Below are 57,127 nucleotides of genomic sequence, written 5' to 3' on the forward strand. Positions count from 1 at the left end.
GTACCGTCCGCGCAGCCGCCGTGCGAGCAGCACGCACGCGGCCACCGCCGCCAGGCCGAGGCTCACACCGGCCCACCCCGCGACGTACTCCGCCATCGGAAAGGGCAGGTGCCGACAGGCTTCGCGCTGCCGGTCGGCCCACCCGTGCTCGATCTCCTGCGTGTGCAGGGAGGTGGCCACACCGGCCACGGTCAGCAGCGGCACCAGCAGCGCCGCCGTCACGGTGCCCGGCGTGACGGCACGCGGGCGCTCCGTGCCGTCGCTCGCGGCGGGGGAGGGCGAGGTGGTGGCCATCAGTACCAATCCGGTTCCGGGCGGACGATGCGGATGCGCTGCTCGCCCCCGTTCCTGTTCGCGATGTGTTCCCGGCTGTCCAGACTCACGTTCTGGAACGAGCTCGTGTGCTGGGTCAGCTTGATGTCTCCGTCCGGGGTGACCGAAGTGACGACGGCGGCGTGGTGGGTCTCGCCGGGGGCGGTTTCCGTGCCGGAAGCCACCTGCTCGTAGAAGACGATGTCACCGGGCTGTGCCTGGGTCCTCGGCACCTCCTTGCTGCCGTGGCGCAGCAGGAAGTTCTGCAGTCCCTCGGCCCGTGCCCATGACTCGGAGTGGTACGCGTGCTGGTCGAGCCAGTCCCACCCGGTCCCGCTCTGGCGGCCCCAGGCGTCGTCGCCCATCAGCCCCGTCCAAGGGTCGATCTTCTTCTTCATGCCGCCCGCTTCCAGGCTCGACGACACGAAATTGGTGCAGTTGCCGAGCGCCCCGTAGTCGAGGTCGTCCTTCTTGTCCCAGTGGTCGAGCGCGTACCGCACCATCTCGACCCGGTCGACCTTCCCGTCGGGTCCGCGCATTTCGCGCCCGACCTCGGGCGGCAGGCCCTTGAGGTCGGCGAGGGTCACGGGGTCGGCCCGCATGAGGTCCTTCTGCTGCTGCGGCGTCAGGCCGTCCCACCAGGTGCGGACGAGGTGCGGATCCTTCCCGACGGGGATGTCCGCCCTGAGGATGTCGAATTCGACGTGCGACGCCTCGACGAGGATCTCGTTGTGCGCCTGCGAGGTGTCGGAGACGTTGATGGTCTTCGCGAGCTTGTCCAGTTCGGCGGAGGCTTTCGCGTCCGCCTGGGAGGCTTCGCGCAGGGCCTCCTCTATCAGCCCGTTGACCTCGGATATCTGGCCCAGTTCCTTGGTGTAGGCGTCGCGTACGTTCTGCGGGACGTTCGGGCCGACGGGTGCGACCCCCGTGTACGCGCCCACGGCGCGGCCGTCCTCGATGCTCAGCCCGTGCTCGCGCGCCAGCTCGGTCGCGTGGAAGAGCGTGCGCTGGGCGAGGCCCATGGAATGGGCCAGGGCGTCGACCACCATGGCCACACCCTTCATGATGTCGCCGCCGGACTCCAGACGGTTGGCGAGGTCTTCCAGGCGCCGGCCGGCCTGCTTGCCGGTGGCGTCCGCCCAGTGATCGTCGAGTGGCTTCTTGCCCTGCACGCGGATGTCCTCGCAGGCGGAAGAGGAACGCCGGGCGAGGTCGACCCAGTCGTCCGCCGCCTTCTGCCACTGGTCCACGCGGCAGTCGTACAGGTCGTGATAGGCGACCACGGGTCAGCCCCTCCCGAAGTCGGCAAGGCCGTGCTGAAGCCTGGCGAAGGCGTCCTTCGCCTGTGCGTCCGTGGTGTCGTAGGCGTTGGCCGTGGTGTGGAGGTTGTCGGCCATGGTGTTCATCTGCTTCCCGAGGTCGACCATGTGGTCCTCCCAGGCGGTCGCACACCGCTTGAGCGCCCCGGCCGAGGCCCAGCCGTGGTGGCCGCCGGCTGCCGTGTCGCTCGAATCGAGGGACTTGCGGAGGTTCTCCAACGCCTTCTCGGCGGCCGAGCTCGCACCTCCCGCGCTTTGCCGCACGTAGTACGTCTTAATGTCTACATCCACGAATTCCCCCATGATCACTTCGTCCACATCCTAAGACACCGCTTCGCCGGTGTGATCATTCGTTGAACTGGCCATGGCAGGAACGGGGCCTGGTCGAGAAGCCGGTACCGGACGAGTTGGGAGTGCCGTTCCGGCGGGTGGTGCCGCAGGTGGAGGCCATACGGCCCGCAGGGTGGCGGCTGGCGTCGAGCGGGCGACCGCGAGGCATTGGCCGCGGTCACCCTTCGCGGCAACCTCGGTGCTGTTCTCGCGAGCCGGCACCTTCCGGCGGACCCCCCGAAAGGCTCGTGCCGCGTAGATGGCCGCGGCAGCTGCGAACTGCCCAACGCCGGCAACGCCACGCCGTCCGGCACCCGCGCCCCTCCGCCTCGTGTTCGCCACCCACCCGGACCGTGCGATCACCCTGTTTCACGACCAGGCCGAGATCTTGGCCGACCCGACGCTACGGCAGCTCTTCCTCGGCTACGACCACGCGCACGACCTCGACGCCGACGACCCACGCCTCGACGACCTCGCCCGCCGTATCGCCGAGGCGAATCGGGAGCGCTACGGGTCCGGTGAACGGCCCGGGCTGGATACCGGCTCCGAGATCCCCGCCCTCATCCAGGGCAGGGTCAACGCTTCGTCCCCGGCGTGGGAACGGCTCGACTCGCTCATTCGCGCCCAACTGAACGCATGACATGAGCACCCGGGAGCGATCTACGAGGCGCGCCTCGTCTCGGACCGTCACAATTCCCGTGGCTGCGGCGTGGAGTGGGGTGGGCGAGGGCGCCTTCTCTTCCAGGTGGACCCGCATGGCACGGCCAGGGGTCTGTTCACCGTCCCAGTACGGCGCCGCGGACACGATCGACGCAGGCGGGCACCACAGCGGTGGCGGACGACCGTAGACGGCCTCACCCGTCACCGGCTCGCGGTCACGCGTCCCAAGCGACCGGGAGGTACCACACCCCGTAGGTGTCCCGCGCCTCGGGGCGCAGGACAACCTCCTCGGCCCGTACGGCCATGCGCAGCGTGGGAACGCACTCGAGGAGCGCTGAGAACGCGACCCTCATCTCGACACAGGCCAGCTGCGCACCCAGGCACCGGTGCTCGCCGTGGCCGGAGGGCCAGGTGCTTGCCCCGCCGGACTCCCTCCGGAGGTCGAGCACGTGGGGAACGGCGTAGCGCTCGGGGGCGCGGCACCCCCACATGTAGGCGGAGCGCCGGGGTTCGTCCCGTGCGGTCGCGATCCGCAGCGGCGCCGGGACATCTACTTGGTCGACGACGACGCTTTGCACCACTCGATCGCGATCAGCTCGCGGCAGACGCTCGAGGCCAGCAGTGGCGCGGATCGCAGGGTCCGGTCCCTGTTCGCCGATTGCTGGCAACCTCCACTACTCGGTGATACCGTATAGCCGTACTCGGTACTACGCAGTACCGGTGACGCCGAGGAGGAAGACTTGAGATGGACGACCTGACGGAGATGCTGAAGGGCACGCTCGAAGGGTGCGTGCTCGAAATCATCGGCACTGAGGAAACCTACGGGTACGCCATCACCCGTCAGCTGAACGAGCTGGGCTTCACCGACGTCATTGAGGGGACGGTGTACACCATCTTGCTGCGGCTGGAGAGGAACGGGCTCGTCCAGGTGACGAAGCGACCATCCGGGGTCGGCCCCCCGCGCAAGTTCTACGCGCTCAACGACGCGGGCCGCGAGGAGCTCGCGAAGTTCTGGGCGAAATGGCAGTACGTCTCATCACGCATCGACAAGCTCAAGGAGGGCGGGCGATGAACTTCTGGGAGACCATCACCGGCAGCGATCTCACCAGGGAATGGAAGGCGTTCGAAGCCCGGGCCGCCGCCCTGCCGGGCGACTACCGGGCTGCGTGGGAACAGATCAAGGTCGGCCTCCTCCCCCACGGGGACTTCACCGGCCGCAACCTGATGCCGATCCTCGACGCCGCCCTGGGACTGCTCGAAGAGACAGCGGCGGACGGGCAGAGCGTCCACGAGGTGCTCGGCGACGACATCCGGGGCTTCTGCACGGCACTGGCCGGCGGCGAAGGGGCCCGAACCTATCGCGACCGCTGGCGCGAGCAGTTGAACAGGAACGTCGCCAGGAAATTGAGCAGGCTGGGAGGCTGACATGGGAATCCAGGACATCATCGAGGGCAAGAAGCAGTGGCGGGCGCACACGACTCGGGTCAAGGCCCTTCCACCGGACTACCAGATCGTCTACAAGGAAATGCAGAAGTACCTGTTCAAGGTCGGACCGATCGACCTGCCTGATGGGCCCCTGCTCCCCGGGATCGTCGACTTCTTCGAGGAGGGCGTCGCCGCGGGCAAGGGTGTCTTGCAACTCATCGGCACGGACGTCGCCGCGTTCTGCGACGACCTGATCAAGGACTCACGCACCTATGCGGACGTCTATCAGGAGTCCATCAGCGGGAAATTCGGCACGGCCGAGAAGTAACATCCGCCGCTTCACGCCAGCGGGCGTAGCCCGCACGCACGGTCCATCGCTTCGACGCGCCGCGAACAGGCGCGGTCCCACCAGCCGCCAGAAGCCGCCGCAGATCCAGTCCACCGAGGTGGTCGAGCAGACCCGGCCGGGCCCGCTTCACCCTGCCAACGCCGGCAACGCCCTCGGCGAACAGGTCTCCGGCGGCGGGGCGGTCGACCCCATTCCCCAGGGCGATGCGACTGACGTGCAGTCACCGACGGTCACTTGATCCGAGTTTCCGGAACAGCATCCACTCCCCCAAAGGAAGTCTCCCATGCCTTCATTTGTCATGCCCACATCCAGTAAAGGTGACGACGGTTACCCGTCGCCGCCCGCTGTCTCCGCCGTCGGGCTACGCAAGTCATACGGCGAAAAGATCGTCCTCGACGGCATCGATCTGCACATCCCGGCCGGGTCTGTGTTCGCGCTGCTCGGCCCGAACGGCGCCGGCAAGACCACCGCCGTGAAGATCCTGTCCACGCTCATCACCGCCGACGCGGGTGACCTGCACGTCGGCGGGCACGACCTGGCCACCGACCCACAGGCGGTCCGTGCCGCGATCGGTGTCACCGGGCAGTTCTCCGCCGTCGACGGACTGATCACCGGCGAGGAGAACATGCTCCTCATGGCGGACCTGCACCATCTGTCCAAGAACGAGGGGCGGCGGGTCGGCCGCGAACTCCTTGAGCGTTTCGACCTGGTGGAGGCCGCGAAGAAGCCGGCGTCCACCTACTCCGGCGGCATGAAGCGCCGCCTCGACCTCGCGATGACGCTGGTCGGCAGCCCGCGGATCATCTTCCTCGATGAGCCGACGACAGGGCTCGACCCGCGCTCCCGCCACAACATGTGGGGCATCATCCGCGGCCTCGTCTCCGACGGCGTGACCGTCTTCCTCACCACCCAATATCTGGAGGAGGCCGACGAACTGGCCGACCGCATTGCTGTGTTGAACGACGGAAAGATCGTCGCCGAGGGCACCGCCGAGGAGCTCAAGCGGCTCGTCCCGGGCGGGCACGTCCGGCTCCGCTTCACCGACCCGGTCGCGTACCAGTCCGCCGCTGACGCCCTGCGCGAGGTCACCCGCGATGACGAGGCACTGTCGCTGTCCATCCCCAGCGACGGCAGTCAGCGCGAACTGCGCTCCATTCTCGACCGGCTCGACTCCGCCGGCATCGAGGCGGACGAACTGACCGTCCACACCCCCGACCTCGACGACGTGTTCTTCGCCCTGACCGGCCCGGCCAACGTCCCCAACCAGCCCAAGGAGACGGTCCGATGAGCGCCCTCTCTCTCGCTGTACGCGACTCCAACACGATGCTGCGCCGCAACCTCCTGCACGCGCGGCGCTACCCGTCAGGGACCCTGAACCTGCTGCTCACGCCGATCATGATGCTGCTGCTCTTCGTCTACATCTTCGGCGACGTGATGAGCGCGGGCATCGGTGGCGGCGGCGCCGACCGCTCTGACTACATCGCCTACATCGTCCCGGGCTTGCTGCTGATGACCATCGGCAGCACCGTGATCGGGGCCGCGGTGTACGTCTCCATGGATATGACCGAGGGCCTCATCGCCCGCTTCCGCACGATGGCGGTCTACCGCCCTTCGGTACTCATCGGGCACGTCGTCGGCAGCGTGCTGCAATCCGTCATGAGCGTGGTCCTCGTCGGCGCCGTCGGCGCGGCCATCGGCTTCCGCTCCACGGACGCGACCGTCCTGGAGTGGCTGGCAGCATTCGGGCTCATCGTGCTCTTCGCCCTGGCGCTGACCTGGATCGCGGTCGGCATGGGTCTGGCCAGCCCGAACCCCGAAGCGGCCAGCAACATGGCCATGCCGCTGATCCTCCTCCCCCTCATCTCCAGCGCGTTCATCCCGGCCGACACCATGCCGGGCTGGTTTCAGCCGATCGCCGAGTACCAGCCCTTCACCCCCGCCATCGAGACCCTGCGCGGCCTCCTCCTCGGCACCGAGATCGGCAGTAACGGCTGGATCGCGATCGGCTGGTGCGTCGGCCTGATCGCGCTCGGCTACCGCTGGTCGACGGCACAGTTCAACCGCGACCCGAAGTAGCCGGGACGACCGAGCCGGCCGCCTCCCGCAACTCGTACCTCCCGAGGGCAGCGCACTCCGACACAGGAACGCCGGAGGACTACCGAAACCGGGCCATCGGCAGCTAGGGGCGGTAAACAAGCTCGATCATCATCGCGGCGATCACCGCCCAGACACCGAGGCCGAGCAGCCAGAGGGCCTCGAGGAGGGCGCCGGTGGCGATGACGGTCAGGCCGGCCGCGCCGAGGGCGAGAATCGCCCGGCGGATGCCGCGATCGGGAAACCAGTCGATGGTCACGTCATGAGAATCGCGCCGGGCCCGCGCCAAGGCGAGGGCCCGGCGCGATTCCTGTCGGCATCTTGACGCCGGATCCGGGGTCAGCCGGCGTGGACGTGGGGGCGGCGGGTGCGGTCGGGTTCGGCCTCGCGGATGACTTCGCGGGTGACGGGGGCCACCTCGCCCTGCCCGAAGAGGAAGAACCGGAAGAAGTTGGCCATCGGGTTGCCCTCGGTCCACTCGAAGTAGATGTGGGGGCGCTGGCCGGTCTCGTCGCGGACGTGCAGGAGTAGCGCCGCCAGCGCGTTGGGAATGCTGGAGCTCTCCAGCGTCAGGACGCGGTAACGGCCGTGCAGCACCTCGCCGCGTACCCGCATCCCGGACTCGAACTCGGACGCGTCCAGGACGGTGACCTCGACGAACATGACGTCGTCCTCGGCCGGGATGTCGTTGTCCGCGCGGATCTGCTGCTTCTTCTGCCGGTACTCGTCGAGGTCGCGACTGTCCGGCTCGTTGGCGATGAAGCGGATCGTCCGGTTGGCGGTGTCGCGGATGAACCGCTGCGCCATGTCGTCGAATTCCATGTGGGTGACGCGCAGCTCGAAGACGCGGGCGAGGCGGGAGAGCAGGGAGAGCGCCATGATGCCGGCGATGAAGCAGGCGCCGATCTTCACGCCGTCGGGGCGTTCGACCACGTTGACGGCGGTCGTGTAGACGAAGACCGCGGAGATCGCGCCGAAGGCGATCGTCCAGCCGCGCTGAGCGGCCTTCCGGGCGGCGATGGTCACGGCGACGGCCGCCGAGGTGATCAGGACGAGGACACCGGTGGCGTACGCGCCGCCCTGGGCGTCCACGTCGGCGTCGAAGATCCAGGTCACGAGGAACGCGATCAGGGTGAAGACGATGACCATCGGGCGCAGGGCTCGGGCCCAGGAGGGGGCCATGCCGTAGCGGGGCAGGTAGCGGGGCATCAGGTTGAGCAGGCCGGCCATGGCCGAGGAGCCCGCGAACCACAGGATCAGGATCGTGGAGATGTCGTAGACGGTGCCGAAGGCGGAGCCGATGTACTCGTGCGCGAGGTAGGCCAGGGCGCGGCCGTTGGCCTCGCCGCCTGGCTGGAACTGGGCGGGCGGGATCAGCAGCGTGGTGATGAAACTGCTGGTGATGAGGAAGACACTCATGATGATGGCCGCGGTGGTCAGCAGCTTCTTGGCGCCGCGGATCCGGCCTGCGGGCTTCACGTCGGTGTCGTCGGTGTCGCCCTTGACGTGCGGCATGACCGCCACACCGGTCTCGAACCCGGAGAGGCCGAGCGCGAGCTTCGGGAACACGACGAGGGCGATGGCGATCATCATGAAGGGGTTGCCGTGTTCGGCGGTCAGAGCCTCCGTCCAGTCGGTGATGACCTGTGGTTCGCTGAGCACCTCCCACAGGCCGACGGCCACGACGACGACGTTCAGCGCCAGATAGGTGGCCACCAGGACCACGGCAACGCCGATGGCCTCGCTGAAGCCCTTGAGGAACACGGCGCCGAGGAGCGCGATCATGATCAGGGTGATGAGCACCTGGTGGCCGTTGAGGGTGCTGGTGAGGTGCGGGTTCTCCACCAGGTGCGCGGTGGCGTCCGCGGCCGACAGGGTGATGGTGATGAGGAAGTCGGTCGCCGCGAACCCGAGCAGGGTCAGGACGAACAGCTTGCCCTTCCAGAACGTCAGCAACCGCTCCAGCATGGCGATCGAGCCCTCGCCGTGCGGGCTCTCCTCGGCCACCCGCCGGTACACCGGCAGGGCACCGAAGAGGGTCAGCAGCACGAGCACGATGGTTGCCAGCGGCGACAGAAGGCCGGCCGCGAGCGCCGCGATGCCGGGCTGGTAGCCGAGGGTGGAGAAGTAGTCGAGACCCGTGAGGCACATGACCCGCCACCACGGCCGCCCGTGGGGCTGGGCCGCTGCCTCCTTGGCTGCGGGCGAACTGTTCTCGGCGGTCAGGCCTTCCAGCAGCCACGCGCGCAGGCGCGAGGAGCGGGCAGGGGTGGCCATCGTGGGGGCTCCTGTCGTACGGCAAAGAATCAGCCATCGACATCGACGGCGGAGCAAGCGTACGCAGAGTGATCGCTTATGCCCGCAGCTGAGCCAATCCTGACGCGTCCTTAACGCGTACAGAGCCGCCTGTGGCGTAGTGAACGTCTTCGCACGCCAGTGACAGCAGCCTGCGGGCGAGCGGGCAGCCACGGTGGTCACGAACGAGGAGCGGGGGCGGCCCGGACGGGGGCCGCCCCCGCAGGGGAACCAGCGGAGTGTGGATCAATGCTGGCCGGCCTGACGCGGCCGTGGTCTGAAGGGAGGAAGGAACCTGCGGCAAGCAGATGGACGGCACTGCCTGGGGCCCTGGCGTTCCTCTGATGAGCCGTGGCCGAACGTCAGCCGAGGCCGGGGATGGTGGATACCAGCAGGTCGATGAGCTTGATGCCGACGAAGGGCAGGATCAGGCCGCCGAGGCCGTAGACGCCGAGGTTGCGGCGCAGCAGGTCGTGTGCGGAGGCAGGCCGGTAGCGGACGCCGCGCAGGGCGAGTGGGATGAGGGCGACGATGATCAGGGCGTTGAAGATGATCGCCGAGGTGATCGCTGAGGTGGGGCTGCTCAGGCCCATGATGTTGAGCGCGCCGAGCCCCGGGTAGGCCGAGGCGAACATGGCGGGGATGATCGCGAAGTACTTGGCGACGTCGTTGGTGATGGAAAAGGTGGTGAGCGCGCCCCGGGTGATGAGGAGTTGTTTGCCGATCTCGACGATGTCGATGAGCTTGGTGGGGTTGGAGTCCAGGTCCACCATGTTCCCGGCCTCCTTGGCGGCCGAGGTGCCCGTGTTCATGGCAACGCCGACATCCGCCTGCGCGAGGGCCGGGGCGTCGTTCGTGCCGTCGCCGGTCATCGCGACGAGCTTGCCGCCGGCCTGCTCCCGCTTGATGAGGGCCAGCTTGTCCTCCGGCGTCGCCTCGGCGAGGTATTCGTCGACGCCGGCCTCGGCGGCGATGGCGCGGGCCGTCAGCTCGTTGTCGCCGGTCACCATGACCGTACGGATCCCCATGCTGCGCAGCTCCGCGAAGCGCTCCCGGATTCCCTCCTTGACGACGTCCTTGAGGTGGATGATGCCGAGGACCCGCGGCCCGTCCCAGTCGTGGACCGCCACCAGCAGAGGGGTCCCGCCGGACTGCGAGACCTGAGCGGACCAGGCAGCGGCCTCCGCCTGTACGGTCCCGCCACGCATCGCCACCCAGTCCATGACCTGTGCCGCCGCGCCCTTGCGGATGGCGCAGCCCGCGCCGTTGTCCCAGCTCAGGTTGATGCCGCTCATTCGGGTGCGGGCGCTGAACTCGGTGAAGCGGGGGTTGCTGAGGTCCTCGGCGGCGGCCGGCTGGATCCCGTACTGCTGGGCCAGGGCCACGACGGAGCGGCCTTCGGGGGTCTCGTCGGCGAGGGAAGACAGCTGGGCGGCGTCCGCGAGCTTGATGTGGTCGATCCCGGGGAGCGGGATGAAAGCGGCGGCCTCGCGGTTGCCGTGGGTGATGGTGCCGGTCTTGTCGAGCAGCAGGGTGTTCACGTCTCCCGCCGCCTCGACGGCGCGGCCGCTCATCGCGATGACGTTGCGCTGGACGAGACGGTCCATGCCGGCGATGCCGATCGCGGAGAGCAGGGCTCCGATCGTGGTGGGGATGAGGGTGACGAGGAGGGCGACCAGCACGGTCGTGGACTGGGCGGCGCCCGCGTACGCGGCCATCGGCTGGATGCTGACCACGATCAAGATGAAGATGAAGGTCAAGGCTGCCAACAGGATGTTCAGCGCTATCTCGTTCGGGGTCTTCTGCCGGGACGCGCCCTCGACCAGCGCGATCATCCGGTCGATGAAGCTGTTCCCGGAGCGCGAGGTGACCCGTACGACGATCGAGTCCGACAGCACGGTCGTTCCCCCGGTGACTCCGGACCGGTCACCGCCCGACTCCCGCAGGACGGGGGCCGATTCACCGGTGACGGCCGATTCGTCCACCATCGCCGCACCGTCGACCACATCGCCGTCGGCCGGAACCAGCTCCCCCGCCTCGACGAGCACGAAGTCGAAGGGCTGGAGCTCGGCCGGGGTCACCACCTCGGTCTCGGCGCTGCGCAGGTTAGTCCCATACGTCCAGTGCTTGAGCCGGAGCGCGACCGTGTCCGTACGCGCCTTGCGCAGCGACTCGGCCTGGGCTCGGCCGCGGCCTTCGGCGACGGCCTCGGCGAGGTTGGCGAACAGGACCGTCAGCCACAGCCAGACGCTGATCACCCAGGTGAAGACCGACGGGTGGATGAGCGCCGACAGCGTGGTCAGGACCGATCCGACCGCGACGACGAACAGCACCGGCTTCTTCACCAGCTCACGCGGATGGAGCTTGGCGACGGCCTCCCTGGCCGAGGTGGCAAGGAGCTCGGGCTCCAGCACGTTCACCTGGCCGGAGCGTTTCCGGGAAGGCCGGTTGGCTGGGGTCCGCGGAGGGGTGCCGAGATCCGGGGGAACGTGCTGCGCGGCGGCGGGAGGCATGAAGCGACCTTCTGGTGAGTTCGGCTGGGCACCCCCCTGCCGGCAAAGGTCGGGCAAGGAGCGGGTGCGGGTGAGGGGTGTCGCCGCCGGGGACCGTCTCGCATGGACCCCCTCGGCCGTCATGTGAGTAGTCGAGATTCCCGGCGGCGCAACAGGCAGGAAACTACTGCCCGTTCCAGAGGAAAACCCCATGTGCGCGGGGGAATTGGCACCTTCTTGACGGCGGCGCACGAGACGCGTCAAGCCACCGTCAACAGCACGTCAACGCACGTCGGCGGTGATGCGGAAGCGCAGTCGGCAGATGACGGCGTCGGTGTCGCGGCGGACTGCGTGTGCGACGACGGAGCCGCGCTGGTTCTGCAGCATCCGCTGCCACAGGTGGGCGGGTTCCGTCTCCGGGATGAGGACGGTGACCTGGGTGTCCGGGTGTGCCTGTGTCAGCTCGCGCACGTACGCCGACACCGGGCGACCGAGCGAACGGGTGTCCGAGGAGACTTCGACCAGCTCGACCCCCGGCTTCCACAACTCCCAGTCCCGGCGCAGGGCTTCGGCCGCCTGACGGTCCTCCGGAGCGGGGTGGGTGACGGTAACGGCGAGGACCTCGTCGCCAAGCGAGCGGGCGGCGGTGAGTGCCTGGCACGTCAGTCGGGACAGCCCTGAGACGGGCACGACGACCAGAGAGCGGGAGCGTTGGGGCGGCTGAGGGATGCGGCCGAGCTCCAGGCGTTCGCCGATCTGACCGTAGGCGCGATGGATCTTCTCGAAGGCGAGGACGATCAGCGGCAGGGCGAGCACGATCAGCCAGGCGCCCTCGGCGAATTTGGTGGCGGTCACGACGAGCGCCGAGACTCCGGTGAGCAGTGCGCCGAAGCCGTTGAGGACGGCTTTCGCCTGCCAGCCCTGAGGCCGCTCCCCGTACCAGTGCCGGACCATGCCGACCTGGCAGATGGTGAAGCCGACGAAGACCCCGATCGCGAACAGCGGGACGAGTGTGTTGGTGTCGCCGCCGGAGAACACCAGCAGGGCGGCCGACACGAGCGCCAGCCACACCACGCCGTGGCGGTGCACCTGGCGGTCCGCCTTGAGGCCGAAGACGTGCGGCAGGTAGTTGTCGCGGGCCAGCAGGCTCATCAGGACGGGCAGCCCGCCGAAGGAGGTGTTCGCGGCGAGCGCCAGCAGCACCATGGTGGCGAACTGGACGACGTAGAAAGCGGCGTTGTGGCCGAACGAGGCGTCCGCGAGCTGGGCCAGTACGGTCACGCCCTCCACGGGCTGGAGGTGGAAGCGGCCGATCAGGACCGACAGGCCGATCAGCATGACGCCGAGGAGGGCGCCGAGGGCCACTTCGGTGCGCTGGGCCCGGCGTGCCGCCGGGGCGCGGAACGACGGGACGGCATTGGCGACAGCTTCAACGCCGGTCAGGGCGGAGCAGCCGGCCGCGAAGGCCTTCAGCAGCAACAGGGCCCCGACGGTGGTGGCACCTTCCCCAAGCACGGAAGCGTGTCCGGCGGCCGAGGCGGTGCTCACCGGGCCGTCACGGAACAGACCGACCACGACCATGGCAAGGATCGAGCCCACGAACACGGCGGTCGGGACGAGGAACGCCTTGGCGGAGTCCACGACCCCGCGCAGGTTCACCGCCGTGACCAGGACCAGCACCCCGAGGCAGATCCACACCCGCTCCCCGTACAGCTCCGGGAAGGCCGAGGTCAGGGCGGCGACGCCGGCGGTGACGGAGACGGCCACGTTCAGCACGTAGTCGAGGATCAGCGAGGCCGCGGCCACCAGGCTGGTGCGTCGGCCGAGGTGCCTCTTCGCGACGGCGTACGACCCGCCGCCGTCCGGGAACGCTGCGATGACCTGCCGGTACGAGGCCACCAGCACGGCGAGCAGTGCAGCGATCGCCAGGGTGACGGGAAGGGTGAACCCGAGGCCGTAGGCACCGGCTGCCGCCAGCACCAGCACGATCGACTCGGGCCCGTACGCGACCGAGGCCATCGCGTCCAGCGACAGCGCCGCCAGGCCCTGGAGGGCGGTCAGCCGGTGCCGGTCCCCCGCCTCGGGAGGCATCCGTACGCCGGTATCAGGAGGTTCTTCCGCTCCCGGGGCCTGTCCTGCCGCGGTCGTCTTTCCCATGCCTATGGCCATCTTCGCTGTTCCTCCGATTGGACAAAGTGAGGACAGCGTCGGGATGGCATGGCCGAACGACCAGTGCTCTTGGCGGAATCCATACGACCGCCGCCCCACTCTTCACGTGCTCCTGACGCCCGGGCCGGTAGGTCGTATGAGGTGCGTCAAGACCGCGCCAGGGTGCGTGGCTCCTTCTTCGACCGGGGGCAGGCTTGATGTGGGCGACTGATGCCCGACGGAATCGCAAGGAGTACACGCTGATGGACGCGGAAAACGTGGTCGGGCACATCGTCGCCGTCGCTCTGCTCGGCTATCTCGTGGCAGCACTGATCAAGCCCGAGAGGTTCTGACTCAAGATCGTCGCGTCCGGACAGGAGGCCTCACATGTCCGGGTACCGGTTCCACGACCGTGCGGTCCTGCTCGCGGCCCTCGTGGTCCCCTTCCTCGTCGCGCTCGCGCTCGTTCCGTTCCGTACGGACCTGTCGGCGACGAACGAGGCTCTGATCATGGTCGTCGCCGTGGTTGGGGTCGCCGCACTCGGCACTCGAGCGGCAGGGGCGCTGGCCGCGCTCTCGGCGGCCGCCTGGTTCGATTTCTTCCTGACCAGGCCCTACCAGCAGTTCACCATCGCCGATGGTGACGAGATCCAGACAGCCGTCCTCCTGCTCGTCGTCGGGCTGATCGTCTCGCAGCTGGCCGTACGCGTACAGCGGCTCCGGACTGTCGTGGTCACCGACGCCGCGCACCTGTCCAGCCTCCAGGGAACCGCTCGGCTGGTCGAGGACGGCGGCTCGCCGGAGGCGGTGGTCGAGTACGTACGCCGCGAGCTCGTCGGTCTGCTGGGCCTGCGCGGCTGCCGCTTCGAGTACGGCAGGCTGCTCGGGCACCGGCCGCGCCTGCAGCACGACGGCAGCCTGTGGCTGCGCAGCGGCAGCCACATCACCGAGTACGCCGACTGGCCGGACGGGGAAACCGAACTGCGAGTCGTCGGCGGCGGCCACTACTACGGCCGCTTCCTCCTCGATCCACTCCCGGACCGCCCCCTGCCCCCCGAAGAGGCCCGCCTGGTGGCTGTCGCGCTGGCCGCGCAGGCCGGCGCCGCCCTGGACACGGCCGGCCTGTCCCACCAGGGCTGACCGGCGATTCACGGCTTCATGCGTAAGCGTGGCGTTAAGAGTTCCCCTGCGCCCGTATGGACCCCGTCAAGGTGTCTTAACGCCGGGCTGAAGACACGGTTATCTCGTCATCGGCCATCTGGCCGATTCATTTCCTCCCTCTTCATCCAGGAGCTCACGGTGGCCGATCTGGCCTTCGTCGTCACCACGGTCGCGGTCTTCGCGCTGGTGGCACTCATCGCCCGGGGGGTGACCAAGCTGTGAACGCTGAAAACATCATCGGCCTCGTGGTGGCCGTCTCCCTGCTCGGATACCTCGTCCTCGCCCTTGTGCACCCGGAGAGGTTCTAGTCACCGATGAGTCCCGTTCTCGCTGGTGTGCTCCAGCTCCTCGCACTGATCGCCGCGCTCGCGCTGGCCTACCGTCCGCTGGGCGACTACATGGCCCGCGTCTACTCCTCCGAGAAGCACTACAAGCCGGAGAAGTGGATCTACAAGGCCATCGGCGCCAACCCCTCCGCCGAAATGCGCTGGCCCGCCTACCTGCGCGCCGTCCTCGCCTTCTCAGCGGTGAGTGTCCTCTTCCTCTACGCCCTGCAGCGGGCGCAGGGCGTCCTGCCCGGCTCGCTCGGCTTCTCCGCGATCGACCCGGACCAGGCCTTCAACACCGCCGCCTCGTTCGTGGCCAACACGAACTGGCAGTCGTACTACGGCGAGCAGGCCATGGGCCACGTGGTGCAGACCGGCGGCCTGGCGGTCCAGAACTTCGTCTCCGCCGCGGTCGGCATGGCCGTCGCCGTCGCGCTCGTACGAGGCTTCGCCCGCTCCCGCACCGGTGAGCTCGGCAACTTCTGGGCCGACATGGTCCGCGGAGTGGTCCGGATCCTGCTGCCGATCGCCGTGATCGGCGCGATCATCCTGGTCGCCTGCGGCGCGATCCAGAACTTCGCCGGCATCCACGAGGTCGGCCAGTTCATGGGCGGCTCGCAGCAGTGGAACGGCGGGGCGGTCGCCTCGCAGGAGGTCATCAAGGAGCTGGGCACGAACGGCGGCGGCTACTTCAACGCCAACTCCGCCCACCCCTTCGAGAACCCCAACCCGTTCTCCAACCTGTTCGAGATCTTCCTGATCCTCGTCATCCCGTTCGCGCTGACCCGCACCTTCGGCCGCATGGTCGGCAACCTGCGCCAGGGCTACGCGATCCTCGCCACGATGGCCACCATCTGGCTCGGCTTCACCGCGCTGATGATGTGGACCGAGTTCGCCCACCACGGCCCGGCCTTCGACGTCGCCGGCGGTGCGATGGAGGGCAAGGAGACCCGCTTCGGCGTCGGCGCCTCCGCGATCTTCTCGGTCGCCACGACACTGACCTCGACCGGTGCGGTCAACTCCTTCCACTCCTCCTACACCGGGCTGGGCGGCGGCATCCAGCTGCTGGGCATGCAGCTCGGCGAGATCGCGCCCGGCGGTGTCGGCTCGGGCCTCTACGGCATGCTGATCATGGCGATCATCGCGGTGTTCATCGCCGGTCTGATGGTCGGCCGCACCCCCGAGTACCTCGGCAAGAAGATCGGCACCCGCGAGATCAAGTTCGCGGCCTGCTACATCCTCATCACCCCGGCCTTGGTGCTGTGCTTCACCGCCGCCGCGATGGCCCTGCCGACCCCGCCGCATTCCATGCTGAACTCCGGGGCGCACGGGTTCTCCGAGGTGCTGTACGCCTACACCTCGGGTGCCAACAACAACGGCTCGGCCTTCGCCGGCCTGAACGCCGACACCCAGTGGTTCAACAGCACCATCGGCATCGCGATGCTGCTGGGCCGCTTCCTGCCCATGGTGTTCGTCCTCGCGCTGGCCGGCTCGCTCGCCGAGCAGAAGCCCGTGCCCGAGACGGCAGGCACGCTCCGTACCGACAAGCCGCTCTACACGGGGCTGCTCGTCGGCACGATCCTCATCGTCACCGGTCTGACCTACTTCCCGGCCCTGGCGCTGGGTCCGCTCGCCGAAGGGCTCGCATCATGAGCACCGCCACTCCGACCCGTGCTCCGCACGACGACCTGCCAACCGGCCACAAGCCGCCCGCCGGGCGCGTGGGCGGTGGTCTGTTCGACCCGAAGCAGCTGCTGAAGTCCTTCCCGGACGCGGTGCGCAAGCTCGACCCCCGGACCATGATCAAGTCGCCGGTCATGTTCGTGGTCCTGATCGGCTCGGTCGTGACGACCGTGCTGGCGCTGAAGGACCCGACGGACTGGTTCGGCTGGGCCATCACGGCATGGCTGTGGCTGACCACGATCTTCGCCAACCTCGCCGAGGCCGTGGCCGAGGGCCGAGGCAAGGCCCAGGCCGACACGCTGCGCAAGGCCAAGACCGACTCCGTCGCCCGCCGCCTGACCAAGGACGGTACGGGCGAGGAACAGGTCGCCGGTACCGAGCTCAAGATCGGCGACCTGGTGGTCTGCGAGGCCGGCGACACCATCCCCGGCGACGGTGACGTCGTCGAGGGCGTGGCCTCGGTCGACGAGTCCGCCATCACGGGCGAGTCCGCTCCGGTGATCCGTGAGTCCGGCGGCGACCGCAGCGCGGTCACCGGCGGTACGAAGGTGCTGTCCGACCGGATCGTCGTCAAGATCACGACGAAGCCGGGCGAGACCTTCATCGACCGCATGATCGCCCTGGTCGAGGGCGCCGCACGACAGAAGACGCCGAACGAGATCGCGCTGAACATCCTGCTCGCCTCGCTGACGATCGTCTTCCTGCTCGCGGTCGTCACCCTGCAGCCCTTCGCGATCTATGCGGGGGCCAAGCAGTCGATGATCGTGCTGACGGCCCTGCTGGTCTGCCTGATCCCGACCACGATCGGCGCGCTCCTCTCCGCGATCGGCATCGCGGGCATGGACCGCCTGGTCCAGCGCAACGTCCTCGCCATGTCCGGCCGGGCCGTCGAGGCCGCGGGCGACGTCTCGACCCTGCTGCTCGACAAGACGGGCACGATCACCCTCGGCAACCGCCAGGCGTCGGAGTTCGTACCCGTCAAGGGCACCACGGCGGCGGAGCTGGCGGACGCCGCCCAGCTGTCCTCCCTCGCGGACGAGACCCCTGAGGGCCGTTCCATCGTCGTGCTGGCGAAGGAGAAGTACGGTCTGCGCGAGCGCCACCAGGGCGAGCTGGCCCATGCCGAGTGGATCGCCTTCACCGCCCAGACCCGCATGTCGGGTGTGGACGTGGACGGCAAGGAGACCCGCAAGGGCGCGGCCGGCTCGGTCATCACCTGGGTCAAGGAGCAGGGCGGCGAGGTCTCCGACGACGCCGACCTCCTCGCCAACAAGATCTCGGAAGCCGGCGGCACGCCGCTGCTGGTCGCCGTCAAGGACGAGAAGGGCGCCCGGATCCTGGGTGTCATCCACCTCAAGGACGTGGTCAAGGAGGGCATGCGCGAGCGGTTCGAGGAACTGCGCCGCATGGGCATCAAGACCGTCATGATCACGGGTGACAACCCGCTGACGGCCAAGGCGATCGCGGAGGAGGCGGGCGTGGACGACTTCCTCGCCGAGGCCACCCCCGAGGACAAGATGGCCCTCATCAAGCGGGAACAGGCGGGCGGCAAGCTCGTCGCCATGACCGGCGACGGCACCAACGACGCCCCCGCCCTCGCGCAGGCGGATGTCGGCGTGGCGATGAACACCGGTACCTCGGCCGCCAAGGAGGCCGGGAACATGGTGGACCTGGACTCCAACCCCACCAAGCTCATCGAGATCGTCGAGATCGGCAAGCAGCTCCTCATCACCCGGGGCGCCCTGACCACCTTCTCCATCGCCAACGACGTCGCGAAGTACTTCGCGATCATCCCCGCCATGTTCGCCGTGGTCTACCCGGGCCTGGACAAGCTCAACATCATGGGCCTGACCTCGCCCGAGTCGGCGATCCTGTCGGCCGTCATCTTCAATGCGCTGATCATCATCGCGCTGGTTCCCCTGGCTCTGAAGGGCGTGCAGTACAAGCCGACCAGCGCCGACAAGATGCTCCGCCGCAACCTGGGGCTGTACGGCGTGGGCGGCCTGATCGCCCCGTTCATCGGCATCAAGATCATCGACCTGCTCATCTCCCTCATCCCCGGAATCGGCTGAGACGACAATGAACAACTCTGTAGGCAACACAGCGCGCCTGATCGGTGCGGGCCTGCGTGCCCTGCTCGTCCTGACCGTGATCTGCGGGGTCATCTATCCCCTTGTCGTGACCGGCCTCGCCCGGGCCCTGTTCAACGACAAGGCCAACGGCTCCGAGATCAAGGACAAGAGCGGCCGGGTCGTCGGATCCTCCCTCATCGGGCAGACCTACAACCTGCCGAAGAAGGACCCCAACGACGCCGAGGAGGCGGCCAAGCCGGACCTGAAGTGGTTCCAGCCGCGCCCCTCCAACGGCCTGGGCAGCAACAGCGTCAACATGCAGTACTCGCTGATCCTTTCGGGTGCCACCAACCGCTCCGCCGACAACGGCGCCGTGGGCGGCCAGTGCACCAAGGACGCCGGGGAAGGCACCCTCTGCGCCCAGGTCGTCGCCGCCAAGGACGCGGTCGTCGCGGACAACTCCACCGCCGGCTACCAGGTCAAGCCCGAGGACGTGCCGGCCGACGCCGTCACCTCCTCCGGCTCCGGCCTCGACCCGAACATCTCCCCGGAGTACGCCAAGCTCCAGGTCCACCGAGTCGCCGAACAGAACAAGCTCGACGTCAAGCAGGTCGAGAAGCTGGTCGAGGACCACACCGAGGGCCGCACCCTCGGCTTCATGGGCGAGCCCCGCGTCAACGTCCTTGAGCTCAACATCGCCCTGAAGGCGCTGTCCAAGAGCTGAGGTCCGCCATCCGCACGGACTGCGAGCCGGCGGGGCACGGAGCTCCCCCAGCCACCGCTGGGAGGTGCCCCCAGCGCCCCGCCGGCTTCCTGCCGTGCCCCTAACGAACGGAAAGGCTGCACACCGATGACCCGGGTGCTGGTGGTGGAGGACGACCCTCAGCTCGTCCGAGCGCTGAAGATCAATCTCCAGGCGCGCAATTTCGAGGTCGAAGAGGCTTCAGACGGCGGAACAGCCCTGCGGCTCGCGGCCGCCCGCAAGCCGGATGTCATAGTGCTGGACCTCGGGCTGCCCGACATGGACGGAATCGACGTCATCAAGGGCGTCCGCGACTGGAGCAAGGTCCCCATCCTGGTCCTGTCCGCACGCCACACGTCGGAAGACAAGATCCGGGCCTTGGACGCAGGCGCCGATGACTACGTGACGAAACCGTTCAGCATGGACGAGCTGCTGGCCCGGCTGCGGGCAGCGGCCCGGAGACATGAAGCGCCGGGAGCTTCACAACCTGACGAAGTCGCCGTGGTCACGACCGACGAGTTCTCCGTTGACCTGGTCGCGAAGAAGGTGCGGCGGGGCGAGCGCACGGTACGGCTGACCCCGACGGAGTGGCACCTGCTGGAGATCCTCATCACCCACCCGGGTCGATTGATCACGCAGGGGCAGCTCCTCCTGGAGGTCTGGGGACCGACGTACGGGGAGAACACCAACTACCTGCGTGTCTACATGGCCCAGCTACGGCGCAAACTGGAGGCGGACCCATCGCACCCGCGGTATCTGATCACCGAGCCTGGCATGGGCTACCGCTTCGAACCCTGATCACCCGCCCGATCCACGGCACGGACCCCCGTCGTCAGCAGAGAAGAAGAGTCGGAACATGGGACGCGGCAAGCTCCGCATCTACCTCGGCGCGGCGCCGGGCGTCGGCAAGACCTACGCAATGCTGTCCGAGGCACACCGCCGGATCGAGCGGGGCACCGACTGCGTCGTCGGCTTCGTCGAGCACCACAAGCGCCCGCGCACCGAGGTGATGCTGCACGGCCTGGAACTGATCGAGCGGCGCGAGATCGAGTACCGGGGCAGCACCTTCACCGAGATGGACGTGGACGCGATCCTCGCGCGGCGCCCCGCCGTGGCGCTGGTGGACGAGCTCGCCCACACCAATGTGCCGGGTTCGCGCAACGCCAAGCGCTGGCAGGACGTGGAGGAGCTGCTCCAGGCGGGCATCGACGTCGTCTCCACCGTCAACATCCAGCACCTGGAGTCGCTGGGCGACGTCGTCGAGACGATCACCGGGGTCCGCCAGCGCGAAACGGTCCCCGACGAGGTGGCCCGGCGCGCCGACCAGATCGAGCTGGTCGACATGTCCCCGCAGGCCCTGCGCCGGCGCATGGCCCACGGCAACATCTACAAGCCCGACAAGGTCGACGCGGCCCTGTCCAACTACTTCCGCCCCGGCAACCTCACCGCCCTGCGCGAACTGGCCCTGCTGTGGGTGGCCGACCGGGTCGACGAGTACCTCCAGGAGTACCGGGGCGAGCACAACATCCGCTCCACCTGGCAGGCCCGCGAACGCATCGTCGTCGGCCTCACCGGCGGCCCCGAGGGCCGTACGCTCATCCGCCGCGCCGCCCGCCTCGCCGAGAAGGGCGCGGGCGGCGAGGTCCTCGCCGTCTACATCGCCGCCAGCGACGGGCTCACCTCCGCCTCGCCCAAGGAACTCGCAGTCCAGCGCACGCTGGTCGAGGACCTGGGCGGCACCTTCCACCACGTCATAGGCGACAACATCCCCGACGCGCTGCTCGAGTTCGCCCGCGGGGTCAACGCCACCCAGATCGTTCTCGGCGTCAGCCGCCGCCGGTCCTGGCAGTCCGTGTTCAGTCCCGGCGTCAGCGCCACCGTCGCCCGCGAATCCGGACCCGACCTCGACGTCCACATCGTCACGCACGACGAGGCCGCCAAGGGCCGCGGCCTGCCCGTCGCCCGCGGCGCGCGGCTCGGCCGCTCCCGCATCATCTGGGGCTGGCTCGCCGGTATCGCCGGCCCCGCGCTGCTGACCGTCCTGCTGAGTCAGGTCGTCCCCGAGCTCGGCCTCGCCAACGACATGCTGCTGTTCCTCACCTTCACGGTGGCGGCGGCTCTCCTCGGCGGGCTGCTCCCCGCCCTGGCGTCGGCGGCCTTCGGGTCCCTGCTCCTGAACTACTACTTCACCCCGCCGCTGCACGAGTTCACCATCTCCGACCCCTTGAACATCGTCGCCATCGCGATCTTCGTCGGGGTGGCCGTGTCGGTGGCCTCGGTGGTCGACCTCGCCGCTCGGCGCACCCACCAGGCGGCCCGCCTTCGCGCCGAGTCCGAGATCCTCTCGTTCCTCGCGGGCAGCGTCCTGCGCGGGGAGAACTCCCTCGACGCCCTCCTCGAACGGCTGCGCGAGACCTTCGCCATGCAGTCGGTCGCCCTGCTGGAGCGCACCAGCGACGTCGACCCCTGGACCACGGCCGCGTCCGTCGGCACCAGCCCGGTCAGCCGACCCGAGGACGCGGACGTCGACCTGCCCATCGGCGACAACATGGCCCTCGCACTGACCGGCCGGGTCCTCCCTGCCGAGGACCGTCGCGTTTTGGGCGCCTTCGCAGCGCAGGCAGCCGTCGTACTCGACCGCCAGCGCCTCGTCGACGAGGCCGAGAAGTCCCGCGAACTCGCCGAGGCCAACCGCATCCGCACCGCGCTGCTCGCCGCCGTCAGCCACGATCTGCGGACCCCGCTCGCCGGCATAAAGGCCTCGGTGAGCTCGCTCCGCTCCGACGACGTCGAATGGTCCGAGGAAGACAAGGCCGAACTCCTGGAAGGCATCGAGGACGGCGCCGACCGCCTCGCCGCACTGATCGGCAACCTCCTGGACATGTCCCGCCTCAACACCGGCACCGTCGTCCCGCTGATCCGCGAGACCGACCTCGACGAGGTCGTCCCCATGGCCCTGGGCGGCGTACCGGAGGACAGCGTCGAACTCGACATCCCCGAAACCCTCCCCATGATCGCCGTCGACCGCGGACTCCTGGAACGGGCCGTCGCCAACATCGTCGAGAACGCCGTCAAGTACAGCCCCGACGGCCAGCCCGTCAACGTCACGGCCAGCGCCCTGCACGAGCGAGTGGAACTGCGTGTCGTCGACCGCGGGCCCGGCGTCCCGGACGAGGCCAAGAACCGCATCTTCGAGCCGTTCCAGCGCCACGGCGACGCCCCGCGCGGCGCCGGAGTCGGCCTCGGCCTCGCGGTCGCCCGCGGCTTCACCGAGGCCATCGGCGGCACGCTCACGGCCGAGGACACTCCCGGCGGCGGCCTCACCATGGTCATCACCCTCCCCATAGCGGGCAGCGCACCCCCGGTCACGGCGGATCTCCCGACGTCGGCGGTCACCTGAACCAGCCCGCGGACCAGGCCCGATGATCGCCGGTCACATCCTGTGGCCGGCGATCGTCCCCCCACATCAACTCAGTGGGCCCGCGATGGCCGTGAGGGCGGCGAGGTGACGCCGATAGGTGGTCATCCCCTCCTCGGTCAGCGACAGCCAGGTCCGGGGCCGGCGCCCGACCTGCCCCTTCTCCACCGTCACCCAGCCCGCTTCTTCCAGGCGCGAGACCTGTTTCGACAGTGCAGAGTCCGTGATCTCCACGAGGTCCCGCACATAGGCGAACTCGGCCTTCTCCACAGGAGCGAGAGCCGCGACGATCGACAGGCGCACGGCCGACGCGAGAAGGGGTGCGAGTCCGTGTCGCGGATGAGGGCCCTGACTGCCACCCACCGAGACTTCCGGCGTCATACGGCGCGCGCCTCACGCCAGGCCGCCGCAGCGGCCGGCAGCGCGCAGGCGACAGCGGCCACGACCACGAAGGCGACACTGTCCAGGAAGACGGTGAAGCCGAGCACGAGCGTCAGGACGTAGGCAACCGCCCAGGCGCCGATCACCCTGAGATGCCTGCTGCCGTAGCCGCGCGGGACCACGGGCTGCCTCGTGGCGAACACGGACAACCCCATGACCACAACGGCGTTCGCCAACGTGCTGACGAGCGTCCCCGTCCGCCCGTGCCACATCAGCACCGCCGGAACGAGAGCGAGCTGCCACACGGCGAACAGCCAGAGATAGCCGACGTACCAGCCGCTTCGCCCCCGCGCGGTCGCCTCGATCCGCGCAATCCCCTTCAACGATGCGACCGCATTGGCCTGTTCAGACATGGCACACCCCTCCCGTCGTCGCCGAGCAGCCTCGAACCTTCCCGCTCGGCATCCACTTTCCACATTAGCAACTACTTGCCGAGAGGGGATGCCTGCTGGTGTACGCGTTGACGACCGAAACACGCGAGCCGCCCAGCCCGGTATCCCCACACCGGAAGCTGGACGGCTCATGTGTTGTGCGACGTTTGACCAGCACGCGGTCGCATCGGCCCGTACCCCCACGGCCGGACCATGCGCATCCTCGGCGGTGTTCAGGTCACCGACCTCCAGCCGCGTTCCACCGGACCGTCACCGGCTCCGTCGCTCCGCCAGTCTGCAGCCGGCTGACCTCCGTGACAACGCTCCTTTACGCGTTCCTTCCGCACAGTCGTCGATCTTTGACGCGGCCCTTATGACCTGCGCGAAGACCGGATTCGCACGGTCACCCGACGGCCATCAGAAGGCCGTCAAAGTCCCGTTCAGGATCTTGCCCTGGCCTCCCCGATGCGCTGGGATGAAGGCATGAACAGCGGTCCGCGCTACGACGATCGGCCACCGTCATGGCGAAGCCGTGCCGGTGTCACGTCGGTGCAGCCGACAGCGCCCGCTGTCCGCCCGGCCCTCTGACGTCGGCCGCGCGTCCCTCCGCGTACCTGCCACCGGCGTCCTGAAGGACTCCGGCCGGGGCTTCGTACGCGTCCTCCCCTTCACCGCATGACCTGAGCCCTCGCCCCCTGCCCAACGCCGGGGGCGCCGGGCGCGTCAGCCATGCCTGCTTCCAGGAATCCGACATGTCTTCATCCCTGTCCGGACGTACCGTCCTCGTCACCGGCGCCACCGCCGGCATCGGCTACGAGACCGCCCGCCAGCTCGCCCAACGCGGCGCGGTCGTCCTTCTCCATGGCCGCACCGCCGAGGAGGCCCAGGCCGCGGCCGACCGTCTGGTGACCACCGAGGGCATCGACAGCGCCCTGCTGCGCCCACTCGCCGCCGACTTCGTCCGTCTGGAGGAGGTCGAGAACCTGGCCCACGCCGTCGTACGCGAACACCCGCGCCTGGACGTACTCGTCAACAACGCGGCCATCGCCGCCCCCGAGCGCCACACCCTCACCGTCGACGGCAACGAGATCGCCTTCCAGGTCAACTTCCTCGCGCACTACCTCCTCACCAACCTCCTGGAGCCCGCCCTCACCAGCGACCCGGGCGGGCGCGTCGTCAACGTCTCCTCCTCGCTCCACCGCACGGCCGCCATCCAGTGGAGCGACCCGAACCGGGAGCGCCGTTACTCGCGGCTCGCCGCCTACGCGCAGTCGCAGCTGGCGCTGACCGTCTTCGCCTCCGACCCGCGTGTCACCGCCGTGTCCGTCCACCCCGGTGTCTGCGAGACCGGCTTGCTCCCCCTCTACGGCAACGAAGGCGAATCCGCCGCCGAGGGCGCCCAGCACGTCGTACGCCTCTGCGACCCCACCACCGAGATCGTCAACGGCGCCTACTACGACCGCGACGAACGCGTCGCCCCGGCCGCCGCCGCCACCGAGGACCGCACGATCAAGCGCCTCAACAAGCTCGCCGACCTCCTCGTCGGCCACACCGCCTGAAGGGACACCCGTCCATGTCCAAGCGCGCACGCAAGAAGAGGGCCCGCCGCAAGAAGGGCTCCAACCACGGCAGCACGCCCTCCTGCTAGCCACCAGCCCATTCCGCGGGGCGGCCCTCCGAACAGGGCCGCCCCGCCTCCATGTCCCGACAAGGAACGCTCGTGATCAACTTGCCGTCCCACCGACTCCCGGCCCTTGCCCGCTGGTTCCCCACCGGGGCCCCGGGCTCGGCCGCCCTGACCGAGCACGTCCTGACCACCGAGGCCGGCCGCTGGTGGGTGGACCGCGTCATCCAGCCACGCGTGATCGCCGCCGAATGCGGGGACCACGTACTCCTGCGCGGAGACCCGCAGGCCCTGACGCCGACGGATCTCAGGGTCTTCGCGGACCGCTCCATCGAGGCTCCGGGCCGCTTCCTTCCGCTGATCGGGGCCGCGTTCGACCGGGTCGTGCCGTGGCAGCGCATGGTGTATGTCAAGCGCTGCCCCGTGCCCGCCACCCGGCCGCCCAGGGGTGTGACCGTACGCAGGCTGAACGCCCGGGACACCCGCGCTCTCAGCGGCCTTCCGCCCGCGATGAGCTGGATCCACCGCACCTGGGGCGGACCTGACGCCCTCGCCCGCTCGGGCTATGCCTGGGCAGCCTTCCAGGGCGACCGCATCGTGGCCGTGGCCTGCACCTACTTCCTCGGCACCGCCTACGAGGACGTCGCCTGCGTCACCGTGCCCGACCCGCGCCTGCAGTACCTGGCTCTCGACTGCGTCAACGCCCTGTGCTCGGACATAGCGGCCCGCGGTCACACGCCCAGCTGGACCTGCTCGGCGAGCAACCGCCCCGGCCGCCTGCTCGCCTGGACCGCCGGCTTCCGTCCCGAGCGGGAGTACGCCCACTACGCCGTCGGAACACCGGCGGCAACCGGAAGAGAGGCGGCAGGATGAGAAGCGATACGCCGGGTGGACTCCATCCACCGCACCACCACGGTGGTCTTCGTGCCGGGTGCGAACTTCAACGCCGCAGCATCTCTTCCCCTGGCCACCGCCGTTGTCGCGCCCGGCCATCGACTCGTCCTGCCGGACGTCCCCGGACAGCCCGGTCTCACCTCCGGGGAGCGCGAGATCCCCGACTCACCGGAACTCGGCCAGCCGGCGCCGCAGCCCCAGCACCGTCGACCCGGCCGTGAGCAGCAGCGAAGCGCCGGCCATCGGGCCCTGCGTGGTCAGTGCCCCTCGGCCCTCCCGGACAGCGAGATCGAAGTGCCTCTGGTTGATGGCGGTGACCTGGTCCAGAGCCTTCATCCACTCCCCGAAGTGGGCGTTCGAGGTGTCCGGCGCCCAGCCGACGCAGAAGACCGTGGCCTCCTGCGTCTTCCCCTCGGTCACCAGACGCCGGAAGGTCCGGTCGTCGCGCTGGTAGACGGCGTACGCCTCGACGGTCTTCTGGGCGGCCTCCCGCTCGCCCGCGAAGGTGATGTTGTCCAGTTCGCGCCGGTACTCGCCGGTGAATCGTTTGTCCTCGTGGTTGTTCAGGTACGTGGCCCACGTGTCGGCGAGCTTCCGGTCGTACGTATCGAGTCCGGCGCCCTGAATCCCGTACAGCTGATGCGACTTGTCGAGGAAGGAGAGCTCGTACGCGGGGCGGCGGCCGGGGTCCAGGAGGTAGCGGCTCTCGTCGGCGTTGGCGTCGTAGCCGATCGCTTTGGACCGTGACAACGCGATGACGGAGTCGAAGGAGTCGCGTCGGGCAACCTTCATCCGGTCGTAGGTGATCGTGAGCAGCTGGGCGCCGCACACGACCGCGACCACGGCGCAGAGGGTGGCGGCGATCAGCCCCGGGTTGAAGACCCGGTGGAACCGGCGCGCGAGGTGGATCTGGAGCAGTACCAGCGCGGCGATCAGCAGCACGCCGAGGACGGCTTCGGCGGTCCGCTGCACGTCGAGGTCGCCTCGCGCTGCGACGTACTGCCGCTCGTACACCGCGTTGTTGGCGTCGACGAGCTTGCGTGCCTCCGGGAGCAGCCGCCCCGTGAGGAGGTCGGTCGCGGTCCGGTAGTCCTCGCGGGCGGCGTCCTTGCCGCCGGGCCGGCTGTCGTTCTCCAGGGCCCGTCCGATCAGCTCCTGGTAGTGCGCGAAGTCATCGGTGAGCCGCACGACGGTCGCCTCGGTGGCCGGGTCGCCTTCCGAGGCCGCGGCGAGCGTGCGCAGGGAGCGGCTGATGGTCTCCTGCGCCTCTCCGTAGAAGCCGCTCGCCTTGGCGTACGACTCTTCCAGGCGCCCCTTGCCGGTACCGGAATCACCACTGGAGAGCAGGATGTTGGCCGTCTGCGCGTCCATGTCGTTGAGCGCGAGGTTGAGCCGGGTCGCGGAGACGGTACGGGGCGCGTCGTGCTGGGCCGTTTCGTCCCACGCGGTGGTCGCGCCCGTCGCCGCGACCGCGAGCAGGATCAGCAGTCCGGAGGCGAGCAGCACGCACGCCGCGCGAGCGAGGCGCAGCCGGCCGGGCAAGGTGGCCCAGTAGCGGTCGGCGAGCAGGCGGGCCGCCCGGGCGATCACGGTGGGAGGCCGTGGTCCCGGCGGCCCTCCTCCCAGCTCCCCTCCGGACGGCGAACGTGGGACGCTCACGCGACGGGCGTCCGGTGCGGGGCTCTGCGTGACAGTCTCCGGAGCCCCCGCTCCCCGGGTCTGTTCGGTACCGGCGGTGATCGTCACTCGCGCTCCAGCTCACACCCGGGCCGTTCGTACGGCCCTGCGTGCACGCCAGCATCTGGCTCAACAGTTCGACCCACCAGGCACGTTGATGGTCTTCATACGCGGGGAGACGCAGAATTGACGGGGCCTTGACGGCGCCCCCTGTCCGTCGGCTCCGCCGCGTCACGCCTCGAAGCGGTACCCCATGCCGGGGGCAGTGATCAGATGACGCGGGTGTGACGGGTCCGCTTCCAGCTTCCGCCTGAGGTGAGCCATGTACACCCGCAGGTAGTTGGTCTGCGTTCCGTAGGACGACCCCCACACCTCCTGGAGCAGACGCCGCTGGCTGACGAGCCGGCCCCGGTTGCGGATCAGGACCTCCAGCAGATGCCATTCCGTCGGCGTGAGCCTGATGCTCTTCCCTCTGCGCCTGGCCTTCTTCGCGAGCAGGTCGACGGTGAACTCCTCGGTCTCGACGACTGCTTCGTTCGCGGCGGCCGACTCCCGTGTCGGTGTGCGGCGGATGACGGCTCCCAGCCGGGCCAGCAGTTCGTCCATGCTGAAGGGCTTGGTGATGTAGTCGTCGGCGCCCGCGTCCAGAGCCCGGATCTTCTCCTCGGAGCCGTGGCGGGCGGAGACCACCAGGACGGGCACCTTCGACCATCCGCGCAGTTGCTTGATCACCTCGATCCCGTCCATGTCGGGCAGCCCGAGGTCCAGCAGGACCACGTCCGGGCGGCAGGCCGCCACGGCCGCCAGGGCCGTACCCCCGTCCTGCGCGCAGTCCACGTCGTACTTCCGCGCCTTCAGATTGATCACCAGCAACCGCGCAAGCTGCGGTTCGTCATCCACCACCAGCACCCGGGGCATCGTCGTGCCGCCTTCCTGTTGTACGTCCTGTGAGTACGGATAACCGGAGGGAACAGCGGTTTTCGGCCGCCTCGGCAGGCGTTGACGACGTCCATACGGCCGTGGGTGCGACTTTGACGGCTTCCTTACGGCGAGGCTCGTGCGGCAGCGCACGGGACGGCCCGTCCGTGATGCGTCCCGGCTCCAGCCCGACCCCCCGCGGTCCGGACTGGCGTGGTCTCGGCGCTGATCGTCACGCGCCCTCCAACCTCGCATCACGGACGGTCGTCCGCCTCCCCCTGCCACTCAGTCTGCGATCACCGCCATGTGCCAACGCACCACGTTGACGCCCCTCTTACGGCCAACCCGCACTTCCTGACGCGTTGCTGATGGCGGGCATCGGGGTGTCGTAAATGAGTCGTAAACACCACCGGCATCGGACGTAGCATCGGTGCGTTTGCTGTGATCTACGTGGTTCACCAGGGGGAATGTCATGGGCGTCGGCGGCAGGCAACGGGGGAGGTTCTTCGCCCTTGTTGCAGGTGGGGCGGTTCTTGCCTCGGGTGCGGGGTTGTACGGATTGAGCGGGACGGGCAGCTGGCCGTTCCGCGCGAGCTACTGCTGGGGGGCCTGGCAGGAGGACAGTGGTCCGTCCTTCCTCGGTGAGGAGGCGCTCGGCAAGTCCGGCTCCGCGCGCCGGGCCACGGAGTCGGCGCCGCCCTCCTCCGACCGGCCGACCGCCACGTGCACGGTCACGGTCGCCTCGTCGATCGCCGATGACGACTCCACCGAGCCGCTCACCTTCGATGAGCGCGTCACCCTCGCGTACGGCCCCGTCCCGGCCTCGGCCGAGGAGCGCCGTGCGTGGATAGCCCACTTCTTCGACGGTTCGGCCTCGCCGTTGCCCGACGGACTGAACGGGCTGGTCGGCGGCGATCGGGCCATGCTGGTGCTGCCCGAGGCCTGTGACGTGGACGGCAGACCGTCCGCCGTCACCATCCGGAGCGAGAGCTGGGGCGACGGCCACCTGGGGAAGAAGGCCATGCCCTTCACCATCGGAAACCGGATGGACGTCGCCCGGATGCTGCTGGACGCGGCCGGCACCACTGCCTCGAAGGCGGGCTGCAAGCCCGCAGAGCCGCTGCGCCTGTCCTCGCCGATGGTGGTCACCGCGGAGAAGGACGAGAGGGCCTCCAGTCCCCTGTGCAGGATTCCGGGGGTGACGTTCGAGTTCGGAAAGGACTCCGCCTATCAGCAGCAGGTGGGCGTGGTCGGTGAGCGGCTCCAGACCTGTTCGGTGGTGTGGCGCTCCCGGGGGGTGCCCGATGAGCCGGCGACGCAGTTCGTGATGGCGTCCGAGCCCCGCATGGTCGCACTGTTCGACGGGCTTCCCGAGGGCAACGGTCAGGGACTGGTGCGGACCACCTGTGGCGGTCGGCGGACCGTGTTCTACGGGAACGTCGAGCCCGGCCTCAAGGGCCGGAGCCGCCCGGACGACCAGCAGGTGTTCGCGAACTTCACCGCGTCCGTGAGCAAGCGCATCGGGTGCCAGGCCGGGGAGAACCGGTGACCGCAGACAACAACGGCAGCGTGGCGGACAACGGAGAGAGCGTGACACCGGCAGTGGACAGCGAAACGACCCCGGCCCGGCAGCCGGACAATGACCAGGACCTGGTTCCCTCGGTTCCCTCTCCCCCGCGGCCCTCGTTGGTGCGTCGGCTGCTGCGCAACCGCACCGTCCGGGCCACCGCCGCGGGCGTCCTGGCCGGCGGCCTCCTCGGGGCCGGCGCCGTCGCCTGGCGTACGGACACCCTGCCGCTGCTCGGCCCCGCCCCCTGCTGGGATTCCCTCAGCGACTCGACCGTGTCCTCCCTCTTCGGCGACCGCAGGACCGAGGTCGAGGAGCAGGTCCTGCAGACCGACCCCCACGGCCAAGGACTGTCCTACGGCCAGTGCCGCATCACCAGTTACAAGGACGACACGGCCAGAAGGCAGCTGACCGTACGGGTCCACAAGCTGGACGGTCTCTACGGAAGCGACGGGCGGCAGTGGCCCGAGGAGTTCCTCGCGGCCGGCATGGTGGCCCTCGGGGAAGGCCTGCCGGGCATGGCGTCCTCCTCCCGCGCCTGGCTGGCGCTTCCCCAGTCCTGTACCGGCAGGCCCGCCCAGTTCGAGGGCCCGGTCGTGATCGATGTCGGCATGGGGCCCGCGGGCCTTGACGTCTCGTCGGAGTACGAGAGGGAGGACCGCGCCGCTCTGGCCCACGCTGCGGTGGATGCGGCCAACGGCGTCATACGCGAGCTCGGCTGCTCCGGGGTCTACCGGTCTCCGGATCTGCCGAAGGACGTCGTCGCATGGCGGGACACACAGCCGGACGCCTTCTGCGGGATCAAGGGCCTCGCCCTGCCGGCCGCCTACCGCGAGAGCCTGTCACGTTCCCGGGTCAGCGGCGACGGCGGCGCTGCCCGGATCTGCGAGGCGGCCGGCAGCTACCCCAGGGCCGCAGTCCGGATGACGACCGTCGTGGACCCGGCGCTGACCGCCGTCTTCTCCCAGGATCTCCTCAAGGGCGGCTCGTCCTTCAAGGGCACCAACGGGTACGGGTCGTTCAACGTGAGCCGGGCCGTGTACCGGGCGCGGTGCCAGAGCGGGGACGTGATCTTCATGCTGGAGCAGAAGGACAGGTTCGGGGAGCAGGACTTCACGTTCGTCCGCGACCTGCTGCCCGCCTATGTCGAGGCGGAGTCCGTCCGTATCGGCTGCGGCCAGGAGAGGGTCACACTGCCCTGACTGATCCCGTACATGGCCTTACGGGGTGCACGCTCTGCTCTGATACCGGCATCACCCGTCCGAGTCATGCCGGTATCAGAGCTGTGTCAAGGACTGGCCGACTGTCTTGAGCCCTGCCCCGCAAGGCAGTTGGATGAGTGATGTGAACAGCGGTCTGCGCCACGACGACCGGCCACCGCATACGGTGCGCCGGGCCTCGCGCGCTGCTCACCTGCCGGTGCGCTGACGCACCGTTCCCGATCCGCGGCCGCCCGCCCCCGCCCGTATGGCGGGCGGCCGCTTCCGCCCGGTGCCTGCCCCGCCCCGGGCCGGCACCGGGCTCCACGTTTCACACGCTTCCGGTCCGAGCGCCCAGTCGGCGCTCGGACCGGCATGCCCTCACACCCGGAATGGACCATGTCACCTGCCGCCCTGTACGGCCGTACCGCCCTCGTCACCGGCGCCACCTCTGGAATCGAGGGAGCCCGCGGACGGCGCGGCCCATGCCGTACGGCTCTGCGACCCGACCACCGAGATCGTCAACGGTGCGTACTACGGCGGTGACGAGCGCGTTTCCCCGGCCGCCTGCGCCACCGAGGAGCGCACGATCCGGCGTCTGAACAAGCTCGCCAGACTGATCGTCGGCCACGACGCCTGAAGGCGATCCCACAGCCGGAACGGGGCGGGTTCCCTCCAGGGAGCGCCCCGCTCCCCTACGCGACAACCCGCGCACGACCGAGGAGCGTTGATGATCGAAATCGCACCACAGCAACTGCCTGCCCTGAGCCCTTGGTTTCCCACCGGCTCCCCCGGTCTCGGGGCACTCGCCGAGCACGTACTGACCACGGGTACCGGCCACTGGTGGGCCGACCGCCCAGACCGGCCCCGCGTCCTCGCCGTCACCTGCGCGGACCACGTGCTGCTGCGCGGCGACCCCGGCGTGCTCACCCCGGACACCCTGGCCCGGTTCGCGGACCAGTACGTCGAGACGCCCGAACGGTTCTGGCCCGCCCTCGGCAGTGCCTATGAGGACATCGCGGTCGTCACCTTGCCCGATCGCCGCCGTGAACGCCTTGCGCTGGCCTGCGTCGCCGGCTTGACAGCCGATATCCAGGCACGGGGACACACCGCAAGCTGGTGCTGCTCGCGCGACAACCGACCCAGCAGACTCCTCGCCTGGACGGCCGGCTTCCGGCTGACCCGCGAATACCTCCACCACGCCACCGGCCGGGCCCTGGCACGCAAGGTGCGGGCGACCCCGGTCCCGGCATGAGCCGAGCGTCGCTGACAGCTCAGTCGGGGCGCTGCGCACTCAGGGCGTTCAGCAGGGCTGCGCCGCGCTCGGCGTCGTCCACGCTCACCGCGAACTCGTGCCCCCGCCGGGGGTGGATCACCAGGCACTCGCCGCTGCGGAGCATCACCGTCGTGCCCAACCCACTCAGCCGGTACCCCCAGCCCCCCACCTGGCCGGGGGTACGGCTTTCGGTACGGGCCGATTCGACGTCCTGAGCGGGCCAGCGCCGCACCGGCCAGCCGAGTGGGCCGAAGGCCACGCTCAGGCCCTTCTCGGTGACACGCGCCTGCACGGAGGCGCAAGAGAGGACCGCCACAGAGACCGTGGCGAACGGTGCGACGACCGCCCACGGCAAATCCACCAGTCCGCTCACCGCGACCAGCACAGCGGCCAGCGCGACCAGCCCGGCCAGGGCCCCGATCCAGTGGAGCCACGGATTCGTCGTACGGGAGAGCCACACGAACTTCTCGCCGGCCGGAATCTCCATGCTCGGACCGCTCGCGACCACGTGTGACGTCGCAGCCCGATCCCGGCGGGTCACCACCCACTCGGCCAGCCCCGCCATGACCGCCACCCCGAGCGTCACCACAGCCCACAGGCTCACGGAATCGGCCTGCCGCCAGTCCGTGTGATCCAGGTTCGCCCTGACAATGGATGCCTGCGCGCCGACGAGGAGCACTCCGCCGGACAACAGCCCCACTACGGGCCGTCCGTGCACCGCCAGCCCGGAGGTCGCTCCCCCACGCCACCGCCCGAGCGCGACGATCAGCAGCACGAGGACCACCCAGATCAAGGCCGGGAAGAGCGCGGCTGCCCACAGGGGCATTGAGCCGTCCGGTCCGCCGGAGCCTGCGCCCCAGTGGGTCGCCAGCCGCTCCGGCAGCCGGCCGCTCGCGGCCCAGGGAAGTGCGACGAGCACGGCCAGGATCGCCACGACCCAGACCGCAACACCCCACCATGCTCCGCGCTTTCGCTCCGTCCCCTGGTTCATTCCAGCCCCCTGATCATTTCTATGAGATCGGCCTTGCTGTAGCCCAGATGCGCCGCATCACCGACCAGTTCGCGCACACGGTCGAGCAGCACCGACCGCTGGTCCGCCCCCTCGGCCACGGTCACACCGCGACCGCGCCGGAACTCCAGCAGCCCCTCGTCACGCAGCCCGCGAAGGCCACGGAGGACCGTGTTGACGTTCACCCCCAGTACCAGGGAGAGGTCGCGCGCGGAGGGCAGTCGGTCCCCCGGACCACATTCGCCCTCAGCTATGGCACGTCTGATCGCACCCGCCACCTGCTCGTGCAGAGGGCGGTTGTCCGCGATGTTCAATCTCAACAGCATGGTGCTAATGACACTAGCACCATCATCTTCAAGTCGAGAAAGGCCCATTGGTCGTCGCCGGGAAATGGCAACGACTTGGAGGGGCACCTGTGTCAGGCTGCGGGGCGTGGATTGGACATTCAAATCTCACGGTGGTGTCGCGGCCGCGCTGGGCGCCGCGCTGTTGGTGCTGGCCGCGCTCACCTGGCTGCCCGGGACCTTGCCGCTGACCGTGTCGGGGTGGCCGATGGCGGTGATTGCCGTGCTGCTCTTCCCGATCTTCATATCCGCCCTGGTGCGTATGCTCCTGACGCGCGCGGACCGGCACTCGGTATGGCTGGCGTTCAGGTGCCTTCCCCGCAAGGCCCAGATGGGCCTTGCGGCATTGGCGATTTCGGGTGTTGGGATCACGGTCATCAGCGGGGCCACGGAGGGGAACTTGCAGGCTGCCGAGGTGAAGGACGGTCAGTACTTCGCCTTCGACACCACGCCGCACGCGCGCGGCACGGTCGAGATCTCCCAGAGTCAGTACCAGGCTGTCCTGGAGAGCGATCAGCGCAGCATGTTCGCCATCCCCGCCTTGCTCTTCGTCGGTGCTGCATGTGTCGTCCTGGCAGCCGGAGAGCTGCGCCGAGCAGACCGTAATTCCACGCAATCGTGACTCGTGGCCACCGCGGCAAACCCCGGCCCCATGCCGACACGCCCCGCTGCCGGCGGGACTCGCCAGCTGGACCAGAGCACAGATCGGCCGTCGGCGAGGCATCCGCAACGAGGTCCTGAAGTCTGGGGAGTAGACGTAGCCGGCTGATCATCATCTCGCCAGGTCCAGCCGCGCCTCCTCCAGGTCCAGGGAGCGCTGAAGGCGTCGGCGGGTGGTGTCGCTGATGTGGTGTTCGTCGTAGAGACGCTGAAGTTCCACGGCCTCCACCCGGATCAGGTCACGGCGCAGCAGCCGGTAGACCTGGTCTGCGGATTCAGCCAGATCGGCTTCCTCCAGGCGGTCGCGGGCGTGTTCGAGCCGGGCCTGGAGGCTGCGCCGGAGCCGGTCTGCCACGACGTCCGGTACCGCTTCGAGGTCGGACACCTCGTCCAGCCGACGGATGCCGGCTGCGGCAAGGGCGCACCGGGCGGAGGCCTCCTCCCGTTCGGTGTGATCCGGTTCGAGGGCGATTCCGGAGCGACGGACCACGTCGGCCAGGGTGAAGCCCTGGGCTACGAGGGTGACCACCACCACCGACGTGGTCAGGACGAGCACGAGCGGGCGCTGGCCCAGGAGGCTGCCGTCGCCCTCCGCGACCGGGATGGAGAGGGCCGCTGCCAGTGGGACGACGCCGCGCGTGCCCGCCCAGGTCAGCACGGCCGGGACGCGCCAGGAGGGACGTACGCCCGCGTTCCGCTGGACGACGGCCGAGAGGGGCAGGACCCACAGCAGGCGAACGGTGATCAAGGTCGCGGCGACCGCCAGCGCGTACAGCGGCCAGAGCCCGTCGGCAGCGGTCAGCGCGGCGACCTGTCCCGGCAGGGTGAGCCCGATCAGGCTGAAGACGACGCTCTCCAGCAGGAAGACCACCGTGCCGTTGACGGCGTGCAGCTGGATGCGTATGCGGGCGTTGGTCAACCGGTCGGCCCGGCCTCCGAGCACGACGCCCGCCACGACGACTGCGGTCACACCCGACGCGTGCACCGCCTCCGCCAGCACGTAGGCGGCGTACGGGGTCACCAGGGCGATGACGGTCTCCAGTACCGGGTCCTCGGTCCTGCGGCGGATCAGCGCCACCACCCCGGCGACGGCTCCTCCGATGAGGGTGCCGCCCCCGGCGAGCAGTGCGAACTCCGTGCCCGCCGCTTGCCAGGACACCCCTGCGGAGGCCGCGGCGACGACGATAGCGACCCGGAAGAGGACGAGCGAAGTGGCGTCGTTGAAGAGGCTCTCGGCCTGTACGAGGACCTGGACACGGGGAGGCAGGGCGAGGCGCCGGCCGAGCGCGGTGACCGCCACCGGGTCCGTACTCGCGAGGACGGCTCCCAGGACCAGCGCCATCTGCCAGGTCAGCGGGGTGAGCAGCGACGCGACCAGACCGACCGCGGCCGCCGATGCCAGGACCAGACCGACCGCGAGCACGCTGACCGGCTTCCACACCAACCGCAGTTCGCGCCAGGACAGTTCCTCGGCGCTGGCGTACAGCAAGGGCGGCAGAACGATGAGGCCGATGGCCTCCGGACTCACCCGGATCTCCGGAGTACCCGGTATCAGCGCGACGACGAGGCCGGCCACAACGAGCAGTGAGGGCGCGGGGATTCGCCAGCGGCGGGCACCCGTGGCCACGACAGTGGCCAGCACCACGAGGAACAAGACCGTACCGACGCTGCGCATTCCGCCCCCACCCGAGTCGACGCGGACCATGCGGTCACGCGACGCCGACCAGGCTTCCCGGCACACCGCCTTCACCCTATCGATGCAACGGCCGTCAATACACCGTCAAAGTCCCAGTCGACTCGCGTCAGGAGTGCGTCAGGGACGTTTCCTTCGCGTCATCGCTGCTGTTCGCTGGTGAAGTTGAGGACGTGCGGAGGAGTCGGGTACGGGTGAGCACGGAAACTGTCGTAGGCATCATCGTCGCGGTCAGCCTGGTCGGGTACCTGGTCCTGGCCTTGTTCTTCCCCGAGAAGTTCTGAGCATGACGACCACGCACGAGGCGGGCCCGGTGGCCGACGCGGGACAGCCGGCCGTACGGCCGGGGAGGCTCAAGGTCTTTCTGGGCGCAGCACCCGGCGTCGGCAAGACGTACCGGATGCTCGACGAGGCACACCGCCGGGCGGCACGCGGCGCGGATGTGGTGGCCGGCTTCGTGGAGTGCCACCGGCGCCGGCACACCGAGGAGAAGCTCGACGGCCTGGAGATCCTCCCGCCGGCCGAACAGGAATACCGTGGCGGCCGCTACACGGAGTTGGACCGTGAAACGCTGCTGGCGAGGCGGCCGCAGTTGGTGCTGATCGACGAACTCGCCCATACCAATGTCCCCGGGGGCGGCCGGCACCCGAAGCGCTGGCAGGACGTCGAGGACATCCTCGCCGCCGGAATCGATGTCGTCACCACGCTCAACATCCAGCACCTGGAGTCGCTGAGCGACGTCGTCGAGAAGATCACCGGAGTCCCGCAGCGCGAGACGGTCCCCGACGAATTCGTGCGCCGCGCCCATGAGGTCGAGCTGGTCGACATACCCCCCGAGGGACTTCGCCGCCGCATGGCACACGGCAACATCTATCCCCCGGAACGGATCGACGCCTCGCTCGCCAACTACTTCCGCCCCGGCAATCTCATCGCGCTGCGGGAGCTGGCCCTGCTGTGGCTGGCCGGGAGGGTGGACGAGGCCCTCCACAAGTACCGTACCGAGCACGGGATCGGGGACGTCTGGGAGACCCGTGAGCGCGTCGTGGTCGCCCTCACCGGCGGCCCCGAGGGCGAGACCCTCATCCGTCGCGCGGCACGCATCGCCGGCCGGTCCGCCGGCGGTGAACTGCTCGCCGTGCACATCGCGCGCAGCGACGGGCTCGCCTCCGGGGTCTCGCACGCGGCTCTGGCCGGCCAGCGGGCCCTCGTCGAGCACCTGGGCGGCAGCTACCACTCCGTCGTCGGCGACGAAGTGCCCACCGCACTGGTGGACTTCGCGATGGCGGAGAACGCCACCCAGCTCGTCCTCGGTACGAGCCGCCGCCGCCGGCTGGAACGTTTCCTCACCGGACGCGGGATCGGCGAGACCGTCGTGGCGCTGTCCGAGGACATCGACGTCCACATGGTCACGCACGAGCGGGCGGGCCACGGCCGGCTACTCCCGTCCCGGCGCCGTACGCTCCCCACCTCCCGGCTCATCGCCGGACCCGTGGCCGGCGTGGTGCTCCCGGTGCTGCTCACCCTCGGCCTCGACGGCATGCGCGGCACGCTGAACCTCACCAGCGAGGCGCTGCTCTTCCTGGTGGCCGTCGTGTGCGTGGCCTGCATCGGCGGAGTGGCCTCCGCCCTGATCGCGGCACTGACCGCCGCACTGCTCCTCAACTACTGGTTCATGCCGCCCATAGGCGAATTCACCATGAGCGACCCGGACAGCGTGCTGGCGTTGGTGGTCTTCGCCGTCGTCGCCGCCACCGTGGCCGCCGCGGCGGACAGGTCCTTGCGGCTCTCCCGCCGTGCGGCTCGAGCCACGGCCGAGGCGGAGACGATGTCGTCCCTCGCCGGCAGCATCGTCCGCGGCGACCAGACCATCCCGGCACTGCTGGAACGTACGCGTGAAACATTCGGCATGGATACCGTCGAGCTGGCTCCCGAAACCTGCGGCACAGGCGGCGCGACGGCCCCCGCCCTCGTGGTGGCGGCCGGTCCTGAGGCCTTCCTCGTCCTGCGCGGCTGTACGCTGCCGTCCTCCGAACGCCGCGTGCTGGCCGCCTTCGCCGCGCACGTCGGCGCGGCCGTCGAGCGGGCCCGGCTGGCCGAGGCCGCCGCCGAGGTCGAGCCGATCAAGGCCGCCGACCGCCTGCGTACCGCCCTGCTCCGGGCCGTCAGCCACGACCTGCGGACCCCGCTGGCAGGGGCGCTGGCCGCGGTCAGCTCACTGCGCAACCAGGAGATCGAGTTCTCCGCCGAGGACCGCGCGGAACTGCTGGCCTCCGCCGAGGTGTCCCTGAACCGGCTCAACCGCCTCGTGGAGAACCTGCTCGATCTCAGCCGCCTCCAAGCCGGCGCGCTCACGCTCGACATGCGGGCCACCACACTGGAGGAAGTCCTGCCGGCCGCGCTGGACTCACTGGACCTGACACCCGGAGGTGGGCCCGCCGTCGATGTGCAGAACCTCGAATCGGTACCGGCACTTCAGGCCGATCCGCCGCTGCTCGAACGCGTGCTGGCGAACCTCGTCGGCAACGCGGTCCGCCACGCACCCGCGGAGCGCCCGGTGCTGGTGACAGCCAGCGCCCTGGCCGGGCGGGTTGACATCAGGATCGCCGACCGCGGCACCGGGATCGCTGCCGACGACCGCGAGCGTGCCTTCGAACCTTTCCAGCGCCTCGGCGACCGCGACAACACCGCCGGACTCGGCCTCGGCCTCGCCCTGGCCAGGGGACTCACCGAGGCCATGGACGGCACGCTCACACCCGAGGACACCCCCGGCGGAGGACTGACCATGGTCCTGTCCCTGCCGGTCGCCACCGATGAGACAGCAGGGCGGTTCTGACCGCATGTCCGCAACCCTCCAGCTCCGAGCGCGAGTCGGGCAGCGCTCCCAACACATGATCATTTGTGGTGACGACGGCCTCGCACACCGCCTGGCACAGGAACTCGACGCCGTGTGCGGCGAGGCCGTCACGGTCGTCCTGCCGTCGCGCCGCGAGGGGCACGGCGCCGAGCTCGTCGCCCTGCACCGGGATCCGCGCTCCCCCGTGGAGCTGCTCATCTCCGCGCGGCCCGATGAGCAGACCCTCCGGGAGGCCGGCGTCGAACGTGCCGCGGCGGTTGCCCTCACCTACGGCGACGACCAGATCAACATGACCGCTGCCCTGCTCGCCCGCAGCATCAATCCGTCCGTACGCCTGGTCATCCGCATGTTCAACCGGGACCGCGGCCGCCATCTCGAACTGCTTCTCGACCGGGCAGCAGCCGCGCACGCCGAGCAGGACGACGCGTTCATCGACGCGTCCACGACGGTGCTCTCCGACGCCGACACGGCCGTCCCCGAATTGGTGGCCGCCGCGGCAGTCGGGCACGGGCCCACCCTCCAGGTCGAGGGCAAGGTGTTCCGCGGAGTGGTCCGCCCCGCCGGAACTCCGCCCCACGCGACGGACCTGGCCACGCTCGCCGTTCTCTCCGGTACGCACATGGACGACCCACTGGGCGAGGACAGCGCGGAAACACCGGGCGCCAACGGCACCCAGCTGCTGCCCGACACCGCGACCGCCTACCACCGGCAGTTCACGCACGGCCGGCTCATGCTCGAAGAGGTGACCCACCACCACGCGCCGACGTCCCCCGCCGGGCGGCGGCGGGCCTACAGGGGCTGGCTGAGCGACCGGCTCGGGCACCTGCCCTGGAAGATCTTCGTCTCCCGCGAAGTGACCGCCGTCTTCGGGGTGCTCGCCGCAGCCGTGGTGCTACTGGCCACGGCGACGGCCGTCGTGGAGGACGGACCGCTGTGGAAGTCGGTGTACCTGCCACTGCTGGACATCTTCACCATGGGCGACCCGGCAACCGAAGACTCCACGGCCCGCCAGGTCCTCCAGCTCATCGCGGGTTTCGTCGGCCTGGCCGTACTCCCTCTCGTCGTGGCCGCCGCCATGAACGCCACCCTGGCCTTCCGCACGGCATCGGCCAACCACGTACCGGATACGGGTCTGCACGACCACATCGTCCTGGTCGGCCTCGGCAAGATCGGCACGCGCGTCCTGGCGCAGCTGTGCACCACCGACCACAAGGTCGTGGTGATCGAGCGGGACCCGCAGGCCCGAGGGGTCGCGCTGGCACGCGAGCTCGGCGTGCACCTGCTGCTCGAGGACGCCGCCGCTCCCGGAGTCCTCGATCTCGCCCGCATCGGCACCAGCAAGTCATTGCTGGTCCTCACGCACGATGACGGCGAGAACCTCGACATCGTGATGGCAGCCCGCGAGAGCAACCCCCGCGTGCGCGCCGTGATGCGCCTGTACGGGGACGACTTCGCCGCCACCGTCTCCCGCACCATGCGCGCCGGTTACCCGGACGCGCTCACCCGCAGCCGCAGTGTCTCGGCGCTGGCCGCGCCCTCCTTCGCCGCCGCGATGATGGGCCGCCACGTGCTGGGGGTCATGCCGGTGGAGCGCGGATCCCTGCTCTTCACCGTCGTGGACGTCGCCGGCCACCCGGAACTCGAAGGGCACTCCATACACGAGGCCTTCAAGGAACACGAGTGGCGCGTACTCGCCATCGGCCCCGCGACCAGCCGCCGGTCGGCCTCCTCGACGGACACACTCGGCGGATTCCGCACGGACCGGCCTGCCTTCAACTGGCGACCACCACACGGACGGGTCCTGCGCCACGACGACCGCGTCGTGCTGGTGACCACACGCCGCGGCCTGGACATTCTGATGACCGGCGTCCAGCCACGCCCCGCAGGCCGCCGGCCTCATCCGGCCCAATGATCTCGCTTGGACCGAACTCGCTCACCGAACAAGTCACTTTCACCACGGGGGTCCCATGTCATTCGATGCCGAATGGGCAGAGCTCAAGTCAGCCGCTGCTGCGAACCAGACGGCAATGCGGCTCAATCAGCTCGATCCCGGAGGGGGCGGCGGGCCCGGGCCACAGGGGGATCTGGTGGTCACCCAGAAGGACCTGGCGGCAGTAGGTAACGCCGCATTCAAGCTGCGGCAAAGGCTCGGCACCGATGGGGACCATGCCAAGGCCAGTACGCACGAGGCGGCCGGCTCCTTGAAGAAGGACTTCCCTCTGGGGACCGCCCTCTCGACGCTCGCGGACAAGTGGCACGACCAGGTGGGAACGCTGCTGGACGCCTGCGCCCACATTTCCAACCACCTCGACTACACGCAGAACGCGCACGCCGAAGGCGAGTACTGGATCGCCACCCAGTTCAAGTTCGCCCAGCTCAATACAGGATTCGAGGAAAGGGCGCAGCACTGATGGACCTGGAGGCACTGCGTTTCGCGGACTTCTCGAAGCTGTCAACCGCCGTCGCGGACTGGACGGCCATGGCCACGAAATTGTGGGAGCTGGAGTCGGATGCCCGTGGCGACCTCGGCGGTAAAGCCGCGAAGGCCGACTGGGCCGGGGTGAACGCTACCGTGACCCGGGAGTTCATCGGCAAGACCGCCAAGGAGTTCGCCGACGCCGCCACCGAGGCCACCAGTATCGGGAACATCCTGCGTGACACCCACGGTGAGCTCGTCGACTACAAGGCCAGGCTGAACGAGGCCATCCGGCGCGGGCTGGATAAGAACCTCACCGTGGTGCCGGCGGGCAACGGCGGCTTCACCGTCACGATGAACATCCACCCCGACCGCGCCGCCAAGGGCACGACGGTGCCCGAGCACACCGAGGCCGATGCGACCGCCCTCCGCGACGAGGTACAGCGGATCCTCGAGGGCGCCGCCGAGAGCGACGCGACGGCCGCCCAGGCGCTGACCATGCTGGTCAGCCAGACCCCGTACGGCTTCTCCGACGCCGCCTACTACGACCGCGACCGCGCCGCGGACGCCATGAAGGACGCCGACCGGATCGCGAAGCTCCTGAAGACCAAGGGTGACGACATGTCCCCCGAGGAGTTCGACAAGCTCAATGCCGACCTGGCCAAGTACAAGGACGACCGGCCCTTCCAGGAGCAGCTCGCCACCACGATCGGCCCACGCGGGCTGCTCGACTTCTGGGCCGACCTGGCAGACCCGTCCGACGGCGGCACCCTGCAGCGCTCCCGCCACGACCAGCTCGGCGACTTCCAGCGCAACCTCTCCCTCACTCTGGCCGGCGCCACCCAAGTGACCGACAGCCCGGCCATGCGCACCTGGGAGAACGACATGGTCAAGCTGGGCGAGGAGCGCATCCAGACCCGCGGCAGCCAGGTCTACGGCTACCAGGTGATGAGCAACCTCATGCGCAGCGGTGACTGGGACAACCGCTTCCTGAACGACTACGGCAACGCGCTCGTCGCCACCGAGAAGAAGATGAAGCTCCCGGCGAACTACTGGAACGGCGGGATGCCACCGGTACCGAAGATGAACTTCATCGGCGAGGACTTCGGCCGCGACCCCATGACCGGCTTCATGACCGCCCTGGCCGCCAGCCCGAACGCCGCAACGGAGTTCTTCAACGCGACGCAGCCCATCGACAACGCCCAGTACGTCCTCGGCGACCGGCAGACCTTCGACGACACGCCCCTCAACACCAAGGACGGCAACGCCGCACGGGAAGCCACGGGCGCCGCCCTGGTCTCTGCGGCCACGGGAGTCGACCCCAACAACATGACAACGCGTCCCGACGACCTCACGCCTGAACACCGCCAGGTTCTGGACCGCTCCCTGAAGTACCTCTCCGAGCGCGGCGACGAGTTCCCGTCCGAGATGCGCGACGACATGGCCAAGGTCCTCTCCGCCCACAGCGATGTCGTACACCACTCGGCCAGCGCCATGTCGGACACGCCGGACGACCCCCGCCAGCTCGACCGCCACCACCTCCTGGAGGTGAGCAAGCAGGTCTCCCGCGACCAGAATTCCTACGGCATGCTCAACGAGGCCATGAACCGAGAAATGATCAAAGACATCCACGCAGAACACCCGCGTGACCCCGACGAGACGCTGCAAGATGCGGGCCGTACGGTCGGCTTCCTCGAAGAGGCCCGCTACCAGGCCCTCAAGACCGACAAGGATGACCCCACGTGGGAAGCCAAGTGGGGTTACCACGGTTTCGGCGGAGCCGCCAACTTCATCCCCGTGGTCGGCGACATAGCGCAACGAGGTGTCGACGCCCTCGCCTACCAGTGGCAGCTCGACGAACAGGCGCGGATCGACGCGGGAGTCCAGGACCAGAACGCGAAGACGTTCACTCACCGGGAGAACCAGCTGAGGGCGCTCTCCGAGGAATGGGCCAAGGCGAACCCAGGGCACCCCTACACGCCGCGCACGCTGGAGCAGGAGATCAACACGTCCGCAGTGACGGGGAACGTCGCTGCCAAGGGTCTGGCAGGCGCCCAGTGAAGCGCCTGCGCACGGCCATGTTGGCCGCCGCGGGGGCCGCGGCACTGATCTCCGTGACCGGGTGCAGCGAGGGCAGGGAGTACGCGCTGCCGGGCGACATATGCGGCGTGGCCGTCGATCCGGCCCTCATCGCACCGCTGCTTCCGCCCGGCGCCAAGCTGGAGCAGTCGACGTACGCAGCCAGGCCGCACGCTCCGCGGTGCGAACTGACCGTGGACAAGAACACCGTCCTGACCATGAAAGGCGACGTGACCACGGCGGACGAAGACGTCATGGGTGGCATCGGTCAGCGCTTGGCGAGCTCCGGCGATCCCGCACAGATCAACGTGGGCGACGCCGCCCGCGTTGCCGACTCCATGGCCGTCGCGGTCGCACGGTGCACTTACGAGGGCAAACCCGGCCAGTTCGTCGTCGAGATCTACCCGCCCATCAAGGCCTCCGACGTGCCCGCACGCCGTGAGGCCCTCACCCGTCTCATGACCGTGTACTTCCCCGCGGCCCAGAAGGCAGTGGGCTGCGCCTCCTGACCGCAATGGCCGCTGGGGAATGCGCGCCACCCCATACCTTCGACCTAGGACACAGCCTGTGCACCACGACGACGAACCGGTCTTCAAGCGGAGCAAGTGGGGAACGAACCGCTACTACTACACCCTCGCAACCCCCTCGGGCTCGCCCTCACCGTCATCACCGTGCTCGCCGTCGGGACGATGCTGATCCTCATGGCCAACCGGGCCGGACCGTTCGAGCCACCGCCTGCCCCAGCACCGTGGAATCCCGCGCCGGTCACCACCGGCCCGCCAGGCCACTGAGCCGACGGGGGGCCTCGAACCAGAGCCCCGTCAAAATGCCGTAGCCATCACATCAGCGGTGCGTCAGGGTCCGGTGTCGAGGCACGTACCGGCCCTAACGTCACCCCTATGGGACGACGTTTCACGCAGTCCGCGACCGGTGCTCGCGCCGGCGCGGAGCCTCGAGGACCTATCGCACGCGACATCCACTGGGCCGGCGAGATGCGCTCGGCCATCGGTGTCGCGTCCCTCCTGTACTCGGCCCTGCTCGCCATGGACGCGGGTTTCGGCGAGCTCGACGCGACCCGCGGCGCCCTCTGGACCGGCCTGGCAGCCCTCCTCTTCGTGGTCCTGCTGCCGTCCAGGGTCTCCGTAGGTCCCGGTCTGCTGAGCGCCCGAGGACTGCTGGTGGAACACACTGTCCGCACCGACTCCCTCGTCTCGGTCAGGTGGTCCGACGGGCTGGCCCAGCGGATGATCCTCCGCGACACGGAGGGAAGCCAGGTCGAGATCGATCCGACCGTCCTGGCCCGCAATCCGGCGATGTGGCGCCGCCTCGACACGGACACCCGCACATCGATCCGGCGCGGCACTCTGCTGTGCGGCGAGACAGCCCTGCGCCGGCTGGCAGAGCGTATCGACCGCGAGACGGCCCTCACGGTCTTCAAGGTCTCAGGCCTGCAGTGATCGACGATCGGTGACTTCGGTGCACCCGGGCAGTGGCTGACGCGAGTCACTGATCCTCCGTCGGGGAGGACGCAGACGGGGTGATCGGCCGCCGGGAGGCCGCCGCCGGAAGCGTGAGCGTCACGGCAAAGCCGGGGCCGACGGCTGCGGTTTCAAGGGTGCCCCCCATGGTCTCCGTGAGGTCACGGCACATCCGCAGGGTCAGACTGTCCGGCGTGCGACTCGGATGTGTGCCGCGTTCCGCGCCCTGTACTTCGTCGTTGGTGCCGTCCGTCATATGGATTTCCACCTGGCCGGACCGGGTCTTGCCTGTCAGCCGCGCAGGCCGGTCCGGCGGGCTGTGGCGCTGGGCCTCGGCCGCCAAGGCGGTCAGCACGCGAGTGAGCACGGCCGCGTCGGCGATCACGTCGGGCAGCAGCTCCGGCAGGCTGCATTGGATCGTATGGCCACCGGGACCCAGGTCGTCCAGAACGGCGGTCAGCAGCTCGTCGAGATCGACCGGTCGCAGATACAGATCCAGTGCCCCGGCGTGCAGGCGGCTCAACTCGTCCAGGTCCGAGAGAAGCTGGACCGCACGCCGCACCGACGACCGGGCTATGGCGAGGTTCCGGCTCTCCCTCGTATCCGTGCCGACGCCGACGCCGAGGCCATCCAGCGCTTCGTCGGCTGTGCGCAGTGGGCCGCGCAGATCGCGGCTCGCGGTGAGGAGGAGCGAGGCCCTGGTGTGCTCGGCTGCGGCGCGCAGGCCCGTTTCGGCATCGTGAGCAGCAAGCCGGCCGTGCGAGTAGGCCATGCCCAACTGGGCCGCGCACGCTCCCAGTACGCGCTGGTCATCGCTGCTCAGCGGGCGCCCTCGGGCAGCCAAGGTGAGGTCGTCGCCGACGGGACTGTCCACATCCGCGTCGTACGGGCGCTCGGGGGGATCCACGCCTGTGCTGGCGATGACGTACCAGCGGGGCTCGGCGGCATGCCCCGTATCCCGTTCCAGCAGGCTCACCGCTTCCAGGCCGAAGTCCTCCCGTACCTGTTCGAGCAAGGTCGGCAGGTCCTGGCCGTGCATCATGGCGGTGGCCAGCCGACTCAGTGCCCGGGCCTCGGAGCTCGCGCGGACGGCCTGGTACGTGCTGCGAGCGGCCGTACCCGCGGCCATGCCGACGATGACGGCCGTGATGACGTACACCACCAGCGCTATGACGTCGGCGAGGTGCTGGACGCGCAACGAGTGCATCGGCGGGGTGAAGTAGTAGTCGGCGAGCAGTCCCGCGGCAAGAGCGGCCACGAGTGCGGGAACGAGGCCACCGACCAGGGCGATCACGACAACGGCGAGCAGGTAGAGCACCAAGGCGAGGGAGAGGTCCACGTGCTCGCCCAGGAGAACCAGGAGGGCGGTCAGGCCCGGGAGCGTGATCGCCGCGAGCAGCATCGCCGTCCAGAAGCGCCGTGGGCCGGTGGCGCGGCTCGGGTGCGGCAGTCGCAGCGGGGAAGTCGAGCCGGCGGCGTGCTCATGGGTGATCACGAGTACGTCGATGGGGCCGGATCGCCGGATCGTCCGGTGCCCCACACTGCCGCGGAGGAACGTGGAGAGCCTTCCGTGGCGGCTCGCGCCCAGCACGATCTGCGTGACGTTCTCGGCCTCCGCGAACTGGAGCAGCGCCTCGGGGATGTCGTCGCCGGTGGTCTGGTGGTAGCTGCCGCCCAGTGACTCCACCAGGGCCCGCTGGGCGGCGAGGGTGGCCGGATCGCCGTGGGTGAGGCCGTCGCTCGGTACGATGTGCAATGCCAGCAGCTCACTGCCGGGGACTCGGGCGCTGATCCGGGCGCTGCGGCGGATCAGAGTGTCTCCCTCGGGGCCGCCGGTGAGGGCGACCATGATGCGCTCGCGGGTTTCCCAGCGGGTGGTGATGCCGTGTTCCGCGCGGTAGCGCTGGAGGCCTTCCTCGACGCGGTCGGCGAGCCACAGCAGGGAGAGTTCGCGCAGGGCCGTGAGGTTGCCGACGCGGAAGTAGTGGGTGAGGGCGGCCTCGATGCGGTCCGAGGGATAGATCTCGCCGTGCAGCATGCGTCGGCGCAGCAGCTCGGGCGGCAGATCCACCAGTTCGATCTGGTCCGCGCGGCGTGCCACCTCGTCGGGCAGGGTCTCGCGTTGCGGGACACCGGTGATCTGCCGGACCACGTCGCCCAGGGACTCCAGGTGCTGGACGTTGAGCGTGGTGACTACGTCGATCCCCGCGTCGAGGAGTTCCTCGACGTCCTGCCATCGCTTGGCATGGCGGGAGCCGGGCACATTGGTGTGGGCCAGTTCGTCGACCAGGGCGACCTGCGGCCGGCGGGCGAGCACCCCGTCCAGGTCCATCTCGGTGAAGCTCGCCCCCCGGTACTCCATGGCGCGCCGGGAAATGATCTCCAGCCCCTCGGCGAGGGCAGCGGTGGGCCGCCGCCCGTGCGGCTCGACGAAACCGACGACCACATCGGCACCGGCCGAGGCCAGCCGCTGCCCTTCCTCGAGCATCGCGCACGTCTTTCCCACCCCCGGGGCGGCCCCGAGGTAGATCCGCAATCGCCCACGCGCCATCGACGGGCTCCTGCCCGCTCGTCACACCGCTCGCCTTCGTCTTTCCATGGTGCGCCCACAGGACCGCCTGCGCGCTCCGCCACACAGCGACCCATGTGCCCTTCCTGGTTCAAGCTTCCGGCACCGTGCCATGCGGCTGCCGTGCCTGGAGGCAGTTGATCAGATCGAACGGCACGGTGGCCGCTCAGCACCCGTGCGGGGCATGGCGTCGGGCCGCCTGGTGCTGTACGCGCGGCTGCGGATCACGCGTTTGGTTCGGCGCCGGTCATCAGGGCGAGCAAGCTGTGGGGCGCGTGGTCGTCGATCATGATCGTGTAGAAGCCGTCGTCGTCCGCTTCCACAGCGGCGGCGCGGGCGAACATGGCGTGCTCGTGCGCGGCGAGCGCGGTCTCCGCATCGCCGGGGTGCGCGGCGAGGGCCCGGCCGAGTTCGGCGCCGTGCTCGAACAGATTCTGGTAGTCCATCGCCGCCCGTCACGTGCGCCGTTTCGTACACGCCTTGGGGGCAGGATGCGGCCCTCTGCGAGGTCTCGGGAATGCCGCACCTCGGTAGTGGAGTGCCGGAACAGGAGGTACCAGCCATTCCGCGGGGCCGCACGCGCCGACGGCGTGGTCGTCATCCAGGACGTCACCGACATCACTCGCCCCTTCCCCCTCGGCAAGGCCGAGCCCTCCTCCGGGTCGATGACCCCCTCACGACGCAAGGACGACCGGCAAGACACCCGCCCGCCAGTAGTCCAGGGCGGAGAGCCCACGAGGCACACCGGCTCGACGCCTGGGGCCGGCATGCCGCCGGCCCGGCCTTCGCCGATCGGAGCCGAGGCCGGTAGCACCTTCTGCCGGGCCGGCGGAGCGGATCAGCGCTCCAGTGCCGCGGAAAGCTGTCGGCGGGAGGTGACCCGGAGCTTCCGGAAGACCTTGGCGCGGTGGTACTCCACGGTACTCGCGCTGACGAACAAGCTCGTGGCGATCTCCTGGTCGGTGGCACCGTGAGCGGCCATCTGCACGATCCGGGACTCCCGCGGCGTCTGCGGGTGATCCGCTCCGGCTCGCCGCCTGCGTGCCTCCTCGCCGGCGGCCCGAAGTTCCAGTCGGGCGCGCTCGGCGAAGGCGGCCGCACCCATCGACGTGAACTGTTCGTGGGGCACCTCTCAGCCGTATCCGGGCGTCGTGCTTGCGCCGTTGGCGGCGCAGTCACTCCCCGTACAGGAGTTCCGTGTGCGCCCTCTCGGTAGGCAGCGGCGTCGGCTCCAGAAGGTCGGCGGCATTCGCTGAACTGGGGCCATTCCCCTGGTCACGCACTTCCACCCTGCCCGCGGCCCGGCGGGTGCCGGTTCGGCGAGAGCGAAGCTGCTCCGGCCGAGCGGGCGTACTCGGTGGGAGTCTGACCGTAGTGCTTCTTGAAGGCTCGGGTGAAGTGACTCCCGTCCGCGAACTGCCAGTGTGCGGCGAGTTCTGAAATGCTCAGACGCCCTGGCTGCGAGACAAGGGCGAGCCGGGCCTCATGCAGTCGCCGGTGGCGGATGTAGGTGCTCACCTGCTCACCCACCGCGGCGAACGCCCGGTGCAGCGTACGGACGGAGACATTGAGTTCACGCGCAAGCATCGCCGGAGAAAGATCGGGGTCGGCGAGCCGACGGTCCGCGAGGTCCTTGGTTGCCTGGGTGAGCGCGGGGGCCAACCGGGGCTCCACGTCGTCGAACCGGCCCTTCGCCACCGCCTTGGTCAGCTCGATCAAGGTACCTTCGGCAGCTGCCACACCGGCCGGGCCGAGGTCGGCCACGGTCATGTGAATCATGTCGGTAAGGGCCGTCAGCAAGCGCATCTCGGCCGAGTCCGCCGGCCCGGCGATGCCCCGGTTCCCGAGCAGGGGTTTGAGCTCGCTGGGGGGCAGGACGACGAACTTCGCCGTGAGGTGCGCCGTCGTCGCGAATGCCGTCAGGCGCCCGAGGTGACGGACGAGGAACTGCCCGGCCGACACGGTCTGATCGCCGTAACCTGGCGGGCCGTCCAGAGTCCATGCGCCGCTCCGCACGACGTACATCGCCACCAGATCCTGATCGCCGCCCGGGACCTCAGCGGTGCGGGTCGCCGACGCAGCATGGAGATCGGCGATCGCCGCGCCGTGCACCTTGGCCACGTTGCCCTTGACCCGGAAGTCACCGACCGTGTCCGGGTTGAAGTCCGGCAGTTGGAAGACATCGTCGCCGACCTGCGTCTGCCATCCGCGCCGGAAGACGTCGAGTCCCCGCGGTGCGGAGTCCGGGGCGGTCGAGTCCACTGCGAACACCCCGCGCGCGCCGTTGACCTCCACACCAGTAGCGTGCATCCCTCTGCGATCCTCTCGTCTTCATTGCTTCAACGCCGTCCTGTGGTGATCGTGTTCCGCAGGACACCGCCATGACCCATGCGGATACCGTGCCAATCTTCCTATGGACGGACCGCATTGCAGCGGCCGAGAGGCAGAGCTGATGCTTCTGATCCGGCGAGATGAGCTGATCGCCCGAGGACTCGCCGCGGTGGTCGGTTCGCCCGGTTCGGCAACGAGCGCGAGCGCGACCCCTGACGACCAGGCTTCTCGCAGCCTGGTCGTCAGGGGTCGCGCTCGCGCTCGCTCCTCCCTCACGGGCTCGTGCCGGGGACGTCTTCGCCGCCCTCGGCCAGAGCTTCCGCTGGAGGTAACAGTTAGTGGGTGGCGCGCAGTTCGCCATGTGGGCCGATGTCGTCGACCGTGCCCACGCAGGCGCTGCCCCGGAGGCCACCGAGATCGTAGTGCCCAGACCCGGTGTCGACGGAACGGACCGTGAGCGTGACCTCGTAGTTGCCCGGGCACGTCACCTCACCGAGCCGCAGCCGAATCCGGGTGTCTTCCAGCGAGCGGGCCATGCCGATCTGCTGGCCAAGCCGTCTCGCCAAGATCAGCCTGTCGCGATCGTGTCCCACCGGGAACCTATCCGTGCCAGTGCCGGCTCCGGACACCCGCAGCTTGCACGGCTCGACAGTCAGCGGGCGATCGAGACCGCGAAGGGGGTGAATCCGGCGGACCGGATGACGTGCGGGACGAACAATATCGCGGCCTCCGTGGCGCGGGCGGTCTGGATCCCGCCGAGGTCGGTGATCCATTCCTTCTGCCAGCCGAGGTCGATGAGCAGTTCGCGGACGGTCTGCTTGGCCTGCGGGTCCTCGCCGGAGAGGAAGGCGGTTGGCGTCTGGGTGAGCGTGGCCGGGGCGGTCATCACCGGGAAGAGCATGGTGTTGAGCGTCTTGACGACGTGTGTTTCGGGGAGTGCTCCCTGGAGCCGTTCGGCGAGGCTTGAGCCGGGGTAGATGAGGTCGGCGGGCAGTCCGTCCGGTCCGTCGGCGGTGGCGTTGGAGACGTCGATGAGGATCTTGCCGTGCAGCTCTTCGCGGAGGGCGGCGAGACGTTCCAGGGATCCGGCGCCCGGGGTGGCGTTGATGACGATCTCGGCTGTCCGGGCGGCGTCGGCGGCGGCGCCGGGCTCGCGGTCCACCGCGGTCACCTGGTGGCCCGCCCGGGTCAGGGCTGTGGCCAGGTTGCCGCCGACGCGGCCGTTTCCGAGAACTGCGATCGTGGTCATGATGTTCTGATCCTTGCGTGGGTGTGGTTGTGGTGTGCGTGGTCAGCGGGAGAGCGTGGCGACGGCTTCGGTGTGGATGCCGGGCGCGGTGGCGAGGAAGCTGTCGCTCTGCGGGGTCCAGGGGCGGCCCTCGGCGTCGGAGATCCGTCCGCCGGCCTCGGTGACGAGCAGCGCCCCGGGCAGGAGGTCCGCCCGGGCTCCGGCGAACTGCCAGAAGGCGTCGATCCGGCCGGCAGCCACGTTCGTCAGGTGCAGGGTCGCGGGCACAGCGGTGCGGACGACGAGCGCGTCGAAGAGCATCGCCGTGATCGAGGAGCCGACGCGCCGCACGACCTTCTCGTCCTCGTCCGGCCGGGCCTGGCTGGTGGCCACGATGCTCAAGGCCAGGTCCGCGGTCGGGGAGACGCGCAGCGGCCGGCCGTCGAGGTGGGCGCCGCCGCCGATGAGCGCGGTGTAGGTTTCGCCGGTCAACGGCAGGTGCACCACGGTGAGCACCGGCTGGTTGTCACGTACGAGGGTGGCCGTCACCGCCCAGTCCGGCAGGGCGTGCAGGTGGTTGACGTTGCCCTCGGCCGGATCCACGACCCACCACTCGCCGGACGGCAGCGCACCGCCGTCCAGCTCGTCCTCCACCCAACCGGCCGCCGGGCGCAGGCTCGTGAGAATGGGGCGCAGGATGTCCAGGGCCGTGTCGTCGTTGACGGCGAGCGCACGCATCAACTCGTCACGGGTCTCGTAGCGGACCACCTCGCCGAACCGCTCGCGCAGCGCCGCACCGGCCGCGCGCACGGCGGTCGCGGTGCGGTCCAGCAGGTAGGCGTCGGAGGTGACGACGTCAGTGGTCTGAAGCGTTTCGGACATGGTGGTGCTCCTGTCTTAAGGGGTGTTGGGTCCGGCCGGGGCCGCATTCGGCGCACGACGGAGGCATGAAGCGGGTTATGGAAGCGCCGTGGGTACGGAAGGAGGCTCAGTCGAGCAGTTCGGCGGCCCGTTCGGCGATGGCGTAGACGGTCGCGTTGGTATTGGCCGAGGGGATGGACGGCATCACCGAGGCATCGGCGACCCGCAGCCCGGCGATCCCGTGTACGCGAAGGTTTGCAGGGTCGACGACGGCATCGGTGTCGGTTCCCATGCGGCAGGTGCCGGTGAAGTGGAAGTAGGGGCCGGTGGCCTTCCGGATGAACTCGTCCACGGACGCGCCGTTCGTCCCGGAGCCCGGCACCGCTTCCTGCTTGCGCCAGTCGGCGAACGCGTCGGCTTCCCCGATGCGGCGTGCCACTGCCAGGCCCTTGCGCATGACTTCCAGGTCACGTTCGTCGCTCAGGTAGCCCGGGTCGACGACGGGAGCACTGGCGGGACGGGCGTCCGCCAGGCGCACGGTGCCGCTGCTGTGCGGAGCCATCGCGGAGAAGGCGATGGAGTAGCCGTTGGCCGGCGGCCGGCCCCATGCCGAAGGCAGCAGTGCGGCGACGATGTAGACCTGAAGGTCCGGCCGGGCCGCGGCGGGGTCGCTGTACACCAGGCCCATCATCTCGGCCGGCGGGTTGGCAGGAACGAACGGTACGGGCCGGCCGGCCTCGTACACCACTGCCGCCATCGGATGGTCCTGCAGATGGGATCCCACTCCCGGCAGGTCGGCGACGACGTCGATGCCGTGTTCGCCGAGGTGTCGTGCCGGGCCGACCCCCGACAGCATCAGGAGATGCGCGGAACCGATGGCCCCCGCGGTCAGTACGACCTCGGCGCTCTCGACGGACACGTGCTCGCCACCCACGGTGTACTCGACGCCGGTGCAACGGCCCGCGGTGATGCGCAGCCGCTGCACGGTCGCGTCCGTGACGACGTCCAGGTTCGACCGGTCGAGAAACGGACGGATGTAGGCGTCGGCCGCGCTCTGGCGGGCGCCGCCGGGCAGATTCATGTCACTCCACCCGAACCCGGTCTCCAGCCCGCCGCCGATGTCACCGGCGCGTGTGAACCCAGCCTGCACCGCGGCGTCGACGCCCGCCGTGGCCAGGGGATGGGGCTCCGGAACCGGAGCGACCACGACCGGCCCGTCCGTACCCCGCACGGAGGCATCCCGACGGCGAGTGCTCTCGCTGCGCCGGAAATGGGGAAGCAGATCGTCGAAACCCCAGCCCGGAGCACCGAGTCCGGGCCATTCGTCGTAACCGGAGCGGTGCCCCCGCAGGTGGTAGAGGCCGTTGATGCTCGACGATCCGCCGAGCGCCCTACCGCGCAGGACGTCAGCGGCCCTGCCCGTACCTGCCTGCACGGTCGAGGCGCCCAGCCAGAGCGACGACGGGTCGAACCCCAGAAACCCCCAGGCAGACGCCATCGCCTCGGTCGCGTCCCGGGCTCCCGCCTCCAGCAACAGCACCCGCACGCCGGGGCGTTCGGAAAGCCGGGAGGCGATCACGCACCCCGCTGTCCCCGCTCCCACAACGACATAGTCATAAGGACTCTGGCCCATCATGTCTCCGCTTCCCACGGCAGCACTGTCCGCCCACCGGGTTTCAGGAAAAGGCTCCTCGACGATCAAAGAGCTGATTGCTTGCATGTACTCAAGGGGCCGAGAAGTGGCGACGGTTCCCTTCAGGTCGGCCCTGTGCCTCGTCCGGCCGCCTCCGAGCTCGGCCCGCAGAAGGCATGGAACGGACTGATCAGCAGCAAGCGGGCTCCCGTGGAGCAGGGCTGCCCGGAGGCAGGCCGCGCGCGCTGCTGGTGCTGACGGACACCGAGGTGCCCGGTGACGAACGATCACCTCCTTGGCGCGTACCCGTCCAGCAACAGCCCGGAATTCCCTTCTGCCGTCGAATCCTAGGAACACCGACACGGCACGCACTTGAACCTCCGCGACGTTCGTTCGGAACATCAGCGCCATACGAGTGGCGAGCCAGTCGACGTCACCCAGCACAGGGGCAGGCTGCTCGTAGGCGCCGACCGACTCCTTGCCCAGCCACAGGTGGCGCACCCTTCCCACCGGCGGCCGGGTCAACGTGGGTCGGTAGCGAGGACAGCGGGTGGACCCCTGGCGTTCACCGGTGGCAGATCCCGGCAGGGAGCCCCGCAAGGTCGGCGCCTATGGCGTCGCTACAGCACGGTCGCCGACAGAGCGAGGCCTACCTGACGCCCACCGGAACGATGCCGAGCCGGCGCTGTGTCTCCGGCTCGGCCCCCTCGTCCGAGGGCCCAAGGGCGACCGGCCCGGTCGTGACCCAAGGCCTCGAAAGCGCTGAAGCGGGACTCCTGGCTCCAACGCCCTGCGTAGGTCCCAATGCTCCGGATTCCGCCGGCTCCGCCCAAAACGGACCCGTGTGGTTCCGGACCGAGGCGGCTCCACCAGTCACCAGGGCCACAGGGTGCGAACGGGGCCGCGCCAAGCTGGAATCGAACGGACTCTGGGGTCCAAGTCGGGCCGGGTTTGGCGGGGCCAAGTGCACCGTTGGAGCCAGACTCCCCCATCCCGTTCCGCGGCGGTACCCGACGCATCGAACTCCCCGAGTGCGACGAACGGTTCCCGGGGCCGTGCTCGATGCTCGATGCTCGAAGAAGCGGGTGGGGAAATGCGAAGGCTGGCATCCAACCACTTGACCTGCGGAACACCCCTACACCCCTACACCCCTACACCCCTATGCCCCGACGCCCCGCTCGCCAGAGCCCGTCCCGAGCACAGGGCTCGCGCTGACGAGGGCACCGCCGACCGCCTACCGCGGCGGGTACGGCGCCGGGGTGCGGCCGTGGTGGCGCCCCGCGCCTCTGTGCTGCCGGACGGCTCTGCGACGACCACCCACCGGCCATAGCCGTCAGGACGGGCCGCCCGCAGGAGCGCCCTCCGCAACGCTGTGGGGCAACGCGCTGGCCGTCCCTGCACTCGCGGACCGCGTCCAGGAAGAGCGGCGAGCGGACTTGGAACCCCGGGACGGCAAGCTGATGTCGCTGTTCTTCCTGTCGAAGATCGTCGGCCCCCACGCGTACGACGAGGATCCGCTTCTGGCGGCGGCCCGGAAGGAGGCCGAGCGGCTGGTGGCAGAGCTTCAGTTCTGACGGTGTAAGTGGAGGGCGCGGAGGTAGGGCTTCCAGGGCCTCAACTCACAGATGCCGACCTCCGCCGTTCTCGACCTCAACCCTCAGGCCCCTCCCAGCTGATGGGCATCGAGGAGTGGCAGCCGCAGCACACCGTAGGTGCCGTCGGGGCCGATGCACTTCGGCATTGGTCCCGACGGCAAGTCCACAGATCCGGACAGCTACTTCGCAGCCTCTGCCAGAAGGGTGCCGGCGCCGATGGCGCCCCGGAGGACGTGGGCGATCTCCTCGGGCTTGAGATCGATGCAGTCGAGCCCCTCCGCGGTCAGCGGGATCTCCTCCAGCGCGTATTCGCCGCGGCCCTCGGCACTGAACTCGGGCCCGGTGCGGTCCTCGAAGGACCAGGTCGCGATGCGGGCGAGGTAGAAGAGCTGACGCTCGTCCTCGGACTCCATCGTGTGGAGGAGCCGGACGATGTCTGCCTTCCCCGCGATCTCCTCATGAATCTCTCGGTGGAGGGCGGCCTCCCGGGACTCGTCACTGGCTTCGACACCGCCGCCGGGCAGAACCCAGTACACAGGGATCTCGGGCTTGCTTCGGCGGATGACCAGCATCGTGTCGTGAGCGGTGACGAGGATCGCGCGGACTCGTTCGTTCATGTCGGTCTTTCTCCTTGCTTGTTGGCGTCTCAGTGCAGCAGCCAGCCGCCGTCGACGTGGACGGATTGGCCAGTGATGAACGAGGCGGAGGGGCCTACGAGGAACGCCACCAGGGCTGCGACATCCTCGGGCCGTCCACGGCGGGGGACGCACTGGCGCTTGATCTGGTCCTCCGGGCGCGCGCGGTGTTGGGCGGGGATGGCGTTCTCGGCCTCGACGTGGATGGCGCCGGGCATGACGGTGTTGACGCAGACCCCGTACGGACCCAGTTCGCGGGCGAGGGAGCGGGTCAGGCCCAGTAGCCCGGCCTTCGCGGTGCTGTACGCGACGAGGTTCGTGCGGCCGGCGCGGGCGTTGACGCTGCCGATGTTCACGATCCGGCCCCAGCGGCGTTCGATCATGCCGGGGGTCGCGGCGTGGCAGGTGCGGTAGTGGGCGGCTGATGGTCTGCGCGTACATCGGCGTGGCCGACTGCAACGACGCGAAGCAGATCACCGGCTGGGCCGCGAACGTAGCGGCGGACGCATACCCTGGGGCGGAGAACGAGGGGCAGAACGCCTACCGGCACTTCACCTGGCAGGCCATGATCACGGCCAAGCACGGGGCCCAGACCGCCGAGATGGTCGCGGACGCCCACGAGGCGTACGGCGACAGGGAAGGCCACAACTATGCTGATCACCTCTCGGACCTCGTGAACAACGAGTACGGCCGCCAGATGGGCGAGAAGATCGCCGCAGCCAACCCCGGGGCCTCGGAGTCCCAGCTCAGGGACGCTATCACCAGGGAGGCAAAGAACCACATGACAGGTGGGAACTATGCCCGACCCAGCGACTTCGAGTAACCCGCTCCAGAAGGGAGATGTCGGATGAGGAGTGGCGTCCGTTTTCTGGTCGGCTCACTGGTGGCCGTTCCGCTGGCGGTGTCCTGCACCGTGCAGACGGACGAGGACAGGGCGCGGCATGTCGTC

54 protein-coding genes and 2 pseudogenes (2 of these 56 only partly in view) are annotated in these 57,127 nt (G+C 69.2%); 31 read left to right on the forward strand and 25 right to left on the reverse strand.

Annotation, left to right across the window (positions count from 1 at the left end; translation table 11 throughout):
• The 3 genes in view from OHA89_RS05825 to OHA89_RS05835 are tightly spaced (at most 3 nt apart) and all read right to left on the reverse strand, a layout consistent with a single transcriptional unit that may run on beyond the window.
• On the reverse strand, positions 1–294 hold the 5' portion of the coding sequence (locus OHA89_RS05825) for a hypothetical protein (RefSeq protein WP_406365492.1). 147 nt of this gene lie to the left of the window's left edge; the window shows 294 of its 441 coding nt (coding positions 1–294); it begins with the start codon at positions 292–294; its stop codon lies beyond the left edge, outside the window.
• Positions 294–1,595, reverse strand: a complete 1,302-nt coding sequence (locus OHA89_RS05830; protein WP_406365493.1) for an amidase domain-containing protein — start codon at positions 1,593–1,595, stop codon at positions 294–296. Before OHA89_RS05830 ends, OHA89_RS05825 begins: the two co-directional genes overlap by 1 nt.
• 3 nt (positions 1,596–1,598) lie before the next feature.
• The gene (locus OHA89_RS05835; RefSeq protein ID WP_406365495.1) at positions 1,599–1,922 is read right to left on the reverse strand and encodes a type VII secretion target; all 324 of its coding nucleotides are present in this window, start codon (positions 1,920–1,922) and stop codon (positions 1,599–1,601) included.
• A gap of 370 nt (positions 1,923–2,292) precedes the next feature.
• Here OHA89_RS05835 and OHA89_RS05840 point away from each other — a divergent pair, with 370 nt between their 5' ends.
• Complete coding sequence (locus tag OHA89_RS05840) at positions 2,293–2,601, forward strand: MerR family transcriptional regulator (RefSeq protein WP_406365496.1); 309 nt, start codon at positions 2,293–2,295, stop codon at positions 2,599–2,601.
• A gap of 235 nt (positions 2,602–2,836) precedes the next feature.
• Here OHA89_RS05840 and OHA89_RS05845 read toward each other — a convergent pair whose 3' ends face one another.
• On the reverse strand, positions 2,837–3,202 hold the full coding sequence (locus OHA89_RS05845) for a hypothetical protein (RefSeq protein ID WP_406365498.1): 366 nt from the start codon (positions 3,200–3,202) through the stop codon (positions 2,837–2,839).
• A 164-nt stretch (positions 3,203–3,366) separates the two neighbouring features.
• Between OHA89_RS05845 and OHA89_RS05850 the strand changes: the two genes are divergently transcribed.
• The 5 genes from OHA89_RS05850 (at position 3,367) to OHA89_RS05870 (ending at position 6,471) form a co-directional block, all read left to right on the forward strand.
• Positions 3,367–3,693, forward strand: a complete 327-nt coding sequence (locus OHA89_RS05850) for a PadR family transcriptional regulator (protein ID WP_406365499.1) — start codon at positions 3,367–3,369, stop codon at positions 3,691–3,693.
• Positions 3,690–4,046, forward strand: coding sequence for a DUF1048 domain-containing protein (locus tag OHA89_RS05855; protein ID WP_406365501.1), 357 nt, complete (start codon positions 3,690–3,692; stop codon positions 4,044–4,046). Before OHA89_RS05850 ends, OHA89_RS05855 begins: the two co-directional genes overlap by 4 nt.
• Position 4,047: 1 nt before the next feature.
• Positions 4,048–4,374, forward strand: coding sequence for a DUF1048 domain-containing protein (locus OHA89_RS05860; protein ID WP_406365503.1), 327 nt, complete (start codon positions 4,048–4,050; stop codon positions 4,372–4,374).
• Positions 4,375–4,678: 304 nt separating this feature from the next.
• On the forward strand, positions 4,679–5,683 hold the full coding sequence (locus tag OHA89_RS05865) for an ATP-binding cassette domain-containing protein (RefSeq protein WP_406365505.1): 1,005 nt from the start codon (positions 4,679–4,681) through the stop codon (positions 5,681–5,683).
• Positions 5,680–6,471, forward strand: coding sequence for an ABC transporter permease (locus tag OHA89_RS05870; protein ID WP_406365507.1), 792 nt, complete (start codon positions 5,680–5,682; stop codon positions 6,469–6,471). Before OHA89_RS05865 ends, OHA89_RS05870 begins: the two co-directional genes overlap by 4 nt.
• Before the next feature lie 103 nt (positions 6,472–6,574).
• Here OHA89_RS05870 and OHA89_RS05875 read toward each other — a convergent pair whose 3' ends face one another.
• From OHA89_RS05875 to OHA89_RS05890, 4 genes are all read right to left on the reverse strand, one after another.
• A complete protein-coding gene (locus tag OHA89_RS05875) occupies positions 6,575–6,748 on the reverse strand; it encodes a hypothetical protein (protein ID WP_389796829.1) in 174 nt (57 codons plus the stop codon).
• A gap of 80 nt (positions 6,749–6,828) precedes the next feature.
• Positions 6,829–8,766: an amino acid transporter gene (locus OHA89_RS05880; protein WP_406365508.1), complete on the reverse strand. Its 1,938-nt coding sequence runs from the start codon at positions 8,764–8,766 to the stop codon at positions 6,829–6,831.
• 380 nt (positions 8,767–9,146) lie between these two features.
• The gene (gene kdpB / locus OHA89_RS05885; RefSeq protein WP_406365509.1) at positions 9,147–11,297 is read right to left on the reverse strand and encodes a potassium-transporting ATPase subunit KdpB; all 2,151 of its coding nucleotides are present in this window, start codon (positions 11,295–11,297) and stop codon (positions 9,147–9,149) included.
• A 261-nt stretch (positions 11,298–11,558) separates the two neighbouring features.
• On the reverse strand, positions 11,559–13,445 hold the full coding sequence (locus OHA89_RS05890) for an APC family permease (RefSeq protein ID WP_406365511.1): 1,887 nt from the start codon (positions 13,443–13,445) through the stop codon (positions 11,559–11,561).
• 242 nt (positions 13,446–13,687) lie between these two features.
• Between OHA89_RS05890 and kdpF (OHA89_RS05895) the strand changes: the two genes are divergently transcribed.
• From kdpF (OHA89_RS05895) to OHA89_RS05930, 8 genes are all read left to right on the forward strand, one after another.
• Positions 13,688–13,777, forward strand: a complete 90-nt coding sequence (kdpF, locus tag OHA89_RS05895) for a K(+)-transporting ATPase subunit F (protein WP_406365513.1) — start codon at positions 13,688–13,690, stop codon at positions 13,775–13,777.
• 34 nt (positions 13,778–13,811) lie between these two features.
• On the forward strand, positions 13,812–14,564 hold the full coding sequence (locus tag OHA89_RS05900; protein WP_406365515.1) for a DUF4118 domain-containing protein: 753 nt from the start codon (positions 13,812–13,814) through the stop codon (positions 14,562–14,564).
• A gap of 239 nt (positions 14,565–14,803) precedes the next feature.
• Entirely contained in the window at positions 14,804–14,893 is a 90-nt protein-coding gene (gene kdpF, locus OHA89_RS05905; RefSeq protein ID WP_406365517.1) for a K(+)-transporting ATPase subunit F, read from the forward strand.
• A gap of 6 nt (positions 14,894–14,899) precedes the next feature.
• Entirely contained in the window at positions 14,900–16,564 is a 1,665-nt protein-coding gene (gene kdpA, locus OHA89_RS05910; protein WP_406365518.1) for a potassium-transporting ATPase subunit KdpA, read from the forward strand.
• Positions 16,561–18,666: a potassium-transporting ATPase subunit KdpB gene (gene kdpB / locus OHA89_RS05915; protein ID WP_406365520.1), complete on the forward strand. Its 2,106-nt coding sequence runs from the start codon at positions 16,561–16,563 to the stop codon at positions 18,664–18,666. Before kdpA ends, kdpB (OHA89_RS05915) begins: the two co-directional genes overlap by 4 nt.
• A 7-nt stretch (positions 18,667–18,673) precedes the next feature.
• Entirely contained in the window at positions 18,674–19,390 is a 717-nt protein-coding gene (locus OHA89_RS05920; RefSeq protein WP_406365522.1) for a potassium-transporting ATPase subunit C, read from the forward strand.
• Between the two features lie 126 nt (positions 19,391–19,516).
• On the forward strand, positions 19,517–20,206 hold the full coding sequence (locus OHA89_RS05925; RefSeq protein ID WP_406365524.1) for a response regulator: 690 nt from the start codon (positions 19,517–19,519) through the stop codon (positions 20,204–20,206).
• Positions 20,207–20,264: 58 nt separating this feature from the next.
• Positions 20,265–22,808: an ATP-binding protein gene (locus OHA89_RS05930; RefSeq protein ID WP_406365526.1), complete on the forward strand. Its 2,544-nt coding sequence runs from the start codon at positions 20,265–20,267 to the stop codon at positions 22,806–22,808.
• Between the two features lie 66 nt (positions 22,809–22,874).
• Here OHA89_RS05930 and OHA89_RS05935 read toward each other — a convergent pair whose 3' ends face one another.
• Together OHA89_RS05935 and OHA89_RS05940 are read right to left on the reverse strand one after the other, a co-directional pair.
• Entirely contained in the window at positions 22,875–23,207 is a 333-nt protein-coding gene (locus OHA89_RS05935; RefSeq protein WP_406365527.1) for a winged helix-turn-helix domain-containing protein, read from the reverse strand.
• Positions 23,204–23,620: a hypothetical protein gene (locus tag OHA89_RS05940; RefSeq protein ID WP_385231132.1), complete on the reverse strand. Its 417-nt coding sequence runs from the start codon at positions 23,618–23,620 to the stop codon at positions 23,204–23,206. Before OHA89_RS05940 ends, OHA89_RS05935 begins: the two co-directional genes overlap by 4 nt.
• 770 nt (positions 23,621–24,390) lie before the next feature.
• Between OHA89_RS05940 and OHA89_RS05945 the strand changes: the two genes are divergently transcribed.
• A complete protein-coding gene (locus OHA89_RS05945) occupies positions 24,391–25,197 on the forward strand; it encodes an SDR family NAD(P)-dependent oxidoreductase (protein ID WP_406365529.1) in 807 nt (268 codons plus the stop codon).
• 161 nt (positions 25,198–25,358) lie between these two features.
• Positions 25,359–26,135, forward strand: a complete 777-nt coding sequence (locus OHA89_RS05950; protein ID WP_406365531.1) for a GNAT family N-acetyltransferase — start codon at positions 25,359–25,361, stop codon at positions 26,133–26,135.
• Positions 26,136–26,321: 186 nt separating this feature from the next.
• Here OHA89_RS05950 and OHA89_RS05955 read toward each other — a convergent pair whose 3' ends face one another.
• Complete coding sequence (locus tag OHA89_RS05955) at positions 26,322–27,746, reverse strand: hypothetical protein (protein ID WP_406365532.1); 1,425 nt, start codon at positions 27,744–27,746, stop codon at positions 26,322–26,324.
• 318 nt (positions 27,747–28,064) lie between these two features.
• Positions 28,065–28,751, reverse strand: a complete 687-nt coding sequence (locus tag OHA89_RS05960; RefSeq protein ID WP_406365533.1) for a response regulator transcription factor — start codon at positions 28,749–28,751, stop codon at positions 28,065–28,067.
• 550 nt (positions 28,752–29,301) lie between these two features.
• Here OHA89_RS05960 and OHA89_RS05965 point away from each other — a divergent pair.
• From OHA89_RS05965 to OHA89_RS05980, 4 genes and pseudogenes are all read left to right on the forward strand, one after another.
• Complete coding sequence (locus tag OHA89_RS05965; RefSeq protein ID WP_406365535.1) at positions 29,302–30,300, forward strand: hypothetical protein; 999 nt, start codon at positions 29,302–29,304, stop codon at positions 30,298–30,300.
• Positions 30,297–31,520 (forward strand): hypothetical protein, encoded by a 1,224-nt coding sequence (locus OHA89_RS05970; RefSeq protein ID WP_406365537.1) that lies wholly within the window; start codon positions 30,297–30,299, stop codon positions 31,518–31,520. The genes OHA89_RS05965 and OHA89_RS05970 overlap by 4 nt, the downstream gene beginning before the upstream one ends.
• A gap of 466 nt (positions 31,521–31,986) precedes the next feature.
• A pseudogene (locus OHA89_RS05975) lies at positions 31,987–32,157 on the forward strand (short-chain dehydrogenase); the annotation flags it as partial.
• A 90-nt stretch (positions 32,158–32,247) separates the two neighbouring features.
• A complete protein-coding gene (locus OHA89_RS05980) occupies positions 32,248–32,772 on the forward strand; it encodes a GNAT family N-acetyltransferase (protein ID WP_406365539.1) in 525 nt (174 codons plus the stop codon).
• Positions 32,773–32,791: 19 nt separating this feature from the next.
• Here the strand turns inward: OHA89_RS05980 and OHA89_RS05985 are convergent, their stop codons facing one another.
• Positions 32,792–33,784: a DUF1648 domain-containing protein gene (locus tag OHA89_RS05985; protein ID WP_406365540.1), complete on the reverse strand. Its 993-nt coding sequence runs from the start codon at positions 33,782–33,784 to the stop codon at positions 32,792–32,794.
• Positions 33,781–34,128 carry a GntR family transcriptional regulator gene (locus tag OHA89_RS05990; RefSeq protein ID WP_406365541.1) on the reverse strand — a complete coding sequence of 116 codons (348 nt, stop codon included), beginning with the start codon at positions 34,126–34,128 and terminating at the stop codon, positions 33,781–33,783. The genes OHA89_RS05985 and OHA89_RS05990 overlap by 4 nt, the downstream gene beginning before the upstream one ends.
• 106 nt (positions 34,129–34,234) lie before the next feature.
• Here OHA89_RS05990 and OHA89_RS05995 point away from each other — a divergent pair, with 106 nt between their 5' ends.
• Positions 34,235–34,768 (forward strand): hypothetical protein, encoded by a 534-nt coding sequence (locus tag OHA89_RS05995; RefSeq protein ID WP_406365542.1) that lies wholly within the window; start codon positions 34,235–34,237, stop codon positions 34,766–34,768.
• A 150-nt stretch (positions 34,769–34,918) separates the two neighbouring features.
• Here OHA89_RS05995 and OHA89_RS06000 read toward each other — a convergent pair whose 3' ends face one another.
• A complete protein-coding gene (locus OHA89_RS06000; protein ID WP_406368407.1) occupies positions 34,919–36,481 on the reverse strand; it encodes a Na+/H+ antiporter in 1,563 nt (520 codons plus the stop codon).
• Positions 36,482–36,693: 212 nt separating this feature from the next.
• Here OHA89_RS06000 and kdpF (OHA89_RS06005) point away from each other — a divergent pair, with 212 nt between their 5' ends.
• The 7 genes from kdpF (OHA89_RS06005) (at position 36,694) to OHA89_RS06035 (ending at position 45,305) form a co-directional block, all read left to right on the forward strand.
• Positions 36,694–36,783 (forward strand): K(+)-transporting ATPase subunit F, encoded by a 90-nt coding sequence (gene kdpF, locus OHA89_RS06005; RefSeq protein ID WP_107093322.1) that lies wholly within the window; start codon positions 36,694–36,696, stop codon positions 36,781–36,783.
• 2 nt (positions 36,784–36,785) lie between these two features.
• Positions 36,786–39,332 (forward strand): ATP-binding protein, encoded by a 2,547-nt coding sequence (locus tag OHA89_RS06010; protein ID WP_406365543.1) that lies wholly within the window; start codon positions 36,786–36,788, stop codon positions 39,330–39,332.
• Between the two features lie 4 nt (positions 39,333–39,336).
• A complete protein-coding gene (locus OHA89_RS06015) occupies positions 39,337–41,265 on the forward strand; it encodes an NAD-binding protein (protein ID WP_406365544.1) in 1,929 nt (642 codons plus the stop codon).
• Between the two features lie 55 nt (positions 41,266–41,320).
• Complete coding sequence (locus OHA89_RS06020) at positions 41,321–41,764, forward strand: hypothetical protein (protein WP_406365546.1); 444 nt, start codon at positions 41,321–41,323, stop codon at positions 41,762–41,764.
• Positions 41,764–43,830 (forward strand): hypothetical protein, encoded by a 2,067-nt coding sequence (locus OHA89_RS06025; RefSeq protein WP_406365548.1) that lies wholly within the window; start codon positions 41,764–41,766, stop codon positions 43,828–43,830. The genes OHA89_RS06020 and OHA89_RS06025 overlap by 1 nt, the downstream gene beginning before the upstream one ends.
• On the forward strand, positions 43,827–44,357 hold the full coding sequence (locus OHA89_RS06030; RefSeq protein ID WP_406365550.1) for a hypothetical protein: 531 nt from the start codon (positions 43,827–43,829) through the stop codon (positions 44,355–44,357). The genes OHA89_RS06025 and OHA89_RS06030 overlap by 4 nt, the downstream gene beginning before the upstream one ends.
• A gap of 390 nt (positions 44,358–44,747) precedes the next feature.
• On the forward strand, positions 44,748–45,305 hold the full coding sequence (locus tag OHA89_RS06035) for a hypothetical protein (protein ID WP_406365551.1): 558 nt from the start codon (positions 44,748–44,750) through the stop codon (positions 45,303–45,305).
• Between the two features lie 46 nt (positions 45,306–45,351).
• Here the strand turns inward: OHA89_RS06035 and OHA89_RS06040 are convergent, their stop codons facing one another.
• The 8 genes from OHA89_RS06040 to OHA89_RS06075 all read right to left on the reverse strand — a co-directional run bounded on the left by OHA89_RS06040 (position 45,352) and on the right by OHA89_RS06075 (position 54,449).
• Entirely contained in the window at positions 45,352–47,877 is a 2,526-nt protein-coding gene (locus tag OHA89_RS06040; protein WP_406365553.1) for a DUF4118 domain-containing protein, read from the reverse strand.
• A gap of 242 nt (positions 47,878–48,119) precedes the next feature.
• Positions 48,120–48,341, reverse strand: coding sequence for a hypothetical protein (locus OHA89_RS06045; protein ID WP_406365554.1), 222 nt, complete (start codon positions 48,339–48,341; stop codon positions 48,120–48,122).
• 392 nt (positions 48,342–48,733) lie between these two features.
• On the reverse strand, positions 48,734–49,024 hold the full coding sequence (locus OHA89_RS06050) for a helix-turn-helix transcriptional regulator (protein ID WP_406365556.1): 291 nt from the start codon (positions 49,022–49,024) through the stop codon (positions 48,734–48,736).
• 146 nt (positions 49,025–49,170) lie between these two features.
• Positions 49,171–50,190: a helix-turn-helix domain-containing protein gene (locus OHA89_RS06055; protein WP_406365558.1), complete on the reverse strand. Its 1,020-nt coding sequence runs from the start codon at positions 50,188–50,190 to the stop codon at positions 49,171–49,173.
• Between the two features lie 371 nt (positions 50,191–50,561).
• Positions 50,562–50,792 carry a hypothetical protein gene (locus OHA89_RS06060; RefSeq protein ID WP_266613350.1) on the reverse strand — a complete coding sequence of 77 codons (231 nt, stop codon included), beginning with the start codon at positions 50,790–50,792 and terminating at the stop codon, positions 50,562–50,564.
• A gap of 86 nt (positions 50,793–50,878) precedes the next feature.
• Positions 50,879–51,475, reverse strand: a complete 597-nt coding sequence (locus OHA89_RS06065) for an NADPH-dependent F420 reductase (protein ID WP_266613352.1) — start codon at positions 51,473–51,475, stop codon at positions 50,879–50,881.
• Between the two features lie 42 nt (positions 51,476–51,517).
• A complete protein-coding gene (locus OHA89_RS06070; protein ID WP_266613354.1) occupies positions 51,518–52,336 on the reverse strand; it encodes a 3'(2'),5'-bisphosphate nucleotidase CysQ in 819 nt (272 codons plus the stop codon).
• 106 nt (positions 52,337–52,442) lie between these two features.
• Positions 52,443–54,449, reverse strand: coding sequence for a GMC family oxidoreductase (locus OHA89_RS06075; protein ID WP_406365560.1), 2,007 nt, complete (start codon positions 54,447–54,449; stop codon positions 52,443–52,445).
• 935 nt (positions 54,450–55,384) lie between these two features.
• On the opposite strand from OHA89_RS06075, the gene OHA89_RS06080 reads away from it, so the two are divergent.
• A complete protein-coding gene (locus OHA89_RS06080; RefSeq protein WP_406365562.1) occupies positions 55,385–55,522 on the forward strand; it encodes a hypothetical protein in 138 nt (45 codons plus the stop codon).
• A 200-nt stretch (positions 55,523–55,722) separates the two neighbouring features.
• On the opposite strand, the gene OHA89_RS06085 is transcribed toward OHA89_RS06080, so the two are convergent.
• Together OHA89_RS06085 and OHA89_RS06090 are read right to left on the reverse strand one after the other, a co-directional pair.
• Positions 55,723–56,160 carry an NUDIX domain-containing protein gene (locus tag OHA89_RS06085; protein WP_266613358.1) on the reverse strand — a complete coding sequence of 146 codons (438 nt, stop codon included), beginning with the start codon at positions 56,158–56,160 and terminating at the stop codon, positions 55,723–55,725.
• A 29-nt stretch (positions 56,161–56,189) separates the two neighbouring features.
• Positions 56,190–56,585 (reverse strand): annotated as a pseudogene (locus tag OHA89_RS06090) (SDR family oxidoreductase); the annotation flags it as partial.
• Positions 56,586–56,602: 17 nt separating this feature from the next.
• Between OHA89_RS06090 and OHA89_RS06095 the strand changes: the two are divergent.
• Together OHA89_RS06095 and OHA89_RS06100 are read left to right on the forward strand one after the other, a co-directional pair.
• Positions 56,603–57,001: a DUF6973 domain-containing protein gene (locus tag OHA89_RS06095; RefSeq protein WP_406365563.1), complete on the forward strand. Its 399-nt coding sequence runs from the start codon at positions 56,603–56,605 to the stop codon at positions 56,999–57,001.
• A 24-nt stretch (positions 57,002–57,025) separates the two neighbouring features.
• Positions 57,026–57,127: the start of a hypothetical protein gene (locus OHA89_RS06100; RefSeq protein WP_266613362.1), read on the forward strand. It continues 300 nt past the right edge of the window; only the first 102 of its 402 coding nucleotides appear in the window; its start codon is at positions 57,026–57,028; its stop codon lies off the right edge, out of view.

Origin of the sequence: Streptomyces sp. NBC_01546 (assembly GCF_045208355.1) — a bacterium.
GTDB lineage: Bacteria > Actinomycetota > Actinomycetes > Streptomycetales > Streptomycetaceae > Streptomyces.

Bases quoted from the DNA above. Each gene is read 5' to 3' on its own strand.
- OHA89_RS05850 (WP_406365499.1), top strand. From the start codon at position 3,367: ATGGACGACCTGACGGAGATGCTGAAGGGCACGCTCGAAGGGTGCGTG.
- OHA89_RS05855 (WP_406365501.1), top strand. From the start codon at position 3,690: ATGAACTTCTGGGAGACCATCACCGGCAGCGATCTCACCAGGGAATGG.
- OHA89_RS05860 (WP_406365503.1), top strand. From the start codon at position 4,048: ATGGGAATCCAGGACATCATCGAGGGCAAGAAGCAGTGGCGGGCGCAC.
- OHA89_RS05865 (WP_406365505.1), top strand. From the start codon at position 4,679: ATGCCTTCATTTGTCATGCCCACATCCAGTAAAGGTGACGACGGTTAC.
- OHA89_RS05870 (WP_406365507.1), top strand. From the start codon at position 5,680: ATGAGCGCCCTCTCTCTCGCTGTACGCGACTCCAACACGATGCTGCGC.
- OHA89_RS05880 (WP_406365508.1), bottom strand. From the start codon at position 8,766: ATGGCCACCCCTGCCCGCTCCTCGCGCCTGCGCGCGTGGCTGCTGGAA.
- kdpB (WP_406365509.1), bottom strand. From the start codon at position 11,297: ATGCCTCCCGCCGCCGCGCAGCACGTTCCCCCGGATCTCGGCACCCCT.
- OHA89_RS05890 (WP_406365511.1), bottom strand. From the start codon at position 13,445: ATGGCCATAGGCATGGGAAAGACGACCGCGGCAGGACAGGCCCCGGGA.
- kdpF (WP_406365513.1), top strand. From the start codon at position 13,688: ATGGACGCGGAAAACGTGGTCGGGCACATCGTCGCCGTCGCTCTGCTC.
- OHA89_RS05900 (WP_406365515.1), top strand. From the start codon at position 13,812: ATGTCCGGGTACCGGTTCCACGACCGTGCGGTCCTGCTCGCGGCCCTC.
- kdpA (WP_406365518.1), top strand. From the start codon at position 14,900: ATGAGTCCCGTTCTCGCTGGTGTGCTCCAGCTCCTCGCACTGATCGCC.
- kdpB (WP_406365520.1), top strand. From the start codon at position 16,561: ATGAGCACCGCCACTCCGACCCGTGCTCCGCACGACGACCTGCCAACC.
- OHA89_RS05920 (WP_406365522.1), top strand. From the start codon at position 18,674: ATGAACAACTCTGTAGGCAACACAGCGCGCCTGATCGGTGCGGGCCTG.
- OHA89_RS05925 (WP_406365524.1), top strand. From the start codon at position 19,517: ATGACCCGGGTGCTGGTGGTGGAGGACGACCCTCAGCTCGTCCGAGCG.
- OHA89_RS05930 (WP_406365526.1), top strand. From the start codon at position 20,265: ATGGGACGCGGCAAGCTCCGCATCTACCTCGGCGCGGCGCCGGGCGTC.
- OHA89_RS05935 (WP_406365527.1), bottom strand. From the start codon at position 23,207: ATGACGCCGGAAGTCTCGGTGGGTGGCAGTCAGGGCCCTCATCCGCGA.
- OHA89_RS05940 (WP_385231132.1), bottom strand. From the start codon at position 23,620: ATGTCTGAACAGGCCAATGCGGTCGCATCGTTGAAGGGGATTGCGCGG.
- OHA89_RS05945 (WP_406365529.1), top strand. From the start codon at position 24,391: ATGTCTTCATCCCTGTCCGGACGTACCGTCCTCGTCACCGGCGCCACC.
- OHA89_RS05960 (WP_406365533.1), bottom strand. From the start codon at position 28,751: ATGCCCCGGGTGCTGGTGGTGGATGACGAACCGCAGCTTGCGCGGTTG.
- OHA89_RS05980 (WP_406365539.1), top strand. From the start codon at position 32,248: ATGATCGAAATCGCACCACAGCAACTGCCTGCCCTGAGCCCTTGGTTT.
- OHA89_RS05985 (WP_406365540.1), bottom strand. From the start codon at position 33,784: ATGAACCAGGGGACGGAGCGAAAGCGCGGAGCATGGTGGGGTGTTGCG.
- OHA89_RS05990 (WP_406365541.1), bottom strand. From the start codon at position 34,128: ATGCTGTTGAGATTGAACATCGCGGACAACCGCCCTCTGCACGAGCAG.
- OHA89_RS06000 (WP_406368407.1), bottom strand. From the start codon at position 36,481: ATGCGCAGCGTCGGTACGGTCTTGTTCCTCGTGGTGCTGGCCACTGTC.
- OHA89_RS06010 (WP_406365543.1), top strand. From the start codon at position 36,786: ATGACGACCACGCACGAGGCGGGCCCGGTGGCCGACGCGGGACAGCCG.
- OHA89_RS06015 (WP_406365544.1), top strand. From the start codon at position 39,337: ATGTCCGCAACCCTCCAGCTCCGAGCGCGAGTCGGGCAGCGCTCCCAA.
- OHA89_RS06020 (WP_406365546.1), top strand. From the start codon at position 41,321: ATGTCATTCGATGCCGAATGGGCAGAGCTCAAGTCAGCCGCTGCTGCG.
- OHA89_RS06025 (WP_406365548.1), top strand. From the start codon at position 41,764: ATGGACCTGGAGGCACTGCGTTTCGCGGACTTCTCGAAGCTGTCAACC.
- OHA89_RS06035 (WP_406365551.1), top strand. From the start codon at position 44,748: ATGGGACGACGTTTCACGCAGTCCGCGACCGGTGCTCGCGCCGGCGCG.
- OHA89_RS06040 (WP_406365553.1), bottom strand. From the start codon at position 47,877: ATGGCGCGTGGGCGATTGCGGATCTACCTCGGGGCCGCCCCGGGGGTG.
- OHA89_RS06045 (WP_406365554.1), bottom strand. From the start codon at position 48,341: ATGGACTACCAGAATCTGTTCGAGCACGGCGCCGAACTCGGCCGGGCC.
- OHA89_RS06065 (WP_266613352.1), bottom strand. From the start codon at position 51,475: ATGACCACGATCGCAGTTCTCGGAAACGGCCGCGTCGGCGGCAACCTG.
- OHA89_RS06070 (WP_266613354.1), bottom strand. From the start codon at position 52,336: ATGTCCGAAACGCTTCAGACCACTGACGTCGTCACCTCCGACGCCTAC.
- OHA89_RS06085 (WP_266613358.1), bottom strand. From the start codon at position 56,160: ATGAACGAACGAGTCCGCGCGATCCTCGTCACCGCTCACGACACGATG.
- OHA89_RS06095 (WP_406365563.1), top strand. From the start codon at position 56,603: ATGGTCTGCGCGTACATCGGCGTGGCCGACTGCAACGACGCGAAGCAG.